This is a genomic window from Aurantiacibacter xanthus (assembly GCF_003584015.1).
Lineage (GTDB): Bacteria > Pseudomonadota > Alphaproteobacteria > Sphingomonadales > Sphingomonadaceae > Alteraurantiacibacter > Alteraurantiacibacter xanthus.
This window is the reverse complement of sequence record NZ_QXFM01000144.1, coordinates 1-57,671: the sequence shown is the minus strand read 5'-3', so window position 1 is coordinate 57,671 and position 57,671 is coordinate 1. Positions and strand designations below refer to the sequence as shown.

At 64.5% G+C, this 57,671-nt stretch carries 45 protein-coding genes and 1 pseudogene (1 of these 46 running past the window's edge); 32 read left to right on the top strand and 14 right to left on the bottom strand.

Annotated elements, in window-relative coordinates; genetic code table 11:
• The 3 genes from D2V17_RS19770 to D2V17_RS19760 form a co-directional block, all read left to right on the top strand.
• Positions 1-388: the 3' end of a TonB-dependent receptor gene (locus D2V17_RS19770; RefSeq protein ID WP_191229322.1), read on the top strand. The gene continues 2,168 nt to the left of window position 1, outside the view; only the last 388 of its 2,556 coding nucleotides appear in the window; its start codon lies beyond the left edge, outside the window; it ends in the stop codon at positions 386-388.
• A 75-nt stretch (positions 389-463) separates the two neighbouring features.
• Positions 464-1,804 carry an APC family permease gene (locus D2V17_RS19765; protein WP_191229321.1) on the top strand — a complete coding sequence of 447 codons (1,341 nt, stop codon included), beginning with the start codon at positions 464-466 and terminating at the stop codon, positions 1,802-1,804.
• Positions 1,805-1,835: 31 nt separating this feature from the next.
• Complete coding sequence (locus D2V17_RS19760) at positions 1,836-2,654, top strand: response regulator transcription factor (RefSeq protein ID WP_119594859.1); 819 nt, start codon at positions 1,836-1,838, stop codon at positions 2,652-2,654.
• A gap of 19 nt (positions 2,655-2,673) precedes the next feature.
• On the opposite strand, the gene D2V17_RS19755 is transcribed toward D2V17_RS19760, so the two are convergent.
• A complete protein-coding gene (locus D2V17_RS19755) occupies positions 2,674-4,065 on the bottom strand; it encodes an aminotransferase (protein WP_119594858.1) in 1,392 nt (463 codons plus the stop codon).
• Positions 4,066-4,265: 200 nt separating this feature from the next.
• Between D2V17_RS19755 and D2V17_RS19750 the strand changes: the two genes are divergently transcribed.
• A complete protein-coding gene (locus tag D2V17_RS19750) occupies positions 4,266-5,510 on the top strand; it encodes a Zn-dependent hydrolase (RefSeq protein ID WP_119594857.1) in 1,245 nt (414 codons plus the stop codon).
• A gap of 58 nt (positions 5,511-5,568) precedes the next feature.
• Here D2V17_RS19750 and D2V17_RS19745 read toward each other — a convergent pair whose 3' ends face one another.
• A complete protein-coding gene (locus D2V17_RS19745; protein WP_220474170.1) occupies positions 5,569-7,317 on the bottom strand; it encodes an amidohydrolase in 1,749 nt (582 codons plus the stop codon).
• Positions 7,318-7,571: 254 nt separating this feature from the next.
• On the opposite strand from D2V17_RS19745, the gene ald reads away from it, so the two are divergent.
• The 8 genes from ald (at position 7,572) to D2V17_RS19705 (ending at position 18,395) form a co-directional block, all read left to right on the top strand.
• On the top strand, positions 7,572-8,717 hold the full coding sequence (ald, locus tag D2V17_RS19740; RefSeq protein WP_119594856.1) for an alanine dehydrogenase: 1,146 nt from the start codon (positions 7,572-7,574) through the stop codon (positions 8,715-8,717).
• Positions 8,714-10,000 carry a 4-aminobutyrate--2-oxoglutarate transaminase gene (gene gabT / locus D2V17_RS19735; protein WP_119594855.1) on the top strand — a complete coding sequence of 429 codons (1,287 nt, stop codon included), beginning with the start codon at positions 8,714-8,716 and terminating at the stop codon, positions 9,998-10,000. Before ald ends, gabT begins: the two co-directional genes overlap by 4 nt.
• Before the next feature lie 23 nt (positions 10,001-10,023).
• Complete coding sequence (locus D2V17_RS19730; RefSeq protein WP_220474169.1) at positions 10,024-11,472, top strand: aldehyde dehydrogenase family protein; 1,449 nt, start codon at positions 10,024-10,026, stop codon at positions 11,470-11,472.
• Between the two features lie 99 nt (positions 11,473-11,571).
• Complete coding sequence (locus D2V17_RS19725; RefSeq protein ID WP_191229319.1) at positions 11,572-13,374, top strand: protein-arginine deiminase family protein; 1,803 nt, start codon at positions 11,572-11,574, stop codon at positions 13,372-13,374.
• Positions 13,375-13,478: 104 nt separating this feature from the next.
• Positions 13,479-15,002 carry an aldehyde dehydrogenase family protein gene (locus tag D2V17_RS19720; RefSeq protein WP_119594852.1) on the top strand — a complete coding sequence of 508 codons (1,524 nt, stop codon included), beginning with the start codon at positions 13,479-13,481 and terminating at the stop codon, positions 15,000-15,002.
• Positions 15,003-15,321: 319 nt separating this feature from the next.
• Positions 15,322-16,185, top strand: coding sequence for a ThuA domain-containing protein (locus D2V17_RS19715; protein WP_119594851.1), 864 nt, complete (start codon positions 15,322-15,324; stop codon positions 16,183-16,185).
• A gap of 42 nt (positions 16,186-16,227) precedes the next feature.
• A complete protein-coding gene (locus D2V17_RS19710; RefSeq protein ID WP_119594850.1) occupies positions 16,228-17,532 on the top strand; it encodes an MFS transporter in 1,305 nt (434 codons plus the stop codon).
• 5 nt (positions 17,533-17,537) lie between these two features.
• Positions 17,538-18,395 carry a sugar phosphate isomerase/epimerase family protein gene (locus D2V17_RS19705; protein WP_119594849.1) on the top strand — a complete coding sequence of 286 codons (858 nt, stop codon included), beginning with the start codon at positions 17,538-17,540 and terminating at the stop codon, positions 18,393-18,395.
• On the opposite strand, the gene D2V17_RS19700 is transcribed toward D2V17_RS19705, so the two are convergent.
• On the bottom strand, positions 18,392-19,366 hold the full coding sequence (locus D2V17_RS19700; protein WP_119594848.1) for a sugar phosphate isomerase/epimerase family protein: 975 nt from the start codon (positions 19,364-19,366) through the stop codon (positions 18,392-18,394). The genes D2V17_RS19705 and D2V17_RS19700 overlap by 4 nt on opposite strands.
• A gap of 185 nt (positions 19,367-19,551) precedes the next feature.
• On the opposite strand from D2V17_RS19700, the gene D2V17_RS19695 reads away from it, so the two are divergent.
• The 8 genes from D2V17_RS19695 to D2V17_RS19665 all read left to right on the top strand — a co-directional run bounded on the left by D2V17_RS19695 (position 19,552) and on the right by D2V17_RS19665 (position 29,173).
• A complete protein-coding gene (locus D2V17_RS19695; RefSeq protein ID WP_119594847.1) occupies positions 19,552-20,094 on the top strand; it encodes a gluconate 2-dehydrogenase subunit 3 family protein in 543 nt (180 codons plus the stop codon).
• Between the two features lie 20 nt (positions 20,095-20,114).
• Positions 20,115-21,812, top strand: a complete 1,698-nt coding sequence (locus D2V17_RS19690) for a GMC oxidoreductase (RefSeq protein ID WP_119594846.1) — start codon at positions 20,115-20,117, stop codon at positions 21,810-21,812.
• Between the two features lie 274 nt (positions 21,813-22,086).
• Entirely contained in the window at positions 22,087-23,202 is a 1,116-nt protein-coding gene (locus D2V17_RS19685; protein ID WP_119594845.1) for a Gfo/Idh/MocA family protein, read from the top strand.
• A gap of 145 nt (positions 23,203-23,347) precedes the next feature.
• Positions 23,348-24,403, top strand: a complete 1,056-nt coding sequence (locus tag D2V17_RS19680) for a sugar phosphate isomerase/epimerase family protein (protein WP_119594844.1) — start codon at positions 23,348-23,350, stop codon at positions 24,401-24,403.
• Between the two features lie 344 nt (positions 24,404-24,747).
• Positions 24,748-27,147, top strand: coding sequence for a TonB-dependent receptor (locus tag D2V17_RS19675; RefSeq protein WP_191229318.1), 2,400 nt, complete (start codon positions 24,748-24,750; stop codon positions 27,145-27,147).
• 109 nt (positions 27,148-27,256) lie between these two features.
• The gene (locus D2V17_RS19670) at positions 27,257-28,441 is read left to right on the top strand and encodes an MFS transporter (RefSeq protein WP_119594842.1); all 1,185 of its coding nucleotides are present in this window, start codon (positions 27,257-27,259) and stop codon (positions 28,439-28,441) included.
• A complete protein-coding gene (locus D2V17_RS21065; RefSeq protein WP_147367486.1) occupies positions 28,438-28,665 on the top strand; it encodes a hypothetical protein in 228 nt (75 codons plus the stop codon). Before D2V17_RS19670 ends, D2V17_RS21065 begins: the two co-directional genes overlap by 4 nt.
• 64 nt (positions 28,666-28,729) lie before the next feature.
• Positions 28,730-29,173: a MarR family winged helix-turn-helix transcriptional regulator gene (locus D2V17_RS19665; RefSeq protein ID WP_191229316.1), complete on the top strand. Its 444-nt coding sequence runs from the start codon at positions 28,730-28,732 to the stop codon at positions 29,171-29,173.
• Between the two features lie 26 nt (positions 29,174-29,199).
• Here the strand turns inward: D2V17_RS19665 and D2V17_RS19660 are convergent, their stop codons facing one another.
• From D2V17_RS19660 to D2V17_RS19640, 5 genes are all read right to left on the bottom strand, one after another.
• Complete coding sequence (locus tag D2V17_RS19660; protein WP_119594840.1) at positions 29,200-29,700, bottom strand: nuclear transport factor 2 family protein; 501 nt, start codon at positions 29,698-29,700, stop codon at positions 29,200-29,202.
• On the bottom strand, positions 29,697-30,635 hold the full coding sequence (locus D2V17_RS19655; RefSeq protein WP_119594839.1) for an SDR family oxidoreductase: 939 nt from the start codon (positions 30,633-30,635) through the stop codon (positions 29,697-29,699). The genes D2V17_RS19660 and D2V17_RS19655 overlap by 4 nt, the downstream gene beginning before the upstream one ends.
• A gap of 23 nt (positions 30,636-30,658) precedes the next feature.
• Entirely contained in the window at positions 30,659-32,149 is a 1,491-nt protein-coding gene (nov2, locus tag D2V17_RS19650; protein ID WP_119594838.1) for a lignostilbene-alpha,beta-dioxygenase NOV2, read from the bottom strand.
• A complete protein-coding gene (locus D2V17_RS19645; RefSeq protein WP_245978832.1) occupies positions 32,146-33,819 on the bottom strand; it encodes a GMC family oxidoreductase in 1,674 nt (557 codons plus the stop codon). The genes nov2 and D2V17_RS19645 overlap by 4 nt, the downstream gene beginning before the upstream one ends.
• A 141-nt stretch (positions 33,820-33,960) precedes the next feature.
• Positions 33,961-34,458 (bottom strand): MarR family winged helix-turn-helix transcriptional regulator, encoded by a 498-nt coding sequence (locus tag D2V17_RS19640; protein WP_119594836.1) that lies wholly within the window; start codon positions 34,456-34,458, stop codon positions 33,961-33,963.
• A gap of 255 nt (positions 34,459-34,713) precedes the next feature.
• Here D2V17_RS19640 and D2V17_RS19635 point away from each other — a divergent pair, with 255 nt between their 5' ends.
• The 6 genes from D2V17_RS19635 to D2V17_RS19610 all read left to right on the top strand — a co-directional run bounded on the left by D2V17_RS19635 (position 34,714) and on the right by D2V17_RS19610 (position 41,563).
• Positions 34,714-35,124 (top strand): nuclear transport factor 2 family protein, encoded by a 411-nt coding sequence (locus tag D2V17_RS19635; protein WP_191229315.1) that lies wholly within the window; start codon positions 34,714-34,716, stop codon positions 35,122-35,124.
• A gap of 45 nt (positions 35,125-35,169) precedes the next feature.
• On the top strand, positions 35,170-35,694 hold the full coding sequence (locus D2V17_RS19630) for a DUF3237 domain-containing protein (RefSeq protein WP_119594834.1): 525 nt from the start codon (positions 35,170-35,172) through the stop codon (positions 35,692-35,694).
• 36 nt (positions 35,695-35,730) lie between these two features.
• Positions 35,731-36,615, top strand: coding sequence for a DUF8021 domain-containing protein (locus tag D2V17_RS19625; RefSeq protein ID WP_119594833.1), 885 nt, complete (start codon positions 35,731-35,733; stop codon positions 36,613-36,615).
• On the top strand, positions 36,612-37,799 hold the full coding sequence (locus D2V17_RS19620) for an MFS transporter (protein ID WP_147367484.1): 1,188 nt from the start codon (positions 36,612-36,614) through the stop codon (positions 37,797-37,799). Before D2V17_RS19625 ends, D2V17_RS19620 begins: the two co-directional genes overlap by 4 nt.
• Positions 37,800-37,878: 79 nt before the next feature.
• Entirely contained in the window at positions 37,879-39,351 is a 1,473-nt protein-coding gene (locus tag D2V17_RS19615; RefSeq protein ID WP_119594831.1) for an aldehyde dehydrogenase, read from the top strand.
• 25 nt (positions 39,352-39,376) lie between these two features.
• The gene (locus D2V17_RS19610) at positions 39,377-41,563 is read left to right on the top strand and encodes a PQQ-dependent dehydrogenase, methanol/ethanol family (protein WP_119594830.1); all 2,187 of its coding nucleotides are present in this window, start codon (positions 39,377-39,379) and stop codon (positions 41,561-41,563) included.
• A 21-nt stretch (positions 41,564-41,584) separates the two neighbouring features.
• Here D2V17_RS19610 and D2V17_RS19605 read toward each other — a convergent pair whose 3' ends face one another.
• The 3 genes from D2V17_RS19605 to D2V17_RS19595 form a co-directional block, all read right to left on the bottom strand.
• Complete coding sequence (locus D2V17_RS19605) at positions 41,585-42,238, bottom strand: nuclear transport factor 2 family protein (protein WP_245978831.1); 654 nt, start codon at positions 42,236-42,238, stop codon at positions 41,585-41,587.
• A 197-nt stretch (positions 42,239-42,435) separates the two neighbouring features.
• Complete coding sequence (locus D2V17_RS19600) at positions 42,436-43,344, bottom strand: LysR family transcriptional regulator (RefSeq protein WP_119594828.1); 909 nt, start codon at positions 43,342-43,344, stop codon at positions 42,436-42,438.
• 73 nt (positions 43,345-43,417) lie between these two features.
• On the bottom strand, positions 43,418-43,918 hold the full coding sequence (locus tag D2V17_RS19595) for a MarR family winged helix-turn-helix transcriptional regulator (protein WP_119594827.1): 501 nt from the start codon (positions 43,916-43,918) through the stop codon (positions 43,418-43,420).
• A gap of 133 nt (positions 43,919-44,051) precedes the next feature.
• Between D2V17_RS19595 and D2V17_RS19590 the strand changes: the two genes are divergently transcribed.
• From D2V17_RS19590 to D2V17_RS19570, 5 genes are read left to right on the top strand one after another with little or no spacing between them, the layout of a single operon-like run.
• Complete coding sequence (locus D2V17_RS19590) at positions 44,052-45,254, top strand: cytochrome P450 (RefSeq protein ID WP_119594826.1); 1,203 nt, start codon at positions 44,052-44,054, stop codon at positions 45,252-45,254.
• Positions 45,251-46,603 (top strand): MFS transporter, encoded by a 1,353-nt coding sequence (locus D2V17_RS19585; protein WP_119594825.1) that lies wholly within the window; start codon positions 45,251-45,253, stop codon positions 46,601-46,603. The genes D2V17_RS19590 and D2V17_RS19585 overlap by 4 nt, the downstream gene beginning before the upstream one ends.
• Entirely contained in the window at positions 46,600-48,315 is a 1,716-nt protein-coding gene (gene dhaL, locus D2V17_RS19580) for a dihydroxyacetone kinase subunit DhaL (protein WP_119594824.1), read from the top strand. Before D2V17_RS19585 ends, dhaL begins: the two co-directional genes overlap by 4 nt.
• 31 nt (positions 48,316-48,346) lie before the next feature.
• Positions 48,347-50,707 (top strand): TonB-dependent receptor, encoded by a 2,361-nt coding sequence (locus D2V17_RS19575; RefSeq protein WP_119594823.1) that lies wholly within the window; start codon positions 48,347-48,349, stop codon positions 50,705-50,707.
• 59 nt (positions 50,708-50,766) lie between these two features.
• Positions 50,767-53,064: an arylsulfatase gene (locus D2V17_RS19570; protein ID WP_245978830.1), complete on the top strand. Its 2,298-nt coding sequence runs from the start codon at positions 50,767-50,769 to the stop codon at positions 53,062-53,064.
• A 226-nt stretch (positions 53,065-53,290) separates the two neighbouring features.
• Here D2V17_RS19570 and D2V17_RS19565 read toward each other — a convergent pair whose 3' ends face one another.
• The 3 genes from D2V17_RS19565 to D2V17_RS19555 are packed head-to-tail and all read right to left on the bottom strand — an operon-like array spanning position 53,291 to position 57,052.
• Complete coding sequence (locus tag D2V17_RS19565; RefSeq protein ID WP_119594821.1) at positions 53,291-54,502, bottom strand: serine hydrolase domain-containing protein; 1,212 nt, start codon at positions 54,500-54,502, stop codon at positions 53,291-53,293.
• 2 nt (positions 54,503-54,504) lie between these two features.
• On the bottom strand, positions 54,505-56,157 hold the full coding sequence (locus D2V17_RS19560; RefSeq protein ID WP_191229314.1) for a carboxylesterase/lipase family protein: 1,653 nt from the start codon (positions 56,155-56,157) through the stop codon (positions 54,505-54,507).
• Positions 56,158-56,191: 34 nt separating this feature from the next.
• Positions 56,192-57,052: an FAD-dependent monooxygenase gene (locus tag D2V17_RS19555; protein ID WP_281270620.1), complete on the bottom strand. Its 861-nt coding sequence runs from the start codon at positions 57,050-57,052 to the stop codon at positions 56,192-56,194.
• A 184-nt stretch (positions 57,053-57,236) separates the two neighbouring features.
• On the opposite strand from D2V17_RS19555, the pseudogene D2V17_RS19550 reads away from it, so the two are divergent.
• Positions 57,237-57,671 (top strand): annotated as a pseudogene (locus D2V17_RS19550) (transposase); the annotation flags it as partial.

Here is a 57,671-nt window from a genome sequence, read left to right as displayed (position 1 = left end):
CGTTACCCCCGATGGCACGGTTCTGGGCGCGGCAGGAAGCCCCATCGGGGCGACGCGGCCCTGGCGTTTCTCGCTCTATAGCCAGTACAACCTCGACCGGTTCTACGCCCGCGCGGACCTTTCGCACCTGACCAGGGCCCACGAATATGGCGAAACCGATCCGGCATCGCCGCAGTTCGATCCGCGTTCGCGCCCCGATGCTGCCTACACCACGATCAACCTTCGTGTCGGGGCAGAGTTCGGGAATGTCGATGCGTCGGTCTTTGTCGATAACCTTACCAACGCCTCGCCGCTGTTCGGCCTCGACGCCCAGTTCAACAACGTGGTCTATACAGCGTCGTCGCTGCGGCCGCGTACGCTGGGGCTGACGGTTTCGTATCGCTACTGATGCAAAATGTCAGGGAGCCGGCCATTGCCTTGCAGTGGCGGCTCCCGGCATTCCGGAAAGGACGGAGATACTGTCATGACAGTTACCTCGCGCGATACGGCCAGTTCGCATCCACAAGACACCGATCCCAGGCTTAGCCGCGTGATGGGCACGTTCTCGCTCACCATGTTCGGGCTGGCCTATCTGGTGCCTCTGACCGTCTTCACGACCTTTGGCACGGCAACGGAGATAACGCAGGGTCATCTCCCGCTCGCCTATGTCATCACGACAATCGCGATGCTTTTCACCGCGCTGAGTTATGCTGCACTTGTCCGCAAGATCCCCTCGGCCGGATCGGCCTTCGCCTATGTCTCGTCGGCCTTCGGCCGGCGAACCGGGTTCGTGACAGGGTGGACCTTGTTGCTCGACTATCTGCTGCTGCCGGCGATCAACTACCTGATCATCGGTATCTATCTCAACGCACAGTTCCCCGCGATTCCGAGCGCGATCTTCATAGTGGCGGCCATCGCCCTGGTCACAACGCTGAATATCGTCGGGGTCGACGTGGTGAAGCGTGCCAGCCTGATTCTGGTGGTCGGCCAGATCGTCTTCGCGGTAGCCTTCGTCGCGATCGTATTCCTGCGTGAGGAGACGGTGCCGGTGATCGCGCCTTTCTATTCCCCGGGCCTCGAATGGAACGGGTTGTTGGCCGGTGCCGCGATCCTGTGCCTTTCGTTCCTGGGCTTCGATGCAGTCTCGACACTGTCGGAAGAGGCCCGCGATCCGCAGCGCACCGTGCCTCGGGCGATTTTGCTGACCGCGCTGATCGGCGGTGCGCTGTTCATCGTGCTGTCCTATGCGGGCGCGCTGGTAATCGGGGATTGGCACCATTTGGCGTCGGCCGATACGGCAGGGCTGGAGGTGATGGCCCCGCTCGGACCCGTCATCTCGGCAGCCTTCATCGCGGCCTATCTCGCCGGGTGCATCGCTTCTGCCATTGCTTCGCAGGCCAGCGTCTCGCGGGTGCTGTTTGCAATGGGCCGGGAAGGGCAACTGCCAAAGGCCTGGTTCGGGCACCTCGATCGGCGCTTCAGTACCCCGACCTATGCCATTCTCACCGTGGCGCTCTTTTCGCTGGTCGCCGTTGTTGCCTCCCTGGAAAGCCTCGCTTCGCTGATCAGCTTCGGCGCCCTGTTCGCCTTTTCCATGGTCAACCTCTCGGTGCCTGTCATCTTCCGCGACCGTCTTGAGCAGAGGTCCGCTGTCTCGGTGCTGCGATACCTTGTATGCCCGATCATCGGCTTGCTGCTTACCATCTGGCTGTGGTTCAGCCTGTCGTGGCTGGCGCTGACGGTTGGCTTGCTGTGGCTGGGTGTCGGGCTTATCACGAGTTTCGCGCGCAAGTCCTCTTCATCGGCTTTGTCGCAGCCGGGGTGATCGTAATCGTGCAGGCAAGGTGTTGCATCGGATGAATCAGCCGGAAAGCCCTCCGAAACGTCGCAGGCCGCGCCGCGGCGATGACCCGGATCCGTTGCTGGAGAGTGTATCGGCCCCGCTTGCACTGGCGATTTCGTCTGTCGGCTCGAACGGGTTTGGGGAGCGTCTGGCCGATATGCTCGAAGGGCTAAGCGGCTATACCTCGACCGTCGTTGCTGCCCTTTCCGAGAGCACCAAGCCGGTGCGGCTGTTCAGCAATCTCAATGCGGAGGAAGAGGGGACAACGCTGCGCCCCTATTTCGATGGCACCTACCTGCTCGATCCCTGGTACAACATGGCCAGTTCCCAGATCGAGGACGGTGTCTACCGCTTCTCCGAATGCGTGCCCGACGGCTTTCGCAAGAGTGAGTACTACCTCACGTTCTATGCCACGACCGGCCTGACCGACGAATGCGGGATATTCGTGCGCCTGAGCAAGCAGATCTGCCTGGTGACGATGTTGGGAATTCGCGCCTCGGAAGAGGGGGACAGGAAGCGCGGCCAGCTCAGCGAATTGCGGGCGCTGTTCCCGGCAATTCGGGAACTGATGTATCGGCAATGGTCAAGCCTTTCGACCATCGCATCCAATTCTGCCGAGAACCTGCAGAGCATGTGTCGGGCACGCGGGCTTGTCGGCCGCGAGGTGGAAGTGACCGGGCACCTGTTGCGCGGCTTCTCGAACAAGATGATCGGCCGCGAACTGGGGATCAGCCACGAGACGGTGAAAGTCTACCGCAAGCGGATCAATCGCAAACTGGGAACGCGCAGCACGCGGGAGATCTATTCGATGTTCTTCCGCAAGAATTTCTAAGCGCGCGTCCCCTGCGCGCTCACGATGCTGCAGCCCTCGACATCAGTTGCCCCGAAACATCCTCGATGGCCTGATCGAGACTATCGACAAGCGTATCCACCTGTTCGCGCGAGATGATCAGGGGCGGTGACAGAATGATCGTATCACCGACCGGGCGCACGATGACGCCATAGTCGCGGGCCCGGCCGAACACCACTTCGGCGGCGGCAAGGTCCGGCGGGAAATTGCGTTTGGCATCGCGATCCGACACCAGTTCGACCCCCGCCATCAGATGATCTCCGCGTATATCGCCCACAACGTCATGGCGCGAAAGGCGCTTCAGCTGCTGCTGGAGATAGGGCCCGGTATCGCGAACCTTGCCGAAGATGTCTTCCCGCTCGTACAGCTCGATGGACTTCAGCGCCGCGGCGCATGAGACCGGGTGGCCCGAATAGGTGAAGCCGTGGCTCAACACCCCGCCGGGCCCCTGCGGCTTGCTGATCACCTCATACATCCGCTCGGAGAACACCGCCGCGCCGATCGGACAATAGCCCGAACTCAGCCCCTTCGCGGTGATGAGGATATCGGGCACATGGCCGAACCGGTCTTCCGAGGCGAACCAGTGGCCGAGCCTGCCAAAACCCGTGACGACTTCGTCGGCAATGTAGAGAATGTCGTTTTGCTGGCAGACCTCGGCCATCCGGCGGTGATAGCCTTCGGGTGCCACGAGCACGCCGCCAGCCCCCATCACCGGTTCGGCGATAAAGGCGGCGATGTTGTCCGCGCCCAGTTGCTCGATCCGATGGCGGGCTTCGTCGATCAGGAAATCGCAGAACTGCGCTTCGTCCATGCCTTCGGGTCGGCGATAGCAATTGGCCGCCGACAGATGATGGACGATGTCCTCGGCAATTCGGTCGAAGCCGTAGTGGATGCCGTGAATGCCAGTCAGCGCTGCGGCGAAATAGGTCGAACCGTGATAGCCGCCGTTGCGGGCGAGGATCTTCTTCTTCTTCGGCTTGCCCAGCCGGTTGAAATAGTAATGCGCCAGCCGGATCGCCGTGTCGTTGGCAGTGGAGCCGCCCGTGGTGAAGAAGACGTGGTTGAGGTCTCCCGGCGTGCGCTCGGCCAGTTGCCGGGCGAGCAGCGCGGCGGGCGTGTTCGTCGAATGGCCGAAGGTGTTGAAATAGCCCAGTTGCTGCGCCTGATCGCCCATGGCCTGGGCAATTTCGCTTCTGCCATGGCCAAGGTTCACACACCACAGGCCGGCAATACCATCAAGGTAGGAGCGCCCAGCCTCGTCGACGATGTACATCGCATCGCCATGGCTGACGACCTGGCTGCCGCTATCCTGAAACGTCGTGAAGTCGGTGTAAGGATGCAGGAAGTGATCCCGATCAGCACGCCAGGCATCCGATTTCGCGGTACTGTCCATTACTTCGCTCCCAAAAATACATCAGCAGGATTTCTTGGTGCCGAGACTAATGCGCATGGAGAATGCCGATAGTCCCCCCAAAGGGGTATGCGAGGGGCGTGGCATGCGGTGCAGATGTACCCTCTCGGGGTAGCTTGAAAGCCGGTCGCTCAAGCGGTCACACTGGAGCTTTGCACCAGAGCAGCACAAGGACGCGGTAGATGAGCGATGATCCCAAAATTGACGGCGCACGGCTGTGGGACAGCCTGATGCAAATGGCGGCAATCGGCGCGACCGACAAAGGCGGCTGCAATCGGCAGGCCCTGACCGATCACGACAAGGAAGGGCGCGATCTGTTTGTGGCATGGGCCGAGGCCGCCGGGTGTTCCATCACCGTGGACGCGATCGGCAACATCTTCGCCCGGCTGGAAGGCAGCGATCCTTCCGCAGAGCCGGTCCTGATGGGCAGCCACCTCGATACTCAGGCAACCGGAGGCAAGTTCGACGGGGTCTATGGCGTGCTCGCAGGGCTGGAAGTGGTGCGCACGCTGGTCGATGCGCAGGCGCGCTTTGCGAACCCTTTGGAAGTTGCCGTCTGGACCAACGAGGAGGGATGCCGGTTTGCTCCTGCCATGCTGGGATCGGGCGTGATGAGCGGCACCTATTCGCTCGAAGATGCCTACGCCGCGACCGACAAGGAAGGCTTGCGCCTGGGCGACGAGCTGGAGCGGATCGGCTATCGCGGCGAGGTTCCGGCCTCGCCAAGGCCCTATGCCGCGATGCTCGAAGCGCATATCGAGCAGGGGCCGATCCTCGAGGCAGAGGAAAAGACCATCGGAGTGGTGACCGGCATTCAGGGCGCCCACTGGTTCGATCTGAAGGTAATCGGGCAGTCCGCCCACGCAGGGCCGACCCCGATGACCATGCGCAAGGACCCATGGCGCGCAGTTGCGCCCATCGTATCGCAGGTGCTGGCGCTGGCCGATGCACAGGCGCCCTGGGGGCGGGCGACGATTGGCGATATCTCCGCGCGACCGGGCGCGCGCAACACGGTGCCGCACACGCTCTCGCTCAGCCTCGACATCCGCCATCCCGATGCCGATGTGCTTGCCGCGATGGAGGCGGACATGCGCCGGATCATCGAGACGGCCTGTGCCGAGGCCGAGGTGGACTTCGCGCTCGAAGAGGTGTGGCACATGCCGCCGACCGCCTTCGCGCCGCATCTGGTGGATGCGATAGAGCAGGCTGCCGGAGCGCTCGGCTATGCGCATATGCGGCTGGTCAGCGGGGCAGGGCACGACAGCCTCCACACCGCGCAGTTTGCGCCCACCGCGATGATCTTCGTGCCCTGCGCCGATGGCCTTAGCCATAACGAGCTGGAGTCGGCGGAACCGGCAGACCTCGAAGCGGGCGCGAACGTGTTGTTGAAAGCGGTGGCAACGCTTGCCGGGGTGACAATCGGCTAGCGGATCGATTGCTCCCCGGAAAAAGGCCGCCTTTTCCGGGGAGCAACAGGTTTGCCGATTATTCGGCCTCGAACACCGGACGGCCTGCGAAATAGGTCGCCTTGATCCCCATGTCGAAGATCTGCGGGTCGACCGGCTCGCCCACCGTTCCACCAAGGATGACAAAGTCGGCCCACTTGCCTTGGGTGATCGAGCCGATCTGATCGCCCCAGCTCGTCGTTTGCGCGGGCGAGAGCGTGTAGGCCTTAAGCGCCTGCGCGAAGGTCAGCGCCTGCTCGGAGTGCCACGGCTCTCCCTCGTTGAAGCCGACGTGGTTGGTGCGATACATCGCATCGCCCATCTGCTTGAGCGGATCGAGGTACATCGAGGTCGTGCCGTCGGCACCGAACATGACCGTGGCGCCGGTGTCGATCAGCGACTGCCAGGTATAGGCGCGGTCTTCGCGTGCCGGTTCGATCCGTTCCTCGATATAGGCCACGGCCTTGGTCATGTGGTTCGGCGTCATCGAGGCGACCACGTTCAGTTCGTTGAAGCGCGGCAGGTCTTCCTTGCTCAGCAGTTCGACATGCTCGATCCGCATCGGCAGCGTCGCGGTGCTGCCGGCGCGGGCCTTCTCATAGGCGTCGAGCGAGGCATGGACAGCGCCGTCGCCGATCGAGTGAATGGCGACCTGAAACCCGCCAGCTTCCAGTGCCGAGACCTCTGTCGCAAGATCTTCCGGCTCGACGAACCATGCGCCGGTCCACCCCGGCTGGTCGCGGTAGGCGTCAAGCAGAACGGCGGTATGAACCGACAGGACACCGTCGTTGATCAGCTTGACGAAGCCCATTTCGAACAGCGGCCCGACCTCGTCCTCGAAGCCGGTTGCTTCGACCAGAGCGCGCACGCGCTGCTGCTCGGCGTGCAGGTTGGCGACCTTTTCCTCCATGCTGCCGGGCTGGCGCATCGGGTCCTTGGCCGGATCGAAGCCGCCGAAGAAACCATGCCACATGCGCATCGTCAGGCCGCCATCCTGCAACACATGCAGCCAGTCGTCATAGGCGGCCATGTTGTGCATGCCGGTGATGCCGAGGCTGTTGGCATAGTGGATCGCGGCGGGCAGCGCGGCATAGCGTTGCTCGTCGGTCGGGCGCGGGATGAGCGCGCGCACGAGGTCTACCGCGCCTTCCTTCAGGATACCGGTGGGCTCGCCCGTTTCGGGGTCGACCACGATCTGTCCGCCCGGCGGAACCGGCGTATCGGCGGTGATACCGGCCAATTTGATCACGGCGGAGTTTACCCAGACAAAGTGGCCGTCGATATGGGTAAGGACGGCGGGACGGTCGCCCACGATTGCGTCGAGGAATTCCTTGGTCGGCAGGACATCGTCGATGATCGTGTGATCCCAGTTGCTGCCCAGCAGCCATTCGCCGGGGGCGAGGCGCTCGTTCTCTTCACGGATCAGCCGCGCCCACTCTTCGTGCGACTGCACATAGAGATTGAGCCGATTGCTATCGCCGCTGAAGTGCGCATGGGAATCGATGAAGCCGGGCGTGACCGTGTGGCCGCCCGCGTCGATAACCTCGGTTTCGCTATCGGCGAGCGCGCGGATTTCCTCGTTCGTGCCGATAGCGGTGAACTTGCCATCTTCGACCGCAAAGGCCTCTGCACGCGGATATTCTTCATCGACGGTATAGACGTCGCCGTTGACGACAATGAGATCGGGCCCGGCCAGCGCAGGCGTTGCGAACAGCAAGGCCCCCAGCGATGTCGACATTGCCCATCCGGCCTTGCCGAGAAGTCCTTGGGGCGAGCGATAGGCAGTCATGGGTGTTCTCCTCGATATCTTGCTCTGTTTGCATGGTGCGAGTGGCCTGGATGTGTCGCCTGTTCTCCGGGAGCTACTCTTACGGCCGAGGCTATGCTCCGAGGTCCGGGCAGGACATTCCCCCAGAGGGGTTACACCCGCCTCTCGCAAACGCCCTTGAAGGCCGGAAGCTAACACCACGGGGGGACAAGAAAGTGCGCGCCGCCCGTGGCAATCAATCCGCAGCCAAATCAGCAGCAGGGCGGAATGCGGGAATGATTATCGGAACTGTGCGGGAAATTAAGAGCCAGGAAGACCGGGTGGGTCTTGCGCCCGAAAGCGTGATGGAGCTTACAGCGCGAGGCCACAGGGTGCTGGTGGAGACGGGGGCGGGCTCGGGCATCGATGCCACCGACGAAGCCTATCTCGCCGCGGGAGCCGAGATCCGCGATCACGCCAGGGCCGTGTTCGACGAGGCCGAGATGATCGTCAAGGTCAAGGAGCCTCAGCCTGTCGAGCGCGCCATGCTGCGTCCGGGGCAGGTTCTCTTCACCTATCTGCATCTCGCGCCCGATCCGGCGCAGACGCATGATCTGGTCAAGTCTGGCGCAACCTGCATCGCCTATGAGACGGTGACCGATGCCGCTGGCGGTCTGCCCTTGCTGAAGCCGATGAGCCAGGTTGCCGGGCGAATGTCCGCTCAGGCAGGCGCGACCGCCTTGCAGAAGGTGCATGGCGGTCGCGGCGTGCTTCTGGGCGGCGTGCCCGGCGTGCTTCCGGCCAGAGTCACGATCCTTGGCGGCGGCGTGGTGGGCTTCCACGCGGCGCAGATGGCCGTGGGGCTTGGCGCCGAAGTCACCATTGTCGACCGCAATCCGGCGGTGCTTGAGCGCCTCGCCACCCATTTCGAAAACCGGGCGCGGACGTCCTTCGCCAGTCAGGCGGCGGTCGAGCGGCTGGTTGCCGAGGCCGACCTCGTGATCGGCGCGGTGCTGGTGCCCGGCGCATCGGCTCCGAAAATGGTGACGCGCGCAATGCTGTCCACCATGCAGAAGGGCGCGGTGCTGGTCGATGTCGCGATCGATCAGGGCGGATGTTTCGAGACTTCCCGGGCGACCTCGCATGCCGATCCGACCTATATCGTCGATGGCATCGTGCATTACTGCGTCGCCAATATGCCCGGCGCCGTGGCGCGCACCAGCACCTATGCGCTTAACGCAGTGACCTTGCCGCATGTCATCGCGATGGCGGATCTCGGCTGGCAAGAGGCACTCAGGCGCGACGGGCACCTGCGTCAGGGGCTGAACGTGTGGAATGGCGCGATCACTTGCGAACCGGTGGCGCGCGAGCTTGGCGAGGAATGGACGTCGCCGGAAACTGCGCTTGGCATCGCGGCGGCCGCTTCGGGAGAGGGCAAATGAGCGACAACAAGAGCCTTCAGGCCCGCCGTGAGCGGGTTGTGCCGCGCGGCGTGGCTTCGGCCACTGCGATCTTCATCGACAAGGCGCAGAACGCGCAAATGTGGGATGTCGAGGGCAGGCGGTATATCGATTTTGCCGGCGGGATCGCCGTGCTCAACACCGGGCATCGCAACCCTGCGGTGATGGAGGCGGTGCAGGGCCAGCTTGACCGCTTCACCCACACCGCCTTTCAGGTGTCCGCCTACGAGCCCTACATCCGCCTTTGCGAACGGCTCGTCGAGCGGGCGCCGTTTTCCGGCGATGCGAAGGCAATCCTGTTCACCACCGGCTCCGAAGCGACCGAAAACGCCGTCAAGATCGCCCGCGTGGCGACCGGACGCTCGGCGGTGATCGCCTTTGGCGGCGCGTTTCACGGGCGCACCTTGCTGGCATCGGCGATGACCGGCAAGGTCGCGCCCTACAAGCGCGGTTTCGGCCCCATGCCGGGCGAGGTCTACCATGTGCCTTTCCCCACCGGGCGGGATGGCGCGGGAGTGGAGGCTTCGCTGGCCGCCATCGCGCAGCTTTTCGCGACCGATATCGAGCCCGAGCGGGTGGCCTGCATCATCATCGAGCCGGTGCAGGGCGAGGGCGGTTTTCACGTCGCGCCGCCTGAGTTTTTCGCCGCGCTGCGCACGCTTTGCGATGCCCACGGCATCCTGCTGATCGCTGACGAGGTGCAGGCCGGGTTCGCGCGCACCGGCAAGCTGTTCGGGATCGAGCACAGCGGCGTCGAGCCGGACCTTGTCTGTATCGCCAAGTCATTGGCGGGCGGCTTTCCGCTGTCCGGCGTGATCGGCAAAGCTGAGGTGATGGATGCGGTCGAGCCGGGCGGGCTTGGCGGCACCTATGGCGGTTCGCCAGTTGGCTGCGCTGCGGCCCTGGCCGTGCTCGATGTGATCGAGAAAGACGGCCTGTGCGCCCGTGCCGAGGCCATCGGGCAGGCCATAAAGGAACGCCTGCGCGGCTGGTGTACCGCCGGTTTGCCCGTCGCCAACGTCCGCGGACTGGGTGCGATGATCGGGTTCGATGTCATCGACAAGAACGGCAAACCCGATGGTGCGCAGACCAAGGCAGTGATCCGTGCCGCGCTCGAGAACGGGCTGGTCGTGCTCTCATGCGGCGCGGGCGGTGAAACCATCCGCATCCTCGTTCCGCTGACGGCGGAAGACAGCCTGATCGAGGAGGGGCTGGCCGTGCTGGCAGATGCGCTCGCCAGCACGGCCACGGGATCGGTACTGTGATGCAGGCGCACGACCTGACGGCTATGTTGCGCCAGCCTCGGCTGCTGCGTCAGGAGGCCTACATCGGCGGTGCGTGGGTCGATGCAGACCGGCGGCTCGCCGTCGACAACCCCGCAACGGACGCCGTTCTTGGCTACGTGCCCGACCTCGGGGCAGGGGAAGCCGAGCGCGCCGTAACCGCAGCCAATGCGGCTCTGGCAGAGTGGAAAGCGCGCCCGGCAAAGGAGCGCGGCGTTATCCTGCGCCGCTGGGGCGAGCTTCTCAACGAGCATGCAGACGATCTCGCCACCATCCTGACCGCCGAGCAAGGCAAGCCGCTGGCCGAGGCCAAGGGCGAGGTCGGCTATGCCGCAGCATTTCTCGAGTGGTTTTCCGAGGAAGCGCGCAGGGTGATGGGCGAGATGATCGCGCCGCATCAGGCCGATCGCCGATTGCTGGTGTTCCGTCAGCCGGTGGGCGTGGTGGCGGCGATAACGCCGTGGAATTTTCCGCTCGCGATGATCACGCGCAAGGCTGGGCCGGCGCTGGCGGCGGGCTGCACTTTCGTGGTGAAGCCCTCGGAGCTGACCCCTCTTTCGGCGCTGGCTCTGGCCGCGCTTGCCGAGGAGGCGGGGGTTCCGCCGGGGGTGTTCAATGTGGTGACGGGCGATGCGGCTGCCATCGGCGAGGTGCTGACCACGAGCGAACTGGTGAACAAGTTTACCTTCACCGGCTCCACCGCGGTGGGCAAGATGCTGGCGGCCAAGTGCATGGGCACCGTCAAGCGGGTGAGCCTTGAACTGGGAGGCAATGCGCCGTTCATCGTGTTCGATGACGCCGATCTTGCCGAAGCGGTGAAGGGGGCGTTGGCGTCCAAGTTCCGCAATTCCGGGCAGACCTGCGTTTGCGCAAACCGCTTCCTCGTTCAGGAAGCGATGGTTGCGCCCTTCGCCGAGGCTTTGAGCGCTGCGGTGGAAGGCTTTGTGGTCGGCAATGGCCTTGCCGGCAACACAGACCAGGGCCCGCTCATTGCAAGGTCTGCGGCAGACAGGGTTGGCCGCCATGTGCGCGACGCGCTTGCGGGCGGGGCGATGTTGCACAGCGGCGGCGAGCAGCATCAGGCGGGCGACCGCTTTTACGCGCCTACGGTGCTTTCAGCGGTTTCGCCCGATGCCTTGCTGTGGCGCGAGGAGACCTTTGGGCCGGTCGCCGCGATCACCCCGTTCGCCAGTGAGGGGGAGGCGATTGCGCTGGCCAACCGCAGCAGGGCAGGCCTTGCCGCCTATGTCTATACTGCCGATGCCTCGCGCCAATGGCGGACGATGGAGCAGCTCGCATACGGAATGGTGGGCGTGAACACCGGCCTCATCTCGACCGAGGTGGCGCCTTTTGGGGGCATCAAGGAGTCCGGGCTTGGACGCGAGGGATCGCACCTCGGGATGGACGACTATCTGAATATCAAACTCGGGTGTCTGGCGGTTCAGCCGTCCTGACCGGCTGAGGCGGCGCGTAGCCGAACTACCCCCTTCAGGGGACTTGCTCGGGTGCGCGACCATATGCCCTTATCGCAGAAACCAAGGGAGGGTTGTGCCATGAGGTCTTGCAACGTCGCACGAAGGAAGATGCTGCTCTGCGGTGTGGCTGGAGCCATGCTCTGCGCTTCGGCGCGCGCCCATGCGGTCGAGCCTGAGATACTGGCCGACACCAACCGCGACGGACTTGTCGACGCGGCGGACCGGGACGGAAAGGCGCTGTGGAGCGACGATCGCGGCGCGATCTTGCTGGCGAATATCGGCGATGTGGCAAACCGCTGCCCCAAGCCCGCGCAGACCGACCTCAGCGATGACGAACTGGAGGCCTGCAACGATGCGCAGGGCGAGGAGGCCCGCGCTCCAGAGTACTTCGCGCCCGTTCGGGTGATGCCCATTGCTGACGTGGCACAGGGCGCCACTGGCCGCGTGATTGCGGTTGGCGCCGGGGCGCAGAACATTCGCGTATTCGTCAAGCGAGGCGAGGGGTGGAAATTCCTGGCCCCGACGGATCGACTTTCGGCCGAAGACCTTCGCGCAGGATTGCAGCTCGGGGTCGATGCGCGCGATGTCGCGCGCGATGCTGCGGTCTGGGATGGCCGCATCACGCTCGAACTTGCCGTCGACGCGGCGGGACAGACCCGTTCCGATCGCGTGGCCATGCGTGTTGCGCCGGTGGTGCTGCACAACCACACGCAGAATGCGACCCGCATCTTCGCCGTCAAGAGTGGGCGCGCGAAGGCTCACCAGCAATTTGTTGCCGACCTCTCCAGCACCTTGTCGCAGATCGGTTTCCAGCAACCGGTCGAAATCATCGACACCTTCGACAACTGGGCGCAGGACTTCGTCGAGTTCGGCTATATGGCCATGCCCGCTCCTGAAGGCGCGATGAAGGTCATCAGGGTGGCGATCCGCTCTCCCCAGCCCACGCGCTCAGCCGGGCGCGCCTTGTTCGACCTTCGCGGCCCCGGCGTGGGCGTGGTGCAGATCGGCGGCGACAACTATCATCAGGCCGATTCCTTCGGCAATCTGGAAACGGTGCCGCCTTACGAGACGAACGGACGACGCTATCCTGGCGGCCGCGTGATCTATGGCGATGCCGGAGACGGGCTGTCGCCGCATCATGACATGGTGTCCTTTTTCGAGGCGCAGGAGGTGCAGGATCCGATCCTGCTTGATACCTCATGGCTGGCAATCGCCCATGTCGACGAGTTCGTGCAGTTCCTGCCCACCGACAACGCGCGCGGCTGGGTGATTGCGATCAAGGATGTGCCGAGCGGTCTGGAAGTGCTGCGCGATGCCCAGCGGCGCGGCTTCGGCGATCGCCCCGCTTTCTCCGTCGCGGGTGGCCACGAGCTGACCATCGACGACGTGCTGGCCGACGACGATCTGATGCGCAAGAACGAGCTTGCAAGGCGGCGGGTGGAGCTGAACCTCGCCATCCTTATGGCAGAGACGGGTGTCACCGAAGACGAGGTGCTGCGCGTGCCCGGCCTGTTCCACACCGCCGAATTTGCCGTTGATCCGGAGGATGCCCTGACGGAGGGCGCACCGCCGCCAATGCTGCCGCCGGATCTCGACTGGCCGCGCGAGGAAATCGTCTACGGCCCCGGTACGCTCATCGCCTACTATCCGGCGGCTGTGAACGGCGTGGTGGTGGATCGGCACAATTACATCATGCCAAGCCAGTGGGGCCCGGTGATCGACGGTGTTGATCTGCTGGGCGAAGCGGTCAGCGCGGCCTATGCGAAGCTTGGCATCACGACATGGTCGGTCGACGACTGGCGCAGTCATCACGTTCTCGGCGGCGAAGTGCATTGCGGCACCAATGCCATGCGCGAAATCGGTGACGCGTGGTGGCGTTGAGCGCGCGCGCTCCTACCACCCCGGGGTGACTTTCCACGTCTTCGCGACTTTGCGAAGTCCTCTGCATGTACAGGGCTGCCCCACCCGTTGTGGGGCAGCCTCCCATGACAGGAAGACCGCAGATCGTGACCGAAACCACCCCCAATCTTGTGCGTCTGGGAGACGCGGCCCAAGCCTTTATCGCCCGCAATCGCGGCCTGTTCATCGATGGCGAATGGCATCAGCGCGAGGCGCGGATCGACGTGCTCGATCCGGCGACCGCCAAGCGGATCACCACCGTCGCGCGGGGCAATGCGGCGGATGTCGATCTTGCCGTGGCCGCCGCGCGAAAGGCGTTCGACGAAGGGCCCTGGGCAAGGATGACGCCTGCTGAGCGAGGCAAGCTGGTGTGGCGGCTGGGCGATCTGGTCGAGCGCCATGCAGACGAACTGGCCGAACTGGAGGCGATCGACAACGGCAAGCCGGTGACAGATGCGAGGTGGGGCGATGTGGCCTTTTCGCACGAACTGCTGCGCTACATGGCCGGCTGGAGCACGAAGCTGACGGGCGAGACGATCCCCCTTTCGCAGCCCAGTGCCTTTCATGCCTATACCCTGCGCGAGCCGGTCGGGGTCTGCGCGCAGATCGTGCCGTGGAATTTCTCCTTCATGATGGCGATCTGGAAAGTCGCCCCGGCGCTGGCGACCGGGTGCACCATCGTTCTCAAACCGGCGGAGCAGACGCCTCTGACCGCCTTGCGGCTGGCCGAACTCGTGCAGGAAGCAGGCTTCCCGGACGGTGTCTTCAACGTGGTGACGGGCCTTGGCGAGGAGGTCGGGGCGGCGCTTGCCGCGCACGATGCTGTCGACAAGGTCGCCTTCACCGGCTCGACCGAGGTCGGGAAGAAAATCCTCGATGCGGCAAAAGGCAATCTGAAGAAGGTCTCGCTGGAGCTGGGTGGAAAGTCGCCCATGATCCTGTTTGCCGATGCCGATCTCGATGTGGCCATTCCGGCGATCGCCTCCGGCATTTTTTACAACATGGGGCAGACCTGCACCGCCGGCAGCCGCCTCTATGTCGAGGAGAGCATTGCCGAGCATGCGCACGAGGCGCTGGCCGATCATGCGAAGGGCCTGCGGATCGGGCCGGGTCTCGACCCGGCGACGCAGATCGGGCCGCTGGTCTCGGCCGAGCAGCAGGACAAGGTGCTGGGCTATATCCGTTCGGGCTTAGCCGAGGGTGCCAGATTGCTCTGCGGTGGTGAGCGCCACGGAGAGGTCGGCTATTTCGTCCAGCCGACGATCCTGGCCGAGACAAGGCCCGATATGGCCGTGGTCAGGGAAGAGATCTTCGGCCCGGTCCTCGTCTCCTCCACCTTTGCTGATGGCGATGTCGCCAGCGCGGTGCGGGAGGCGAACAACAGCATCTACGGCCTTGCCGCGAGCCTGTTCACGCAAAATATCGACCGTGCGCATTCGGTAGCGAAAAAGATCAAGGCTGGCACGGTCGGGATCAACACGCACCATGTGATCGATCCGGCTCTTCCGTTCGGGGGTTTCCGTCAGTCCGGTTGGGGGCGCGAAATGGGGTGGAGTGCGATTGAACTGTACACCGAGCTGAAGTCGGTCGGAGTGGCCCTGAATTGCTGAGCGTCAGACCAAATGCGCCGCCGCTATGCGCTTGCCGCCCCTGACTGACAGGGACGAAGCGCGGCTCGCCACAATGCCGCTCAGCCGGAGGCGATGGCCGGGCCATTGATGTCGAGTGCCAGCCGACGAAAGACGATACGGCCGCAGCGCTCCGGTATATCGCGGGCCTCTGCAAGAAGTAGCGCTCTCCCACTTCCCCGGCTTCTTCCCTGTTTCTTGCGATTAGTGGTCGATTTTGTGAATGGTAGCGCTACAACGGTGTTCGAATCTGATTCAGATGCTGTCGCAATAAGACGACGCGGTGAGAGGGAGTGGATTTATGGCAGGGATTTCGCGCGCGCGATTGGCGCGTGCTCTCGATCTGGTGACGGTGTTCGCGCTGGCGGCGATCGTGGCGCTGGTGGCCTTCGGCTGGAGCGGGTTTCAGCGGTACTACGTTGACGGGGTGAAGCTGCTGGCCGCCACCGCACCGGACGAGGCCGAGCGGCCTGCGATCCTCGTCTTCTCCAAGACCCGCGGATATCGCCATGATGATGCGATCCCGGCTGCCAACGACCTGTTCGCCCGCTTCGCCCGCGAGCAGGGATGGGACTACTTCCAGACCGAGAACGCCGCCAACTTCACCCCCGAGATGCTCGCCCGGTTCGATGCGGTGGTGTTCAACAATGTCAGCGGAGACGTGTTCACGCCGCAGCAGCGCGAGGCGTTTCGCGCCTATGTCGAAGGCGGCGGCGGCTTCGTCGGGTTTCATGGTTCGGGCGGTGACAACGAATATGCCTGGCGCTGGTACGTCGATGAACTGATCGGCGCGCAGTTCATCGGGCACCCGATGGCCCCGCAGTTTCAGAGCGGGCGGCTGGTGCCTGAAGGCGGAGACCATCCCGCTACTGCCGGGCTGCCGCCGCACTGGTTCTGGATCGACGAGTTCTACAGCTTCGAAGCTTCCCCGCGCGCCAAGGGCTACGATATCCTGCTGACGATCGATGAGGAGAGCTACGCGCCCGAGCGTCTGGCGATGGGCAGCGATCACCCGATGGCCTGGTGGCACTGTCAGGGCGGCGGCCGCGCGTTCTATTCCGCCCTCGGTCACCGGCCTGAGAGCTATACAGAGCCCGAATATCAGGCCATGCTGCTTGGCGCGACACGATGGGCGCTCCGGCTGGAGGGCAACGGTTGCGAATAGTAAGCCGGAAAATAAGCCGGCGCGGGAGATGGACGGATTTACATGACTGAAGCGCAAGCCAGCGCGGGCAATGCCCGTGCGCTGTTCAGAGTATGCCTGCTCGCGGTTCTGACCGCGGCGATGGGCTTTTCGATCCGCACCGGCGTGTCCGGGGCGATCAAGGCCGAGTTGCTCGATCCATGGATGCCGATGAGTTCGGGCGAGATGATCGCTGCCACGCTCGGCTATTCGTTCCTCGGCTTCGCGCTCAGCCTGCTCGTGATCTCGCCGTTTCTCGATGTGATCGGCGCCAAGAAGGTGGTGCTGTTCTCGTCGTCCTCGTTCATCGTCGGGCCGCTGCTGATCCTGCTCTCGCCCATGGCGGGCGCGGGGGAGGCCATGTACCTCATGCTCAATATCGGCATGATCGTATGCGGGCTGGGCTGGGGGGCGATGGAGGCCTCGACCAATCCGGTGACGGCGGCAATCTATCCCGAGGACAAGACCGGCAAGCTCAACGCGCTGCATGCGTGGTGGCCGTTTGGCGTAATCCTCGGCGGGCTGGCTTCGGTGTTCCTGAAGGACGGGATGGGCCTTAGCTGGCAACTGATGATCGGCCTTATCATGGTCCCGGCAGTGCTGTGTTTCGTGCTGACGCTGCCGCAGACCTTCCCGGTGACCGAGAGCACCGCCAAGGGCGTGTCTTTCTCCGCCATGATCCGGGAGCCGTTCCGGCACGCGAGCTTCTGGGTGTTCCCCGCGATCATGTTCCTGACCGCCTCGGCCGAACTGGCTCCGGGCAGTTGGGTCGACGTGGCATTGACCCAGACCGTGGGCATGCCGGGCATTCTCGTGCTGGTTTACGTCTCGGCCATCATGTTCGTCATGCGGCACTTTGCCGGGCCGCTCGAACGGCGCTTTTCGGACATTGGTCTGCTGTGCATGTGCTGTGTGCCCGCCGCCATCGGGCTCTACCTGCTGAGCCTTGCGAACTCGCCGGTCACCGCGCTGGTGGCGGCGACTGCCTGGGCAGTCGGCGTGTGCTTCATGTGGCCGACCATGCTCGCGGCGACCTCCCGCCGCTATCCTGACAGCGGCCCCTGGGGCATCGGCATTGTCGGCTTCGCCGGAGCCATGGCCATCTACGCCGTGCTCCCGAAGATCGGCGAGATCTACGACCGTGCCAAGCTGGAGAAGGCGGGCGGGGCCGAGGCCTTTGCCGCGCTGCTGCCGGGGCCGGAATTGCAGGAAGTGCTGGCCTTTGCCGCCGAGAAGAGCTTCCAGGCCATCGCCGTGGTGCCAGTGATCCTGTTCGTGATCTTCGGCGCGCTGTGGCTGGTCGAACGCCGCAGGCGCCAGCGGAGCTGAGGCGCTTGCGGATCGGGATCAACCTGCTGCTGTGGACCGGCCACGTCACGCCGGAGCTTCTTCCGGTGCTGGAGCATATCGCCGCCACGGGGTTTGACGGGGTCGAGGTGCCGCTGTTCGATACGGGCGACCCCGCTCACTATCGGCGGCTGGGCGCCATGCTCGACGGGCTGGGGCTGGCCCGCACGGCTTCGACCGCTTTCACAGATCCGGGCCAGAACCCGGTTTCCCCCGCGGCGAGCGAGCGGGCGGCGGCGCTCGACTATGCGCGCGCAGTGCTGGATTGCGCGGCGGAACTGGGCGCCGGGCTGGTGGTTGGCCCGCTGTTTCAGCCGCTGGGTCATTTCACCGGCACGGGCCCGAGCGAGGCCGAGCGTGAACGCTGCGCAGAGTTCCTTGGCGACCTTGCGCCTTATGCCGCGGAGCGCGGGATCGTCCTAGCGGTGGAGCCGCTGAACCGGTTCGAGGCCCATGTTCTCAATACCGGCGCTCAGGCGCGCGAGATGATTGCGCGGGTTGGCGACCCGGCCGTGGGCATCCTCTACGACAGCTTCCACGCGCATATCGAGGAGCGCGACCCCATTGCCGCGCTCGATGCGATGCTGGCGGCAGGCGCGCTCGCCCATGTCCATATCTCGGAAAACGATCGCGGCACGCCGGGCACCGGACAGGCGCGCATCGCCGAGGCCATCGCCTTGCTCGCCACACGCGGCTACGATGGTTGGCTGACCATCGAAGCCTTCGGCCAGGCGGTGCCTGAACTGGCCGCCGCCACGCGTGTGTGGCGGCCGTTCTTTGCTGATCCGGTCGACGTTGTGGAGGGCGGATATGCCTATATCCGCCACTGCCTCACCGCATGCTAGGCTTCCAGTCCCAGCAGGAATTGCGCCGACTTCTCCATCGCTTCGGGGCGCGGGATGGTGAACGGCGGTTCCTGTTCGACGAAGTAGTGCGCCACGCCGATATCGGCGGCAATCGGCAGCACACTGGCCCAGTCGATCCGGCCCGAGCCGACCTCGGTCGGAGTGGCGCCGAAATAGAAGCTCTGCGCCCCGCCCTTGGCGACATCCTTGACGTGCAGCGAAGTGACGCGAGGGCCGAGTTCGGTCAGCATGGTGGCGGGGTCGAGCCCGGCCTGCGCCACCCACCCGAGGTCAAGCTCGACCTTGAGCAGCGCCGGGTCGGTTTCGGCCATCAGCACGGCCCACGGCGTGGTATCCCCCAGCGGGGCAAATTCGATATTGTGGTTGTGGTAGGCCACCGGGATGCCGCGTTCCTGCATCTGCGCGCCGATTTCGTTGAAGCGCGCAGCCGTGCGTTGCCAGAAGGCCAGATCCGTGCCCGAAAAGGCGCGCGATATGGCTGCCGGAAAGGCCTCGCCTTCTCCCATGGCAAAGCCATCGGGCAGGATCGGAAAGGGGATCACCAGTTGCTTGACGCCGAGCGTCTGGGCGGCTTCGGCAATGGTGTCGGGGGCAGCCTCGAAGGTGAGGTCGTTGCCCGGCACAAAGGCTGCCGCCGGCACGTGCAGGCTGGCAATCGGCAGACCGGCGGCGTCGGCCAGCTTGCGAATGTCCGCCGGGGTCTGGCCGTAAAGGCCGGGCAGTTCGATCTCGCCGTAGCCCATCGCCTTCACGGCGGCGAGCGTGGCCCCCAGATCGGCACCGACCTCGTCGCCCAGCGCATAGAGTTGCAGCCCGATCGGCTTGCCGATCCGCTCGAAGAATCTGGTCGGGGCCGGAGCCTGCTCCCCGCCGCCGCATCCCGCCAGCAGGACAACAAGTCCGGCAGCGCCGGTGGTGCGCAGCAAGGTACGCCGATCGAAACTGGTCATGATTTCCTCTCCTTGTGTCGGCTATTTGAACGGCCGAACAATTTCTTCGTCCGAGCCGGGCATACCGGATCGATTGATTTGCTGAAAGCCATAGCCTTGTTTAGATTTTGGGAAAATCGGGAGATGAATGTTGATGCCTGATTGGGACGGGATGAACCGGCAGCACGCTGCTGCGTCGCCTATTGTTGCTGGCCGGTGCCGGCGCTGCACTCAGCGCTTGCGACGCAATCGGTCTTGCGGACGAAGACAGCCCCTTTCGCTACAGCGCCGAGGACATGGCGCTGATCACCGCGCTGGCCGACCGGATCGTGCCGAAGGGTGACAGCGTGGGCGCGCTCGATGCCGGTGTGCCCGCTGCGTTCGAGGGGCTGATGGCGAACTGGGCGAGCGAGGAAACGCGCGCGCAGATGGCGGGCGTGCTGGCGGCTCTGGGCGCGCTGGGCGGCGGCTTTGCTGCGCTGCCGGCGGGCGAACAGTCGCGGCTGCTGGCTGACTATGACGCCGCCGCCCTGGCACCGGCCCCGCAAGGCGAGGAGGAACTGTTCAGCCCGCCGTCCGCGAAAGATGCGGATTATCAGAGGTTCAAGCAGATCATCGTCCTCCTGTTCTACGTATCGGAGCCGGCGCTGACGCACGAACTCGCCTACACCCACATGCCCGGACGGTGGGATCCGTCCATTCCCGTCACTCCCGAGACCCGCCCCGAAGGCGGGGCCGGCAGTTTCTGAGTCAATAAGGATCGTTTGCCATGGATTTCGACGCAATCGTCATCGGCTCGGGAATGAGCGGTGGTATGGCCGCCAAGGAACTGACCGAGCGCGGGCTGAAGGTGCTCGTGCTCGAGCGCGGCAGGAATATCGAACGCGGTAAGAAGGAAGACCAGACCGACTGGATGCAGCCATGGGACCTGCCCAATGGCGGCAATGTCCCCGAGGACGAACTGGCGGCGGACTACCCCGTGCAAGGCCAGTGCTATGCGCTGTCCAGCGCGACCAAGCATCTGTTCGTGAAAGACAGCGAGCACCCCTACAAGACACCCGAGGGCAAGCCCTTCAGCTGGATCCGCGGCTATCATCTGGGTGGCCGGTCGATCATGTGGGGACGCCAGACCTACCGCCTGTCGCAAATGGACTTCGAGGCCAATGCGCGCGACGGGATCGGGTCGGACTGGCCGATCCGCTACGATGACATCGCCCCGTGGTACAGCCATGTCGAGAATTTCATCGGCGTCTCAGGCTCGCGCGAGGGACTGCCGCAGTTGCCCGATGGCGACTTTTTGCCCCCATTCGCACTGAACGATGGCGAACTTGCCTTCAAGGCGGCGGTGGAAAGCCGGTTCCCCGGCCGCAAGGTCATTCCGGGGCGCGCCGCGAATCTGAGCGAGGCGCGTCCGCACCATCAGGAACTGGGCCGCGCGCCGTGCAAGGTGCGATCGCTGTGCGAGCGTGGCTGCATGTTCGGCGCTTACCATTCCAGCCTCAATTCCTCGCTGCCTGCCGCCGAGCGGACGGGCAACCTGACCGTCATCACCGATGCCATCGTGCATTCGATTGTCTACGATCCCGCCAGCGGCAAGGCGACCGGGGTGCAGGTGGTGGACGCCAAGACGAAGGCGGGCTCGACCTACAAGGCGAAGGTGATCTTCTGCTGCGCCTCGACGATCGGCACCGCGCAGATCCTGCTTAATTCGGCCAGCGAGGCGATGCCGCGTGGCCTCGCCAACGGCAGCGATATGGTGGGCCGCAACCTGATGGATCATCTCTATCAAATGCTGACGGTGGCGACCTTCGACAATCTGCCCGACACATATTATTTCGGGCGCAGACCGACCGGCTTCTACATCCCGCGCTATCGCAATCTCAATGGCAACGATGAGCCGTTCCTGCGTGGCTACGGCTTTCAGGGCGGCTTCTCGCGCAAGGGCGGAGCGAGCGCTGCGCTCGCTCAGGCGGGGATCGGCGAAGAGCTGAAGGCACGGGCTCGGGAACTGGGGCCGTGGACGCTGTTTCTGGCCGGGTTCGGCGAGGTGTTGCCCAATCCCGAGAACCGCGTGACGCTCGACAAGAGCGAAACCGATCAATGGGGGATCCCGCTGGTCAACATCTCCTGCGCCTTCGGCGAGAACGAGCGCAAGATGACCGAGACAGTGCAGGCGGATGGCCGGGCCATGGCAGAGGCGGCGGGCGGCACCGTCACGGCCTCGATAAGCGGTGGCTCGCCTCCGGGGCTCGGCATTCACGAGATGGGCACCGCCTGCATGGGCAAGGATCCGGGCAAGTCGGTGCTCAACAAGTGGAACCAGACGCACGAGGTGCCCAATCTGTTCATCACCGACGGCGCGGCGATGGCTTCGAGCGGGTGTCAGAACCCCTCGCTGACCTACATGGCCCTGTCGGCACGGGCGGCGGATACGGCGGCCTCGATGCTGTCCGAGGGCGTGTTGTAACAGCGCGGTTCAGGCCTGCTCGCCGCCGCCAATCCGTCCGCCCGCGCGGCTCATGGTGCGGGCGGCGGGCGACGGGCGGCGGGCGGCGCCTCTCTTGCCGCGCGATGGTGGCGAAGATGGCCGGGAAGGCCGACACGGCCTCATCGGCCGAGGCACGCTGCAACCTATACCGTGAAACATCGTGCTCCGTTCCCAAAGTCCGGGCTATGAACCTTGACGCGGGCTTCGGCAGCAAACTAGGATTACTCTAACAAAATGAACGTCGGGAGATAGTATGCGACGCCTCAGAATGGGCATGATCGGCGGCGGGCCGGGTGCCTTTATTGGTCCCGTGCACCGGATCGCAGCGGAACTTGATCGCGAGATCGAACTGGTGGCGGGCGTGTTCTCCTCGGATGCGGGCCGGTCGCGCGCCGCGGCAGACCAGTATCTGATCGATCCCGAACGGGCTTACGGCGACCTCGCCACCATGCTGGCGGCGGAAAAGGCGCGCGAGGACGGGATCGATTTCGTCACGGTCGTCACTCCCAATCACAACCATCTGCCTTCGGTAAAGGCCGCGCTGGCTGCCGGTTTTCCCGCCATGAGCGACAAGCCGATGACCGCCACGCTGGACGAGGCGCGCGAACTGGCGGGCGTGGTGCGGGAGGCGGGGCTGCCCTATGGGCTCACCTTCACCTATACCGGCTATCCGCTGGTGCGTGAGATGCGCGAGCGCATTGCTGCCGGTGCACTGGGAACCTTGCGCAAGGTGGTGGTGGAATATCCGCAAGGATGGCTGTCGCAGCCGGCCGAGGGCAAGCAGGCCGAATGGCGCGTCGATCCCGAGCGGGCGGGCGCAGGTGGCTGCATCGGCGACATCGGCGTGCATGCTTTCAACCTTGCCGAATTCGTCACCGGCCAGAAGGTGACACGGCTGCTGGCCGATCTTGCCGCGGTGGTTCCGGGGCGCCAACTCGATGACGACTGCACGGTGCTGATGCGCTTTGCCAATGGCGCGCGCGGCGTGCTGCTGGCGAGCCAGATCGAGGTCGGCGAACTTAACGGCCACCGCATCCGTGTCTATGGCGAGAACGGCGGCATGAGCTGGAAGCAGGAAGAGCCCAATAGGCTCACTATCCACCACGCCGACGGGCGCACCGAACTGGTGCGCGCGGGTGACGCTTCGCTCGGTGGCCTTGCCAGAGCCCGCACCCGCACGCCGGGCGGCCATCCTGAAGGATATCTTGAAGCCTTTGCAAATATTTACCGCGACTTTGCTGCACTGTTGCGGGGTGAGCAGGCCGAATGTCTGCAAGGCGTGGAAGAGGGCCTGCGCGGCATGGCCTTCATCGATACCGCGGTGCGCGCCAGCGCGACCGAGGCGGGCTGGGTCGATCTGACGCTCTAGCCTCGATGCCGTGTGATCCGTTGGCCCGGAGCTTGTCCAGGGGCCACATTTGTTTTCGTGCCTTGCGCACAGGTGTCAGCTGAAAGAACTATCCCGCGACAAGCTCGGAATGAGCGGAAGGCGGAAAGCAGTTCGGAGAGAAATTATGAAGACCATCAAGGGACCAGCCATCTTCCTCGCCCAGTTCGCGGGTGACAAGGCGCCGTTCAATTCGCTCGATGCGATCTGCCAGTGGGTTGGTTCGCTCGGTTACAAAGGCATCCAGATCCCCAGCTGGGACGCGCGGCTGTTCGATCTCGACAAGGCCGCCAGCAGCAAGGACTATTGCGACGAGGTGGCGGGCGTGGCCGCATCGCATGGCCTCACGATCACCGAGCTGTCGACACACCTGCAAGGCCAGCTTGTCGCCGTCCACCCCGCCTATGACGCCCAGTTCGACGGCTTTGCCGCCGAGCACGTGCGCGGCAACCCCAGGGCACGGCAGGAATGGGCGGTCGATCAGGTGAAGAAGGCGGGTACGGCCAGCCAGCACCTGGGCCTCAATGCCCATGCCAGCTTCTCGGGCGCGCTCGCATGGCCCTATATCTACCCCTGGCCGCAGCGGCCCGCCGGCCTCGTCGAAGATGCCTTCGACGAACTGGCGCGTCGGTGGAGGCCGATCCTCGATCACTTCGACGAGTGCGGGGTGGACATCGCCTATGAGATCCACCCCGGCGAAGACCTGCACGACGGTGTGACCTACGAGATGTTCCTCGAACGCGTGGGCAACCACCCGCGCGCCAATATTCTGTACGATCCGAGCCACTTCGTGCTGCAGTGCCTCGACTATCTCGACTTCATCGACATCTATCACGAGCGCATCAAGTGCTTCCACGTGAAGGACGCCGAGTTCAATCCGACCGGCAGGCAGGGCGTTTATGGCGGATACCAGGGCTGGGTGGATCGCGCGGGCCGTTTCCGTTCGCTGGGCGATGGACAGGTCGATTTCTCGGCTATCTTCTCGAAGATGGCGCAGTACGATTTCGCCGGCTGGGCCGTGCTCGAATGGGAATGCGCGTTGAAGCATCCCGAGCAGGGCGCCGCCGAAGGCGCGCCGTTTATCGCCGATCACATCATCCGCGTGACCGAAACTGCCTTCGATGATTTCGCCGCCGGCGGGGCTGACCGCGATCTCAACAGGCGGATCATGGGAATCGACTGAGGGCTGGCGCCGGGCTGCACTGGCTCCAGCCCGGCGGCTTGCCATAGTTGCAGCGTTCGCGCCTGCGCGTTGTGCTCTCGGGTTCGGGGAGCGCGAAGGGCTGTGCTTTGCAATCGCGCCGGGTGCCTGGCGGATCGTGCTGATGGCCTTTGCCGAGGGCATGCCGCCCCGATCGCCCGCGCCAATGCTGCGCCCACGATAATGCCGTGCCCACGATGGGCCACCGACAGCCGGGCCTGAGCCCAAGCGATGAGCGAGCATCATCGATTTCCGCTTGCGAGGTTGCCCAATCTCTCTATGTAACGTGACATAACATAATGACGTGTAACTGTGGGAGATGTGCCATGAAAATCTCGATGAGAGGTCTGTCCAGTCTTGCGCTCGCCGTTGCCATTTCCGGCGGCTGGGCGACGGCTGGCTGGGCTCAGCAAGCAGCAGGCGAAGGCGGCGAGGGCGCGCGCGCCTCGACCGATGAGATCATCGTTACCGCGCAGGGGCGCGAGCAGCGGTTGCAGGATGTGCCGGTGGCCGTCTCGGTCGTCTCCGGCGAAACGCTGGCCGAGCAGGGTATCCGCTCGTTGCAGGATGTTTCGCAGCGCCTCGGTAACGTGAAGATTACGCAGGGCACGCAGGTCAATTCGATCAATATCCGCGGCGTCGGATCGGGCGAGAACCCCGGTTTCGAGCAGGCCGTGGCCACCTTCTCCGACGGTGTTTACCGCAGCCGCTCGCGCGCATCGGTGGCGGCGCTGTTCGATATCGAGCGGCTGGAAGTCCTCAAGGGGCCGCAGGGAACCTTCTTCGGCGCCAATGCCAGCGCGGGCGCGCTCTCCATCACCACCCGCAAGCCGGATGGCACCTTCGACTGGAACGCCAGCGGGCTCTACGCCACCGATGGCGAGTACAGCTTCGAAGCCGGGGTCAGCGTTCCGCTGGGCGAGACGCTCAGTGGCCGTATCGCGGGCCGCGCCTCGGGTACCAATGGCTGGGTGGAGCTGGCCAACGGCGGGGATGCTCCGCACGATGACAGCTTGCAGGGCCGCGTGTCGCTCAGGTGGGAGCCGAGCGCGAACTGGCGCACCGACTTCCGCTTCGACATCGCCCAGAGCCGGACCGACGACAATGCGGCCTTTCAGCTCCTGAACTGTCCGCCGCCGCCGGGTTTCCCGATGTCGGCGGTCTGCGGCCAGATCCTTGCCGCGAACGACAAGACCTTCGGCAGCGAACTCGATTTCGTCAGCGAGGGCGTGCCCAGTTTTCAGGACTTCGACTTCCACGAAGCGGCCCTGACCAACAGCCTCGATACAGGCGCGGGCACGGTCCGCTCGATCACCGCCTATAACTGGATGAAGGTGGATTCCGAGCTCAGTCTGGTCCCGGCCTTCTATCCCACGGCCGTGGGCGGCAATGTCGGCTTCCCGATCTCGCAGAACGAGCGCTACCGCTTCTTCAGTCAGGAGCTGCGGTATGAATCGGAAACCGGCGGCACCTTCGAATATCTGTTTGGCGGATATTACCAGCACGCCAGGCTGCAATTCGGCGGGCTTTCCAATTTCTACTTCCTGCCGTTCGGGGCCGTGATCGAGAACGCGCTGGCGGTCGATTTCCCCAACATCACGCCATCCACCCCGTTGGCGAGCGGTTATACCTCGACCCAGAGCGAGGACACCTTCTCGGCCTTTGCCGCTGTAACCATCCGCCCGACCGACAACCTGCGGATCAACCTCGGCGCGCGCTATTCGCGGGTGTCGAAGGATGGCACGCGCGACCTCACGGCGGGAACGTCGCTCAACGGCGATCCGGCATCCTATGTGCCCTTCGACAATGGCACGGCCTTTTCGGGCACCATCGGCGCGCCGATCACGGGCAGCGTCGCCTTCTGCGCCATCATCGGCTGCGCGCTGGGCGACTTCCCGGTGAGCGAGATCACCGACGATGCGTTCATGCCCTCTGTCAGCCTGCAATACGATGTCTCGCCGGATGCGATGGTCTACGCCAAGTATTCGCGCGGCTTCAAGGCGGGCGGCTTCAGCGCCAACAGCGCGGCTGACGTGTTCGGCCCGGAAACGGTCGATGCCTATGAGGCGGGCATCAAGGGATCGCTGGCGGGCAACGTGGTGACATACAGTCTGGCGGCCTTCCGCATGGACTATCAGGGTCTGCAGGAGACCGTCTTCGATTCCAACGCTGCGGCCAGCGTCAGCAACGTGGCCGAGGCGCGCTCGCAGGGCGTCGAGCTTGGGCTTGGCCTGCGGGCTTCGGACTGGCTGCGGCTGAATGCCGACGTCGCCTATCTGGACTCGGTCTATCGCAACTATCCCAATGCCGAATGCACGAAGCTGGAGATCGCGAATACGCCGCGGGGGCAAACCTGTGTGCAGGACCTGTCCGGCTCGCCGCGCAGCTATGCCCCTGAGTGGAGCGGGGCGGTCGGGGCCGAGCTGATGCTCCCGGTCAGCAGCGACCTCGACTTCACCGCCAACCCGGTGGTGGCGTTCAGCTCGTCCTACTTCATGACCGCGACGGGCGATCCCCTGCTGCAACAGGAGGGCTATGCCAAGATCGACCTTCGCCTCGGACTCAGCTCGCATGAAGGGGGCTGGGAGCTGGCGCTGATCGGCCGCAACCTGACCGATAAGGCGACCGCGTCCTATCGTCTGGGCGTACCGGGTGCGGACGGCAGCGTGCTGGCCATGCTTGAGCGCGGGCGGTCGGTGGCTTTGCAATTCTCGATCCGGAAGTGAGCGGGGCCTGAGCCGGTGACCCATCCAGCCTCCGTAGCGGTTGTTCTGTGGCGAGATTGCAGGCTGACCAGCTCGCAAACCTCTGCATAACCGGACTTCGTTCTTGGCTATGACCCGCAACAGTTGGCGGCTGATGCTCGGCATCTACCTGTTCGGGGTCTGCGGTACCTCGTCGGTCTCGAAGATCGTGCCGCTTGCCGGCGACTTTGCAGGCGCCTTTGCCTTCGGGGCGGGGACCTTCGGGCTGTTCGTCTCGATCTTTGCGTTTCCGGCGGTGGTGCTGGCGTTGACGAGCGCGCTGGTCGTCGAACGCTTCGGATCGCGGACAGTCCTGATCGCGGCCGCCGGCACCGGAGTGCTGACAAACGCCGTGTTTTACCTTGCCGACGATGTCGCGCTGTTCTGGGCGGCACGGCTGCTGGAGGGCGTCGCCGTTGTCCACGTCTACACGGCGGCTCCGGCGTTGATGATGCGGATGATGGACGGAGCGCGCCGGACGACCGCAATGACGGTGTGGTCAAGCTATATGCCGGTCGGGACGGCGCTGGGTATGGCGATGGGAGGATGGTTTTCCGAAACCGAGAACTGGCGGATGATCTTTGCGGTGCACGGCGCGATGATGGCCATGGCCTTGCTGGTCGGATTGCGGTTGCCGCAAGCAGGGGGGCAGGGACCTGTCGGCGCGGGTCTCGCCCAACGGGTCGCGGTGTTGGGCAAGGCTGTTGTGCAGGCCGATCTGCTAGCCTATGCGCTGAGTTACCTGATCGTGATCGGGCTGGGCATCGGGATCACCTTCGCCATGCCTGCCTACCTCGCCCGGGTGGGCGGCTATTCGATGGCCGAGGCATCGGGGATCGTGGCGGCGACCACGCTCGCAATGCTGGCGGGTTCTGCCCTCGCCGGGGGCGTCTTCACCCGAGGGATCCCTGTGCAACGGGTGTTCGCCCTTGCGGCTTGCGCGGGGGTAATTGCAGGGACGTTCGCCTTCGTGCCAGGGCTCTCGCGGGGGCAGACCTATGTTGTTCTTGCCTGCTGGTTTGCGAGCAGCGGTGCCGCCATCGCGGCCTTGCTGGCGGCCCTGCCGCGGATCGCGGGCGAGGCGCGCCTGTCTGCCGGTGCCGCGCTGGTCAATCAGGCGGGTGCGCTGGCTACGCTGATCAGCCCGCCAATCTGGCTCTCGCTCGCCGCCCACAGTGGATGGGCGATCTTTGGCGCGATCCTGGCGCTGTGCTGGCTCATAGCGGTGGTGCTGGGCGCCTTCCTTGGCCGCACAACGGCGATGACATCGGCGTGACGGTCGCCTTGCGATATGATCTCTGGAAGCTCACGCATTGGCCTGCTTCGATCCTGGCCCCGCCGCTGCGGGGCGCGCTGGCGAGCAACCGCCATGAGCAACGCCTGGCCAAACAGGTCGGCTCGGCGCAAAAAAGCCGGAAAACTCTGCGAATGAGCGCTCGCTTGTTAGACAACTCCGGCATCGTTGCGCATAACCTTTTGCCGGAGGAACGCTCGTCATGATGTTCCCCCGCGCGGTTCATCGCCTAAACTCCGGATGTCAGAAACCAATACAATGACAGGGTCCATGAAAGATGTGTCCAGTCCCAACGAGGGCATGAACGACTGGCTCGGACGCCATCTGCGCAGGGCGTCCAATGCTGTCCTGAAGAACCTCAACCGCGAGTTCGAACCCTACGATTTCCGGGTCACGCTGTTCTCGGTGATGTGGCTGATCCACGAACATCCGGGCTCGTCCGGTGCCCAGCTGAGCGAATATCTGGCGGTGCCGCGTTCGAACATGGTGGTCCTGCTGCGCGAACTGGAAGCGCGCGGCCTGATCGAGCGCGGCGATGGCCCGACCAAAAGCCGGGCCCAGGCTTTTCGCCTCAGCAAGAAGGGCAAGAAGCTGATGGTGGAGCTGGAGGCGGCGCATGATCGCCACCTCGAATACGTCAATTCCAAGCTCGACCCGGAAGAGCGCCGCCTTCTCAGAAAGCTGCTGCAGCGACTGTGGCAGGAGGAGGACTGAGTTCCTCCCGCCACGCGTGGCCGCTTCTAGTCGCGCTTCACGATCAGATCGTCGGGGCGCTTGCGGGTGGCTACGCCGCCCTTGCCGGGGAAGTTCTGCAGCACCTCGCCATCCCACATGCGGATGAGGCGATTGAGGAAAAGCCATTCGCCGTCGCGCCTGACGATCTCGTCCTCGTAGTGGCCCGAAAAGCGCAGGACCATCGGCGGCTCGCCGTGCGTTTCGGTGACGAAGACGAAGGACTTCGCCTTGCACAGGTCCGGCCCCACCATCTCGTAAAGCGGCATGGTCAGGTGGTGCTGGCGGCCGGGGAAGTTCGGTGAGGACATGTAGTGACGGCCCATCGCCGCCACTCCCTCGCGGCCTTCCCAGATGTCCGGCTCCTCGAACACCTGCTCGATGCACTTGCCGTCAGGCGCGAAGGTTGCAGCCAGAGCCTCGGGATCGCCGGTGTCGAGCGCCCAGCTGTAGCGGGCGAACAGGTCCTCGATGGCGTGGCGGTCTTCGGTCGATATCCGGGTGCTCATGCGCTTTCCTTGGGCAGGGTGTTTACGAAGGCGCGCAGTTCGTCGCCGCGCCGTTCGACGAAGTGTTCGAAACTCTCGGGCGTGCGGCCCAGCAATTTGGCGGCATCGTCCGACAACACACCAAAATGCCCCGAGGCAATCGCCATTTCGAACGTCACCATATCCTCGCTGCACCAGGGGAAGCCGGCGGCGACGTTGTCATCCTGCGATTCCCTCGGCACTCCAATGGCGTCGAACATCGCGTACATTTCGTCGGGCGAGACCGATGTGAACGCGATCGGTTTGCCCGCGACCCTGCCGATGATCCGGGCGACATCCTCGAAACCGAGCAGCTCGGGCCCGGTGATGTCGTAAACGCGGTTCTCGTGCCCCGGCGTGGCCAGCACTTCGACCGCGCAATCGACGCAGTCGCTGCGGGTGATGAAGGCGATCTTGCCCCCGGCGGTTGCGGCCTGCCAGTGCCCGGCGCGCAGGGCGTTCGGCCCGGCGGCTTCGACCATGGCATCGGAATACTGGCTGTCGCGCAGGGCAGTCCAGGCGAGGCCGGATGTGCGCAGCATCTCTTCGGTGCCGCCGTGATCGCGAATGACCAGCGCGGGATTGTCGTCGGCCACCCCGATGAAGGAGGTGTAGACCACATGCTTGATTCCAGCCTCGACCGCCGCATCGATGGCATTGCGGTGCTGCGGCAGGCGCTTGCCCACGCGCGCGGTGCTGATCAGCAGCAGCTTCTCGCCCCCGGCAAAGGCCTTTCGCAGCGAGGCGGGGTCGTCGAAATCGCCCTGCCGCACCGTGCATCCGCGCGCCGCGAGGTCGGCGAGCTTGGCGGGGTTGCGCGTCATCAGGATCAGCTGGTCCGCGCCGACGCGTTCGATCAGGCGCTCGGCGGCGGCCCGCCCGTAATTTCCTGATGCTCCGGTAATTACTATTGTCATTGTTCTCTCCCTGAAAATGGCTTTCAGCTGGCCTCAGTCCGATGTGCGCGTGCCTTCGCGGCAGCTTCCAGCTCGTCTTCCGGCACCCACCAGCCGTGGATCTGCGGCCTGAGCCGGAGCGGCAGCAACACGCTGGCAATCGGCCCCCTGGCCGGATGCTCGGCTTCGAGAAAACACAGGCGCGAAGACATGTCCGCGTGATCGTCGATCACCGCTGCCAGCCAGCCTTCGTGGTCGGGGTCTTGCGCGGGGATATGGATCGGCTCGCTGATCGACTGGGTGGGGGAAAGCTGGAGCGCCTCCAGCCCGCCATTGCCCACCTCGACCCTGATAAGGGCATTGAAGCCCGCGCCGACCACGCCATGGATGTTCGGCGGCCCAAGCGAGGGGTCGAGCGTGGCATAGTAGCCGACCTGATAGGGGCGGCACTGATCCTTCGCCGCCGTGCGCGGCATATCGCCGGGCGGGCCGATCACGCGTTCGGAATAGCCGTCGTCATCCGCTGCCATGTCGAAGGTCCAGCGCACCAGCGATGCGCGCATTTGCGACATGTCGGCGTCGATCCCGGAGGCAGCGCGGATGAACGGGAAGACATTGGTGTCCATCACGTTGAGATCGAGATGGATGAGGTCGCCCTCTTCAAAGGCGTTCATGATATGGAAGCCCGAGGCACCAACCGGCCCCTTGAACCAGCGCAGGTCTGCCGGGTCGCCATAGCGCGGCATGATGCCGATCCACGTCTGCCCCTCGGGCTCGTGAATCCAGTGTGCGCCGCCCTGTTCGATCCGTTCGCGGTCTGCCGTGGTGGGGAAGATCGGAAACACCGCAAAGCGCTCGGTGACGGCGAAGTCGTGGAGCATCGAGCAGTAGGGCGCGTCGAACCACTTCTCGAACAGCAGATTGCCGTCCTTGTCAGCGACGCTGTAGGACACCGCGCGCGACGCCAGCCCGTCGGCTTCGTAGCCGAACAGGAACATCTCCTGCGTCCCGGGATCGATCCGGACATGCGCGGTCATCGTTTCGGAGCGCAGCTTGCCGCCGAAATCGTAGCGGCCGATGGTCTCGAGCGTTTCGGGGTCGATTTCGTAGGGGAGGCCGTCTTCCTTCGTCATCAGCAGGCGGCCCGCGTGCCACACCGGCGTGGTGTTGGCGACCGTGCGGTCCACGCCCTTGACCGAAGGATCGTCGGTGTAGGGATTGCGATAGGCCCCGAACAGCGCGCGCCGGGCGGTCTTCTCGGCCAGATAGCGGTCGGTTTCGACATAGCGCAGCGCGAAGTCGACTTGGTTGCCGTCGATGCGGAAGCGCCCGATCATGCCATCGCCCGACAGCATGGTGTCTTCCTTCACGAAGGGCGGGTGCGCCGGGTCGGGCACGGCGCGGAAGAAGCTGCCCTTGATCTCGTCGGGGATCGTGCCTTCGACCGGCAGGTTGGCCACCGACCATTCGATGCCGATCGGCTCGTTGAAGCCCTGAAAGTCGAAGGAATCGGGATATGTCTTCGCTGTGCTCATGGGTGTCCCTGCTCTTGGTTGAGGCTGGCTGAGGGCCGGTTGCCGATGGCGCGCAGCACGTGGTCGCTGCCTTTCTCGCCGATCATGATCGCCGTCGCGTTGGTGTTGCCAGAAGGCATGGCCGGCATGACCGAGGCATCGGCCACCCACAGGCCCTCAAGGCCCCGCACCTTCAGCTCCGGGTCGACCACCGCCATGGCGTCGCTGCCCATCTTGCAGGTGCCGATCTGGTGGTAGAAGCTGGAGACGGCTCCGCGCACATAGTCGCGCATGGCGGTGCGATCGGCGGTCTGGTGCTCTGGCGCGAGGGCGGGGCGCACTTCGCCTGTGATCGCCCCGGCAATGGCGGGTTGCTCCATGATCCGGCGCGCGAACTCGATGCCGTCGACCATCTCGTCGACGTCCTGCGGATCGCCCAGCAATTCGTGGCGGATCAGCGGGGGCAGCGCGGGGTCCGGCCCGGCCAGAGTAATGCGCCCACGGCTGCGCGGCCGCATCAGGGCAACGGCGGTGCTGACGCTGGGGCTCTTGCGCAGCCTGATCTTGCCGTCCTCGCCATAGTCGAAGGCGAGCGGGGCAAAGATCAGCTGGATATTGGGCACCGCCATCGCGCCGTTCGTGCGGACGAAGGCCTGGGCGTGGCCGATGCTGGTGGTCAGAGCGCCTTTGCGCGCGGTGAGGAAGCTCGCCAGATGGCCGAGACCGCGCAGGCCCTGAACCTCGGCATTCAGCGTGCGGCCTTCGGCTTCGTTGACCAGGTGGGTGCCCGGATGATCCTGCAGGTTCTGCCCCACGCCGGGCAGGTCATGGACGACCTCGATACCGCTTGCCTTCAGTTGCGCGGCCTCACCAATGCCCGACAGCATCAGCAGACGTGGGCTGTTCATCGTGCCAGCGCAGACCACGACGCCGCGCCGGGCGCTGATCCGCCGGATCGTGCCATCCTCGCCGGTGATTTCGACGCCGGTTGCACGGCGGTTTTCGACGATGATCCGGTTGACCCGGCTGTGCAGCTGAAGCGTGAGCGAGGCGCGGTTCAGATTGGGCCAGATATAGGCGACTGCCGTCGAATGGCGCATGCCCTTGCGCTGCGAGACCTGCACGAAGTCGACTCCCTCGGCGAGCCCGCCGTTGAGGTCGGGACTGCGGGGGACACCGGCCTGTACCGCCGCCTCGATCCACGCATCGGTGAGCGGGTAGCGGGCACGGCCTTCCGATACGCTGAGCGGACCCTCGCCGCCGCGATAGGCGTCGGCACCGCGCTCGTTCGTTTCCATCCGGCGGAAATAGGGCAGCACGGATTGGTAGTTCCATCCGGTCGCGCCCAGATCGTGCCAGCTGTCGTAATCGTGCCGGTGGCCGCGGATGAACATCATCCCGTTGATCGCACTGCCGCCGCCCAGCACCTTGGCTGCGGGCCATGTGTCGGCGCGTCCGCCGATGGAGGCATCGGGCTCGACCGGGAAACACCAGTCGAACTCGGGATTGAGCACGGCGTTGACGTTGGCGGCGGGCACCCGCGTGAACGGATGCTTGTCCGACCGGCCTGCCTCAAGCAGCAGGACCGACAAGTCCTCACGCTCCGACAGCCGCGCGGCCATGGCGCAACCGGCAGAGCCGCCGCCCACCACGATCAGGTCGTAAGCATCACCGTCGGTAATCCTGCTCACCAGCATTCACCAGCGATGTTACGGGTCGTAACATTGCCCATCGCAGCAGCCTCTCCATTTTGTTATATGTAACAAATGGTATAATAGCCGCTCATCGGGACTGTCAAGCTGCGACCTCGCGATGGGCCGCTGGAATGCGCGTCAGGGGCTGTGCCAGGGCCATTCGACCGCGCGTTTGCTCATCTTGTCGAGCACCGACTGCAACACGATCCGCTCGGCCACGGTCAGGTCGGCAAACACCTGTGCTGCGATCGACTCGAACTCAGGTGCCATGCTCAGCAGCGCCTGCTTGCCCTTGTCGCTGAGCGAATAGGGTCTGCGCCGCCGGTTGCTGGTGTCGGGCACCTCCACCAGCCAGCCCAGATCGTCGAGTATCCTCAGCGCGCGGCTGACGTTCATACGGGGGATACTGAGCAGCCGCGCCAGATGGGCGCCCGTCGCGCATTGCTCGCCGGCGATGCTCAGCAGGATGCGCAGTTCGTTGAGGCCGATGCGCTCGGGCGTGGCCACGCCCTCCAGCATCGGACGGTCCAGCAGGGTGCCGAATTTCAGCACGCCGATCAGCAGCCGGACCTGGTCCGAAAAGTAGTCGAACGCTTCGGTGCCGGGTTCGCAGGTCGCGGAAAATTTCTCGGACAATGGGTGCCTCCAAGCTTCGGGCGACTGATGGTTGCGGCGACGAAAGTCAATTGCGTGGGGAGGCGGAGGGCCTGCTTTCAGGCGCGGCGGCTCTTGCGCATAAGTATCATATGGTACATACACTGGCAAAAATAAGCAGAATTGCTGTTTCAAGGAGAGGCCATAATGACCCTGTTACGGGTGCCGTTAGCCGTTGCAATTGGTGCAATCGGCCTGTCGGCTACTGTTTCGTCGGCCTCGGAAAGGGAGGAACCGATGCAACAGCCAGGTAAGACCAGCCAGACCGAGCAGGAACGCAATGTCGCAATCGTTCTGGCGATGTGGGAAGGCGTCATTCGCAATGGCGATAGGGAGGCGGCGCTGCGCTATGTCCATCCCGACTACATCCAGCACAATGTGAACATGCCCTCGGGCCGCGACGCGCTGTTGCGGCTGGCCGACATCGTGAAGGACCCGCCCGAGGGCTTTCCCGTCCCCGGCTACAAGACCGTGCTCTACACGATGGCGCAGGACGACCGGGTGATCGTGATCTGGGACCAGCCGCAGCGCGATCCGGAAAACCCCGAGGAGACCTATGTCGGGCAGGCGTTCGACATGTTCCGCCTCGAAGACGGGCTGATCGTCGAACACTGGGACGATACCCGCAAGACGAAGCCGTGGATGTGACCGCGCGCCGCATCTGCCCGTTCGCTCTGACTGCGAGGTTTCGCCATGGATGACGGTTTCTCCGGCCCCTTTGCCAGCACGTCGCTGCGTGACCGGCCCCACCTCGAACCGGTCTTTGCGATCCGCCTCCGGTTCGAGCGGATTCAGGACTTCGGCGCCTTGCCCAGCGGCGGTGCGCGCGGGGCGGTCTATATCGATGACGGTACGATCGAGGGGCCGATGCTCAAGGGCAGGGCGGTGCCCAACAGCGGCGGCGACTATGCCCTGTTCCGGCCCGATGGCGTGATTTCGTTCGATTCGGTCTATGCCCTTGAGGCGGATGACGGCACAGCGATCCTCATGCGCAACCGCGGCTATCTGTGGGGGCGCAAGCCGGGCGTGATGGCACGCATCCGCCAGTGGGTGACGGCCGATGGCCCGCCGGTGGACTATGCCGACTATTACCTGCGCGCCTTCCCGACCTTCGAATGCCCCTCCGGACCGCACGAGTGGCTGACCCGGCACGTGATCGTCGGCATCGGCGAGCGGCAGGGGGACGGCAACCTGATACGTTATTTCGCGCTCACCTGATCCATCGCCAGCGAGGCCCTCTTCGTGAACCAGCCGATGACAAATGCCCTGCCCTCCGGCCTCGACCGCACCGCGCTCTATGCCGTGCTCGACAGCTATCTTGCCGCGCTCAAGGCGCGCGATCCCTCGCGGGTTTCGTGGGGCGAGACTGTGCGGAACAGCGAGAACAACGTCGCGCTGATGCTGGGCGACGGCTTGTGGAACACGATCACCGATCTCGGCCCCTACGATCTTCGCTTTGCCGATCCGCTGACCGGGCAGGTGGGCCTGTTCACCACGGTGACCGAAACGGACGACCTGTCCGCTTGCTCGCTGCGCCTCGGAGTGGATCGCAAGGGCCGGATCGTCGAGGTCGAGACGATTGTCGTGCGGCAGCTCGACTCGGGCATCCGGTTCGAACCGCAGGCCTTCGAGCGCAAGCCGGTGATGGAGGAGATCGTTCCGCCATCTGCGCGGGTTTCGCGCGAACGGATGATCGCTCTGGCCGATGGCTATTTCAGCACGCTGGAGCGTAACGACGGGACGATCCTCACCCGCATCCATCCCGAGTGCAACCGCATCGAAAACGGCTTGCAGACCACCAACAACCCGGAGTTCTTCACTTCGGTTGCCCATCTCGGGTGCGAGGATCAGCTGAGGCTCGGCAACTACATTTACGATGATCGTCTGCGCGCGCGGCACTATCCGCTGGTCGACGAGGAACGGGGTCTGGTGCTGGCCACGGCCTTCATCGACCACAGCGGCAGGATCGGCGACTACACGCTGACCGACGGCACCAAGGTGACCTCGCCGCTGCGCCGCCCGCACAGCTTCTACATGCTCGAACTGTTCAAGATCCGCCACGGCATGATCGAGCAGATCGAGGCCAATTTCATCACCGTGCCCTATCACATGCCCACCCCGTGGGACGCCTGGCGGTGACAGCGCGCACGCCGCTGCTCCCCTTGGCAATCTGCGCCGCGATCATGCTGCTCGACGGGATCGACCTTGCGGCCATGCCGCTGGCGCTGCCGCATGTCGCTGCCGAGTGGAGCGTCGCCCCGGAGCGGCTCGGCTTCGTGCTGTCGGCGGTGCTGATCGGGCTGGGGGCGGGGGCCTTCCTGCTCGCGCCTTATGGCGACAAATACGGCCGCCGGGTGATGATCGTCTCGGGGCTTGGCCTGCTCGCCGTCAGCACGCTGGGCACGGCCTTGTCGGGTTCGATCACCGCTTTGTTCGTCTGGCGGTTTGCCACGGGTCTGGGTCTGGGGATTTGCCTGCCGAATGTGACCGCGATGACGGCGGAAATCGCGCCGCGCCACTTTCGCGCCGGGGCCATGACGGCGATTTCCTGCGCGGTTCCCGTCGGCGGGCTGCTGGCGGGGCTCATCGCTCCGGTGCTGGTGGAGCGGTGGGGCTGGCATAGCCTGTTCGTCGGCCCCGCGATCCTGACCGGGCTGCTGGTTCTCGCAGCCCTGCTGTGGCTGCCATCGTCGCAGCATGCGCAGGACGCGCCGCCCGTCACCCGCGCGCCGATGCTGGCGCCGCTGACCCGCCCTTACTGGCGGGCGAGTGCGGTCTTTATCGGGCTCTACACCACCAATGCGCTGGTGCTCTATCTGCTCTCCAGCTGGTTGCCGGCGATCCTGCCCGATGTCGGGTTCACGCTGGCCGATGCCGCGCGGCTCACGGCATTCACGCAGGCGGGCGGACTGATCGGAGGGCTGGGGCTGGCCTTCTTCCTCGACCGGGGGAAGACCGTGGCCACGCTGCTTGCCGCCTATGCCGCCGCGATTGCCGCGCTGGTGGCGATTGGCTTTGTCGCGCCGCAATTCTGGGTCTGGGCGGCGGCGATGGTGGTCGTCGGTCTTGGCTCTTCGGGCACGCATCTGGCGCTGATGGCGGTGGGGGCATCGTTCTATCCTCCGGCGATGCTCAGCACCGCGATCGGTCTGGCGGTGGCCGTGGCGAGGGTGGGCGCTGTTGCCGGGCCGCTGGTGGGCGCGGCATTGCTGGGCTGGGGGTTCGACGTGCAGCAATTCCTGCTCGCGGCGACCGTGCCGCTGGCGCTTTGTGCTCTGGGCGTGTTGCTGGTTCCCACGGTGCGAAAGCCTGCCGAGCCATGATCCGCGCTTTTGCTCCATGCGTTATATTACGTCACGTCATTAATCTTGATGGCCAAGGTTAGGCCGGGAAGGAATTGCTGTGCTGCCCGCGAACATTGCTCTCAAACATCCCGATCGCGTCTTTATCGACGACCTCTGGGTCGAACCGACATCGGACAAGGTGCTCAAGCTGGTCGATCCGGCGAGCGAAGAGGTCGTGGGCGAGATTGCCGAGGCCAGTGCCGCCGATATGGACCGCGCCGTTGCCGCCGCACGCAAGGCCTTCGACCACGGCCCGTGGCCGCAGATGCCGGTGGCCGAGCGCGTGGCGCTGATCGAGGCGATGGCCGACATTCTTGAGCAGCGCCACGGCGAACTGGCCGAAGCCTGGACGTCGCAGGTCGGCGGGCTCGCCTCGTTCGCGCCGGTCATGGTCGGTGGCGGGACGATGACGCTGCGGCACATCGCGGGCATGGCGCGGGAGTTCGCCTTTGTCGAACAGCGTCCGGCAATGATGACCAAGGCCGCCATCGTCGCGCACGAGCCGGTGGGCGTGGTGGCGGCAATCGCGCCGTGGAATGCGCCCTATCAGATCATGATCGGCAAGGTCGGCTGCGCTCTGGCGGCGGGCTGCACGGTGATCATGAAGCCATCGCCCGAAACGCCCATAGAGGCCTATATCATCGCCGAAGCTGCGGAAGAGGCAGGGCTGCCTCCGGGCGTGCTCAACCTCGTGTGCGGCGACCGGGAGGCCTCGGACAGCCTCATCTGCGATGCGCGCGTCGACAAGGTGGCCTTCACCGGCTCGACCGGCGTCGGCAAGCGCATCGCCACCGTCTGCGGCGAGCGGATCGGGCGCTACACGCTCGAACTGGGCGGCAAGTCCGCCGCGCTGCTGCTTGACGATTTCCCGACCGGGCAGGCGGCGGAAATTCTCGGCAATACGATCACCATGATGAGCGGGCAGGTCTGCGCCATGCTCAGCCGGGTCATCGTCCCGCAGCACCGTCATGACGAACTGGCCGAGGCGATCAAGGCGGTGATGGAGCGGGTGACGATTGGTGCTCCGCGCGATCCCGCCACGCAGCTCGGCCCGCTGGCGATGAAGCGCCAGCTCGACCGCGTGCTGGGCTATGTCGAAGAGGGCAAGGCGCAGGCCGATCTCGTGACCGGCGGCCAGCGCCCGGCGCATATGGGCAAGGGCTTTTATGTCGAGCCGACCCTGTTCGCCAATGTCGATAACCAGAGCCGCATCGCGCAGGAGGAAATCTTCGGCCCGGTCCTCTGCCTGATCCCGGCGAAGGACGAGGAGGATGCCATCCGGCTCGCGAACGAAAGCCACTATGGTCTGAACGGCGCGGTGCTCACCAATGATCCGAACGCGGCCTATCGCGTCGGTCGGCGGCTGCGCACGGGCGGGGTGGGGCAGAACGGCATGAAGCTGGAATTCACCGTTCCGTTCGGCGGGTTCAAGCAATCGGGCATTGGCCGCGAGGGCGGGCTCGAGGGGCTGCTCGGCTACACCGAGAGCAAGACCCTGCTGCTCGACGGCCTGCCCGACCAGTTCGCCTAGGAAAAACCGGATGAGAGGGACGCCCATGCGTGAGATCCGACACCTCCTGCTGCTGGCCTGCACGCTTGCGAGTGCCGCCTGTCAGCAACCGGCCAGCCACCAGAGCGGGGCCGGCGACGACTGGCCGTCACCCGGCGGCGATGCGGGCAAGAGCCACTTCTCCCGCCTGCAGGAGATCGCACCGGACAATGTCGCGCGCATCGGGCTGGCCTGGAGCGCGGACCTGCCCGGCCAGCGCGGGATGGAGGCGACGCCGGTGGTGGTGGACGGTGTGCTCTATGTCTCGGGGCAGGCCGGATATGTCGGGGCGTTCGATGCCGCGAGCGGGAAGCCGCTCTGGGAGTTCACGCCCGAAATCCGCCCCGAGGCCTATCGCACCGCCTGCTGCGACACGGTCAACCGCGGCGTCGCGCTGGCCGATGGCGTGGTCTATGTGGCGGCGCTTGACGGCATTCTCTATGCGCTCGATGCGGGCAGCGGTGAGGTGCTGTGGCAGGCCGACACTATCGAGCAGGGTGCAGGCGGCCTCGTCAGCACCGGCGCGCCGGAGGTGGCGGGCGATGTCGTGGTGATCGGCAACAGCGGCGCGGAATATGGTACGCGTGGCTATGTCAGCGCCTACGACCGCAAGAGCGGCGATCTGCGCTGGCGCTTTCACGTGGTGCCGCGCGATCCGGCGCTTGGGCCCCAGGACCATCCCGACCTCGAAGCGGCGCTCGCCACCTGGCCCAAGGACACCTTGTGGGACATGGGCGGCGGCGGCGCGCCGTGGGATGCCATCGCCTATGACAGCGAAACCGGGTTGGTGCTGGTCGGCACCGGCAACGGCGGGCCATACTACCGCGCGGCCCGTTCGCCGGGCGGCGGCGACAATCTGTATCTGTCCTCCATCGTCGCGCTCGATCCCGAGACGGGCCGGGTCGCGTGGCACTATCAGGAGGTGCCGGGCGACAGCTGGGACTACACCGCGACCCAGCCGATGGTGCTGGCCGATCTCGACATCGACGGCGAAACCACGCCGGTCATCATCCACGCACCGAAGAACGGCTTTCTTTACCTGATCGACCGCCGGAGCGGCAGGTTGCTCGATGCGCACAGGCTGGTGCGCACGAACTGGGCCGATTCCATCGACATCGAGACCGGGCGGCCCAACCTTACGCCTGCATCGAGCGACTATTCGCAAGGGCCGAAGATCGTGTTCCCGGCGACGGTCGGCGCGCGCAACTGGCAGGCCGGGGCCTTCGATCCCGACAGCGGGATCTACTTCGCGCCGGTGGTGGACATGGGCAACCTGATGATCGCGCAGCCGGGGCCCTACGAGCATAGGGATCGCGCACTTAACCTGTTCGCCTCGGTGCTGTTTACCGCCGAGCTGGAGAACATCCTGCCCGGTCTGCCCCCGGCAGCGCGCGAGGAGGTCGAGAAGCTCCCGGAGATGGACGAGGTCCGCAAGGCCCCGTGGATCAGCGAGCTGCGGGCGATCGACGTCGTGACCGGGCAGACGGTCTGGTCGCAGCCGATGGAGGGGTGGCAGGATCGCGGTGGGGTGCTCGCCACGGCCAGCGGTCTGGTGGTGCAGGGCAACCTTGCCGGTGCCTTGCGCTTCTTCGATGCGGGCTCGGGCAAACTGCTGCGCGCGGTGCAGACGGGCCGCTCGATCATGGCCGCGCCGATGACCTACAGCGTCGATGGCGTGCAATATATCGCGTTGACGACGGGCTGGGGCGGGGGCGGCTGGCCCTATGTGCCCGCCTATTCGGCTGCCTACCGTTATGGCAACGCCAACAAGCTGCTGGTGTTCAGGCTCGATGGCAAACCGGTGCCCATGCCCGAGCCGCTGCCGCCGCTGGAGGTGACGCCGGACGTCGGCCCGAGGGAAAGCTGGGAGACACCGGCGGCGATCGCGCAGGGCGAGGGGTTGTTCATGGCCAATTGCGGCATCTGCCATGCCAACCACCCGCGCTCGACGGCTCCCGACCTGACGCGGCTAATGCCCGGTGTGCAGAACGCTTTCTCCGCCATCGTGTCGGGTGGCCTGCTGGAAACACGCGGAATGCCCGCCTGGGGCGACTTGCTCAGCGAGGATGAGGTGCGCGCAATTCAGGCCTATCTGCGCGATCTGCAACGCCGCAACCGCCAGCGCGACCTGCAACTGCAAGCCGAAGGGCTGCCGCTCGACCGCCAGAGCACAGGTATGACTCTGGCGAAATAGCGGCAGCAGCGGACCGGCCGCTTACTTCCCGGTCAGCGTGGACAGCTGGCGGCTGCGTTCCTCGGTCCATTCGCGGCCGCTGACCGGATTGGCATAGTGGAACGGCGGCACGTAAACATGCGGGAATGCCCCATAGGCGACGGTCACGGTCTCGTCCGGCTCGACCCCGTCGAGCGGCTTGGCCAGCTCGACGCCGCCCTCGTTCCAGCCCTTGTCGTATTCGACATAGTAGGTGGTGAAGAAGTGCAGCCGATCGATCTTCCAGCGGTCGTCCTCGAACACATAGCGGTTCTCGTAAGTGCCCTCGGCCCAGCGCGCCTCGCGGCCCAGCCAGCCGATCTGGATGAAGGCGCGCCAGCGGGCCTTCGCGGTCAGGCCATCCTCGCTCACCGTGATCACGGGCTGCAACTGCATATGGTTGAACACGCCGCCATATTCCATCGGCGGCAGGGCATTGAGGTAGGTGCGGATCCGGTCCTGCCCGCGGAACAGGCCCCGCCCGGCGATTTCGAGCGTCGCATCGCGCGCGAACAGGTCGGCGGCTTCGTCGTAAAGCGCCTTGTCCACGTAGTAGCCATAGGCGGCTTGCAGGTTGGCGATGTCGGTCCAGGCGCTCAGGCGCCGGACCTCGGTGCGCAGTGCGGCTATCTCGCGTTCAAGCGTCTCGTTTGCCAAGTCGGGGATCCTCTGTTCGGTCGTTCAGATCGGCATCGCGCCCGAAGCGCTATCGGGACGTGCGGTTATATTGCACGTTACGTAACATAGCATATGTGACGAAGGGAATGATATTTCGAACCCGACTGTCCGCCCGAGGCTTGGGGGCAACCGACATGCAGACCTTCCTCGCAGGCCCGCAAGTTCCCCGCGCAGCCTCAGAGCAAACGGTTCGATTCGGAGCGCAATTGGTCGAGCAACCAGCGCAGGCTCGCATCGCTGGCGCGGGTGCTGTGGTATTGCGCCATTTCGACCAGTGGCGGGATTTCGATGGGGAGCGGCTGAGAGGCCAGCGCGAAGTCTCTCATCAACACCTTGGCGAGCTTTTCCTGCACCACGGCAATGCGGTTCGTCCCCAGCAGCAGATGGCTGATCAAGGTGAAGTTCGAGCAGGAAATCTCGATCCGCCGCTCCGCCCCCAGGCTCCGCAGATGGCGTTCTGCAAAGGTGGATGACTGCTCGACCCCGATCGTCAGGCGCACCTGCGGGGCTGCCAGAAACGCGTCGACCGAGAGTGGCCCCTTGAGCAGGGGATTGGCCCTGTCTCCGACGATGACGTGGCCATCTTCGAACAGGCACTCTGCCGGCTGGCCGTGACTCGTGAAGTCTTCCGGGCACAGCAGGCAGTCGATCTCGCCACTTTCCAGCAGGCGCATGGTCTCCACGCCGGTGGGCAGGATATGGAAAGTCAGGCTGGGCGCCTCATGTTGCAGGCGGCGCAGCAGCGGGGCGATCACGACGAGCGTTACATAGTCCGATGCGCCGATGCGGAAATTTCGTTTGGTTGTGGCAGGATCGAAAGAGCTTGAACCGCTGACGAGGTCTTCGGCGCTTTGCAGGAACTGCCGGATGGGCCCTTGCAGATTGTCGGCAAAGGCGGTGGGGATCATCTTGCGGCCAGATTGCACCAGCAACTCGTCGTCGAAGTACTGCCGCAGGCGCGCCAGGGTCGAGCTGACGGCCGGCTGGCTCAGATTGAGCCGCTCGGCCGTGCGAGAGACGCTGCGCTCCTTCAGCAGGACGTCGAGAGCGAAGATGAGATTGAGATCGAGACCCTTAAACCGCATCGAGGCAGGATATAGTATTCAAGGCGCTTATCCAACACGCCTTCATGCCTTCATATTCTCTATGTTTGTGCCTTCAGCCGAAGTGCTTTTCGGCATAGGCGATGGCCTTGGGCAGGTTGCGATGGAATCGCTCGAGAAAGTCGATGAACATCCGGCGTTCCTCAGCCGAAAAGCCGTCCAGAAGTATTTCCTCGCGTGACCGCGCCATCCGCACGATTTGCCGGTGGACGCTTTTGCTGGCGCTGGTTGGGCGAATGAAGCGGCCTTCCCGCTGGTGGTGGATTTCGACGAGGCCTTTTCCCTGTAACGATCTGATGCTCTGGCTGACAGTTGCCTTGTTCATTTGAAGAATGTCACAGATCTTCCAGGCTTGAAGCTCACCATATTCGTATAAAATGGAGAGGATGCGCGTCTCGTTTACGCCGATCCCCAGAATTTCGAGGTACATCTTGGAGGTGTGCCAGGCGTAGTTGTTGTTCGCAACAGTCAGAATGTGGGGCAGAAACTTGGCATTTTCCAGGACTTCTTCGGTATCATATTCCGACGGCAGCCGATTAACCGGATCATCCTGCATTTTATCATCTCGTCATGGCATTTTGAGGCAGGTCAATGACCTGCAACAATCGGCCTTGACTGTCCACAGTTTAGGTATAAACGTCAAGTTTAGATATAAACGCTCGCTGTGATGGCGAGGTGGGAGATTTGGCATGAGTGCCCCGACGGGTCTGCGTCCGACGCAGATCGACATCGATCCTTTTGCGGAAGAGACGCTGCGCGATTTTGGCGCGTTCGATCAGGCTGCGCTGGCGGCCGAATCGGTCATTTATCTGCCTCGCTATGATCTGTGGGCGCTGGCCCGGCACGATCTCGTAAAGGCTGCCTTTGCCGACTGGCGGCGGCTCTCGTCGGCGAACGGAACCGGCCTTACGCATATCGGAAAGTCGGAGAACTGGCGTCGTCCTAGTCTCATTCTCGAGAACGATCCTCCGAGCCATGGCCAGTATCGCAAGATCCTCGCCAGGGTGCTGACCGGGGCGACCCTGAAAGAGATTCGCGAGCGCTTCACCGCGACCGCCGAGGCTCTTGCACGCGATGCCGTCGCGCGCGGGCGCTTCGATGCGGTCACAGACTATGCGGAAGCCTTCCCGCTGGCGGTTGTCCCGACGATGCTGGGGCTGCCCGAAGAGGCGAGCGAGATCATGCTCGTCTATTCCGACCTCAACTTCAATTCGATGGGCCCGGAAAACGATCTGCTGCGCCGCTCGCGCGAGCGTGCGCAGCCGCTGACCGAACGTGTGATGGAGCTTTGCCAGCGCCGGTATCTCACCAAGGGCGGGCTGGGCGACCGCATCTACGAGCTGTGCGCAGCCGAGGGGCTGCCCGAGGAAGACGCGGCGATCCTGCTGCGCACCTTCTTTTCCGCCAGCATGGATACCACGATCAACGGCACCGCCTTTGCAATTGAGGCGCTGGCGAACCGCCCGGACCAGTGGGCGATGCTGCACGCCGATCCGTCGCTCGCCACTGCCGCGTTCGAAGAGAGCCTGCGGTGGCATTCCCCGAGCCCCTATATCGGGCGGACGACCAACTGCGATGTCGAGATCGAAGGCGTCACCATTCCTGCCGACAGCAAGGTGCTGATGCTGGTGGCGGCCGCCAATCGCGATCCGCGCCGCTTCGACAGGCCCGATGAGTACGACATCGCCCGAAGCGACAGCGGTCACGTGGCCTTTGGTGTCGGCATCCATGCCTGCATCGGGCAGATGGTTGCGCGTCTGGAGGCCGAACTGGCGCTGAGCGCGCTTGCGCGGGCCGCGCGCACGATCACGCTCGATGGCGAACCGGAATTGCTCATGAACAACTGGTTGCGTGGCTATACCTCGCTGCCGGTGAAGGTGGAGGCGGCATGAACGCTGCGGACGCCACCGGCGTCGATGACGCCCGCCAGCCGGCTGCCGCGTCCGGGTGGAGCGATTTCTCGCACGGGCCGGTGCGCGCGTGGATCGTGGTTCTGCTGCTGCTGTGCGCCTACACGGTCTCGCTGATCGACCGGCAGGTGCTCAGCCTTCTGGTCGAGCCGATCAAGGCCAGTCTGGATATCTCGGATACCCAGATCAGCCTGTTGCACGGGCTGGCCTTCGCCATTTTCTACACGCTGTTCGGGGTGCTGATCGGCCGCGCGGTCGATCGCCGCAACCGGCGCAACATTATCGTTGCGGGGATGACCTTGTGGTGCCTGGCCACCGTTACCTGCGGTCTTGCCAGCAGCTTCACCGGGCTGTTCGTCGCGCGCATGTTCGTAGGGGTAGGGGAGGCAACGCTTTCGCCCGCCGCCTATTCGATGATCGCCGATTATTTTCCGCTGGAGAAGCGGGGCCGGGCGATCAGCGTGTTCTCGATGGGTGTTTTTGCCGGTTCCGGCCTCGCCCTGATCGTCGGCGGCGCGGCGATTGACGCGACCGGAGGGCTTGCGGGCACGCCTATTCCCTATCTCGGCACCTTCGAATCCTGGCAGCTTGCGTTTTTCGCCGTGGGCGCGCCGGGGCTTATCCTCGCGGCCATCATCATGACCGTGCGCGAACCGGCGCGGCGTGAAGTGAGCGATGAAGGCGTCGGTGTGCCCGAGACGCTGGCCTTCTTCCGGCGCAAGGGACCGGCTCTTGCCACGATGCTTATCGCCTTTGGCGCCAATGGCCTGATCAATTTCGGCCTCGCGGGCTGGGCGCCGACCTTCTTCATCCGCGTGTTCGGCTATACCGCAGGCGAGATCGGCGCTGTCTATGGCGCACTGCTGATGATCTGCGGCTCTGCCGGTGTCTGGGTCGGCGGCTGGCTGGCTGACCGGCTGGTGCGCCGCTTCGGCAAGGGCTCGGCGCTGGTCGTGATGCGCACGGCGGCCTTGTTGATGATCCCCTCGCTGGTGCTGTTCGGCTTGTCGACCACGCCGACCATGGCGCTGGTTGCCCTCGGCTTCACCTGCTTCGTGCTTGGCTTGCCGACCGGCCTTGCTCCGGTTGCGCTCTATGCGATCACGCCCAACCAGTTCCGCGGACAGGTCACGGCGCTGTATCTGTTTGCGGTGACGCTCATCGGCATGATGCTCGGCTCCACGCTGATCGCGCTCGGCACCGACTATCTGTTCGGCAGCGAAGACGCTGTCGGCAAGTCGCTCGCGCTGGTGGCCTCGTGTGCGGCCGCGCTCAGCTTTGTCAGTCTCTCGATTTCCCAGCGCATTCAGAAGCGGACGGACTACGCATGAAAAAGCTCATCAACTCACCTCGCGATGTGGTTCCCGACATGCTGCGCGGCCTCTGCGCCACGGACGAGCGCCTGCGCCTGATCCCGTCGCTCAACGTGATCGTGCGGTCGGACTACGAGGCCGTGCGCGAGCGCGGCGAGGTCGCGCTGATTTCCGGCGGCGGTGCCGGGCACGAGCCTGCACACGCGGGCTATGTCGGGGCGGGTATGCTGACCGCTGCGGTTACTGGCGCAGTTTTCACCTCGCCGAGCGTCGATGCGGTGCTGGGGGCGATCCGTCTGGTCACAGGCGAGGCGGGCTGCCTGCTCATCGTGAAGAACTACACCGGCGACCGGCTCAACTTCGGCCTCGCCGCCTCGATTGCGCGCAGCGAAGGGCTGCAGGTCGAGATGGTGCTGGTCGACGATGATGTCGCGCTTGACGTCGGCCGGAGCCGTGCGGGTGCGCGCGGGCTTGCGGGGACGGTGTTCGTGCACAAGCTCGCGGGCGCAGCGGCGGCTGCGGGCAAGCCTCTGGCCGAAGTTGCCGCCATGGCGGCGCAGTTCGTTGGCGGCATCGGCACCATGGGTGTGGCCCTGTCGTCATGCACCAACCCCAGCGCCGGAAAGCCCGGCTTCGAACTGGGAGCGGACGAGATCGAATATGGCCTCGGCATCCACGGCGAGCGCGGGGCTTCGCGCGAGACGATCGCTGAAGCCAGTGCCATCGCCGACCGCCTGATCGATCGCATTGTCGCGGAGTTGAAGCTTGCCGGAGGCGAGCGGGTGGCGCTGATGGTCAACGGCCTTGGCGGAACCCCGCCTTCGGAACTGGCGATCATGGCAGGCGGCGCCCTTGCGGCGGCCCGCCGCCATGGCCTCGCGGTGGAGCGGGTCAGCTGCGGCACGCTGCTCAGCGCGCTGGAGATGGCGGGCTGCTCGCTGACGCTGGCCCGGATCGACGACGAGCGCCTCGCACTGCTCGACCAGCCGGTCGAGGCTCCGGCCTGGGTTGGGCTGACCTGTCCCGCCGCTTCGGCCTACGAGCTGGGCGAACCGCAGGCGCGTCTGGCCAAGGGGCAGGGCGATCTGGTCGCCTTGTCGCAGGCGCAGCAGGATCTGCTCCGCAGCACGATTGCCGGTGTAGCCAAGGCGCTGATTGCCGCAGAGCCCGGGCTGACCGATCTCGACAGCATCGTGGGCGATGGCGATCTCGGCATCAGCCTTGCACGCGGGTCCGAGGCAGTGCTGGAGGGGATCGACGCGGTCGACTGCACCCATCCCGCCCGCGCGGCAAATGACCTCTCGACCATTGTCCGGCGCGCCGTGGGCGGCACGTCGGGGCCGCTTTATGCCGCGTTCCTGCTGGCTGCGGCGCAATCCATGCGCGAGGCGAGTTCGCCGGCCAGCCTGGCCGACTGGGCACAGGCCATGGCCAGCGGCGCTGCCGCGATCACCGAACTGGGCGGGGCGAAGCGCGGCGACAGCACGATGCTCGACGCGATCATTCCTGCGGCAGAGGCGATGCAGGAGGCCGCTGCTGCGGGATCTTCGACCTCCGAGATGCTGGCCCGGGCGCTCGCCGCGGCGCGGGCAGGCACGCAATCGACCGCCGACATCAACCCTCGGGTTGGGCGCGCGAGCTACGTGGGCGACCGGGCGGTCGGTCACATCGATCCCGGCGCTCAGGCCGTGACTGTCTGGCTCGAAGCCATCGGAAATTTAGTGCCCTGACAAACACCACAATCTGATTTGGGAGAATAAGATGAGGATTTCGACACCCAAGAGCCGTGTGCTCGCAACCAGCGCACTGGCTTCACTTCTTGTGGCGGCACTTCCTGCCGCCGCGCAGGAGCAGACCGCCAGCGACGCCGGCAGCCAGCGCAGCGGCAATGACACCATCGTGGTGACGGCCCAGTTCCGCGAGCAGAACCTGCAGGATACCCCGCTGGCAATCACTGCGGTTACCGGCGAGATGCTTGAGTCCAAGGGCGCAACCACGGTTCTCGATGTCGCGACAACCGCCCCCAACGTTACGATGCGAAAGGCCGGCGGCGCGAATGGCGGCGCGGCTCAGGTGTTCGTGCGCGGTGTCGGCCAGTCCGATGCATCCTTCGCCTTCGAACCTGGCGTCGGCATGTACATCGACGATGTCTACTATGGCACGGTGTTCGGCTCGATCTTCGACCTGCTCGATCTTGACCGGGTCGAGGTTCTGCGCGGCCCGCAGGGCACGCTGGCGGGCAAGAACTCGATCGGCGGTGCGGTAAAGCTGTTCAGCACCAAGCCGACCGATGGGAACAGCGGTTATGTCGAAGCCGCCTATGGCAGCTTCGATCTGCTTGATCTCAAGGGCATGGCGAACTTCACGCTGGTGCCCGACAAGCTGATGGTGCGCGTCTCGGGCATGTCGAAGCAGGTCGACGGCTGGTTCCAGCGCTACGACTATGGCTGCCTCAATCCCGGAAGCGGCGTCCCCTCGGCCTCCGACGGCGATTGCAGCAACGGCACCGAAGGGGGCCGCAACTATCAGGCTGGCCGTCTGGCGCTGCGCTTCACGCCGAATGAGGACATGGAGTTCAATCTCGTCGGCATGGTCTCCTCGGAAAATTCCGAGGTGTCGCCGCAGGTGCTGCTCGATATCACGCAGACCGCCAACATTCCCGCGGGCATCGATCCGAAGATCTTTATCACGCCCCGCAACGGTCGCTACAGCTACGCGAACTACACCAATCCGGCCTTCACCGATCCGGCGCGGTATAATGGCGTGCCGGGTGCCGGAAGCCATCCCACGACCGTGCTGGAGCCCGAATTCCGGCTGCGGGCGCAGATCCTCTCGAACACTTTCGACTGGAAGTTCAGCGACAGCATGTCGTTGAAATCGATCACGTCCTATCAGCATTATCGCGGCTCGAACGCGACCGATATCGATCTCACGCCATTCGGCCTGAATACGGTGTCGCAGCGCTACGAATACGATCAGTTCACGCAGGAACTGCGGTTCAACGGGACGGCTCTCAACGAGTTGCTGGAATATACCGTGGGCGGGTTCTATTTCCGCTCCACCGGCAAGTTCCAGGGCACCAACTATCTGCTGCCCGGCACCGCGCGCCAGAACCTCTATGCGCAGGATGATCGCATCCCGAGCGAGAGCAAATCGGTCTTTGCGCACGTCACTGCCTATCTGACGGACTCGCTGACACTCATTGGCGGAATCCGGTATACGGCTGACGAGAAGAAGTACGAATTCCGGCGTCGCAATCCCTACGATCCGAGTATGCCATCGTACACGCAGGCCGGTCAGATCGACGGGCTTACCGGCGAATACTCGGGAGACAGCGTCGATTACCGCGCGAACCTGCAATATCGCTGGTCGCCTGACGTGATGACCTACATCCAGTTCTCGACCGGTTATCGTGGCGGCGGCGTCAACCCGCGCCCCTATGTGCTGGAACAGCTGGTTCCGTTCGAACCGGAACGGCTGAATGCCTACGAAGCGGGCTTCAAGGCCGATCTTCTTGGCCGGGCAGTGCGTTTGAACGGCTCGGTGTTCCTCAACAAGTACACCGGCATTCTGTTCAACAACCAGACCTCGACCCCCAACAGCATTATCAACGCAACGCCGGTGAACGCCGGGGACGCGCGGTTCGTCGGGGCGGAGCTGGAGGTTAACCTGCGCCCGATCGATGGCCTGTCGATCGACGCCTCGGGCAGCTACCTTGCCTTCGAGTTCGAACGCATCGGTGCCGAAGGAGCCACGATCTCCGATGTCACGCTCGACAATCGTGCGCCCTTCGCGCCGGAATGGAAGGGCAACATCGGCATCCAGTACGAGATCGATGCCGGCGATTTCGGCTTCATCACGCCGCGCTTCGATCTTGCCTATACCTCCAGCTTCTTCCCGCAGATCGACAACGATCCGCGGGCGGAGATCGACGGCTATGCGCTTGCGAATGCCCGGATCGGCTGGGAAAACGTCGACGGAGATCTTCAGGTCGCCCTGCTGGTCACCAACCTGTTCGACGAGGACTATCTGGTGAGCGCGCTGCGCTATCCGCTCGGCGTGGTTTCGGGCACGCCGTCCACACCGCGCGAATGGAAGGTTAGCGTCCGCAAGCGCTTCTGACAAACCGTTCGGAGAATATTCCGAACCCATCGACGATGAAAATGACCGGGAGAGATAACATGGCCAGCAAAAGACTGCGGAAACTTTACAGCGCAACTGCCTGCATGGGGGCAATTGCGCTGGCCCTTGGGGCGCTGGCCACTCCGGTCGTCGGGCAGGAGCGGGAAGGGGGCTATCCCTCGCGCCCGCTTCCGCCTGAAAACGCGCCCAATGTGATGGTCATCCTGACCGACGACGTCGGCTTTGCGGCCGGAACCTCGTTCGGCGGGGCGGTCCCCACTCCGGTGCTGGACGCCCTTGCCGAGCAGGGCGTGCGATACAACAACTACAACAACACCGCGATGTGTTCGCCCACGCGGGCGGCGCTGTTGACGGGCCGCAATTCCCATTCGGTCGGCTTCGGCGTCATCAGCGAGGAAGCGTCGCCCAATCCGGGCTACACCTCGGTCATCCCGGAGAGTGCAGCCACCTTCGCGCAGGTGCTTTCCGCAGCCGGCTATGACACGGCGATGCTCGGCAAGCATCACAATGCGCCGCTGTGGGAAGATACCCCGGTGGGGCCGTTCGATCACTGGCCCAACGCCCTCGGGTTCGACTACTTCTACGGCTTCATGGGCGGGGCGACCAACCAGTTCGCTCCTGCCCTGTACGAGAACCGCAATGCTGTCGAAATTCCGCAGGATCGGCCTGACTACATCCTCGACACGGATCTGGCGGATCATGCCATCGAGTGGATCAACATGCAGCGCGCGATCCACGCCGATGCGCCGTTTCTGATGTACTACGCCCCCGGCTCGGCCCACTCTCCGCATCAGGCTCCGCCGGAGTGGATCGCCAAGTTCAAGGGCCAGTTCGACGGCGGCTGGGACGAACTGCGCGAGCAGTCCTTCGCGCGTCAGAAGGAGCTGGGCGTCATTCCCGCCGATGCGGAACTCACTCCGCGGCCTGCCGAGATTCCCGCCTGGTCATCGCTCAGCGCCGACGAGAAGCTCGTCGCCGCGCGGATGATGGAAGTTTTCGCGGCCCAGCTCGCCTACAGCGACAACCAGATCGGTCGGATCTTCGATCAGCTCAAGGCCAATGGGCAGTTCGATAACACCCTGATCATCTATATTCAGGGCGACAACGGCGGCAGCCTCGAAGGCTCTCCGCTGGGCACGATCGACGAGGTTGCGCGCGGCAAGAACGCCATGCCCGATAACCTGCAGGATCAGCTCGACCATCTCGAGGATTTTGGCACGCGCTACTCGTGGAACAACTATCCCGCAGGCTGGGCATGGGCGACCAACACGCCGTTCCAGTGGGGCAAGGCCATTGCCTCTCATCTGGGCGGCGTGCGCAACGGGATGGTCGTATCGTGGCCGGGCCGTCTGGCAGAGCAGGGCGGGGTGCGCCAGCAGTTCGCCCATGTCACCGACATCGCGCCGACCATCTTCGAAGCGGCAGGAGTTACTGCCCCGGCAACGTTCCGCGGCGTCGAGCAGATGCCCATCGCCGGCACCAGCCTCGTATACACCTTCGAAGATCCGCAGGCGGCGGAACGGCATGAAAGCCAGTATTTCGAACTGCGTGACAACCGCGCATTCTACGAAGATGGCTGGCTGGCTTCGACCACGCCGCGGGTGCTGCCATGGGACAAGGAATCGCCTCCGCCCACCGGCACGCCGCTGAACTGGGAACTGTACAACCTGCGCGAGGACTACAGCCAGTCGCACGACATCGCGGCGAGCAACCCGGAAAAGCTGGCAGAGCTTCAGGCCGCCTACGAAGTCGCCGCCGGGCTCTATAACGTCGGTCTGCCGGACGATGCCGCCACCGGAGAGCGACCGTTCCTCAACAAGGACCAGACCCGCTTCGTCTTCCGCAACAGCGACCGTCGCTATTCCCGCTACAGCTTCCCCAGCGTGATGAACCGCGCGTGGACGCTGGAGGCGACGATCGAAGTGATCGACGGGGACAGCGATGGCGCGATCGTCGCGCAGGGCAGCCGCCTGTGCGGATGGGGCCTGTTGATCGAAAACGGCATCCCGGTGTTCCGTTACAACGCCTCCATCGAGGACCGTGACCGGACCGTCATTGCAGGCCCGCAGGCGCTGTCTCCGGGTGAGCACAAGATTACCGTGCACTTCGACTACGACGAAGGCGCCGGGCGCGGCGCGGGTGCCGATGTCCGTCTGGAAGTGGATGGCCGCGAGGTTGCCAGCGGCCGTATCGCGCGCACCCCCGGATATCTGTTTGTGAGCGAAGGCGGCGCGTCCATCGGGCGGGATTACGGCACGACGCTGAGCGACAGCTACGAGTCGCCGTTCATTTATCCCGGCACCATCGAATCCGTGGTGCTGGACTTCGCACGATGAGCCGGTGTGTGATCGCGTAAGCCCGGCAGGAGGCGGGGGGCGGCGATGATCCGCACCCCCGTTTTCGATTTGCAGCGAGGCCGGGATCGACGGCTGGCGAGCGCCGGGCGGCGGCTCCATCCGTGTGGATCGGTTCGGCACGAGTCAGACCTGCCTCGCCATTACCGGGTCAGGCCGCCCTCCTTTGCACGATCCAGGCATTGGCTCGGCGGCAGCTCGTTCCGCCCTATCTGCCATCCCATCTGGAAGCGGCCTTGAGGAAGGCCAGTTCCTCGGCTCCGACAGGATCTGCCGCCGGGCCGACCGGACCATGGCTCATCTTGACAATCACCGTCTCGGTTTCCGGATCGACATAGATGTACTGCCCTTCGCCTCCGAGGGCGGTGAAAGCTTCGGTTCCGTTGACGGTCCACCAGAACCAGCCATAGCCGAGGCCGTCGCCTGCTGAACCTTCGGTGATGTCCCTGCGCAGATTGGCGACGAAACCGTCGGGAAAGAAGGGCGTGCCTTTGGCGTGCCCGTCGTTGAGCATCAGCAGGCCGAGCCGCCCGTAGTCGCGCAGCACCGCGTTGAAACCGCCGGCGGTGAACTCGCGGCCCACGCCGGGCTCGCCGTCGATCACGTAAAATGCGTCGGCCTGCATGCCCGCAGGCTTCCACAGGCGGGTGGAGAGGTACTCGCTCACCGGCATACCGGCCGCCCGTTCCACGACCCAGCCGGCCACGGCTGCATCGAGGCTGTTGTAGCGGTTGAAGGTGCCCGGCTCGTGCTCCCGCTCGGTTATCAGGGCGGCATCGGTATAGCGCGTGCGTTCTTGCACCCACGAGGCAACGTGGGCGTCATAGGAGGGCGTACCGGGCGAGAAGAAATTCTCGTCCCAGGCGATGCCCGAGCGCATTTCCATCAGGTCGCGGATGGTGGCGCCGTCGTAGCCGGTGCCGTTCAATTCGGGCAGATATTGCGTCACCTGGTCGGTGACCGATCCGATCAAGCCCTCCTTCACGGCCAGCCCAACCATGATGGCGTTGAGGGACTTGGCCATCGAGTACGAGTTGTAGCGGCTCTCTGCCGTGGATCGGTTGAAGTTGCCCTCGTAGACGATGGTGCCGTGCTTGATGATCAGCAGGCCATCGACAAAGGTGTTCTCGATAACGTCCGACGCCTGATGAATTTCGCCATTCGCTTCGTAGGTGAAGTCGAGCGGTGCGCTGCGGACCGGAAGCTCAAGCGGGCTGTCGCCCGCTTCGACCGGGGCGGTGTTGAACATCAGCGCCATCGTGCGATTGGCCAGTGGCCGGATGGCTTCGTCGAACATACTTTCGCGATACTGCATGACGGCTGGGGAGGGGCCGGTCTGGCCGTCCTGCGCGACGGCAGGAAGGGGCAGGGCGGCGATGGCGAGCGCGGCAGTGGCCACACCGGCGTGAAGAATCTTCATAACTATCTCCCTTGGTTAGCGGGCGTTGTAACGCCGCCGGCGACAACGCGATAATTGGCCAGATTGCGTTTCAGCCGATCAAGATCCGACCCGTCGGGGTCATTTGCCATCCGGCTTTGCAGATTGAACAGCAGGGTGGGGCGGCTGGTGCGGTTATAGGCTGTCCATTCCGGGAACGTCGGGCTGCGCGGGGCACCGTCGCGGGCGAACGAGACCCATGCTGCGCTCATCTGCTGCATCATCCGCACCTGTTCGTCGAGCTGTCCCGCTTCGACCGGCTCGCTTCCCACCGTGTCGAGCACGAAGGGGATGTCGATTGCGTGCGGCGACATCAGCAGGCCGTTGCGGGCGCTCGTCTCCCAGTCCATCCGGTAGAGATAGACCGGCGCTCCTGCCTTGCTCTGCTCGTCGGCAATGCGCTGGGTGAACAGGCGGGTGGGCCAGTCAGCGCGGATGAGCGCATCCACTTCCCACAAACCCGCTTGCGGATGCGCGGCCCGGTAATGGGCGACGATGGCTTCGGCGTCGGCTCCGAAAATCGGTTCGAGTTGCGCCACGACGGCGGCAAGATCGCGTTGCGGAGCCTCAGGGTTCTCCGCCAGAAAGTACTCGGTCATTTCGGTGCGTACCGTGCCGAGCAGCAAGGGGATGTCTTTGGAAAGCGGTGACGCGCCGTTCCAGAACGGATGCTGCGGCAGCGCGACATCGTCGACGACCGGGGCGAAATCCTGAATGACTCCCATGGTGCCGAAGCCGCCGATCTCCTGAAAGATGCGGTAATAGGCACGCATGATAGCGTCGAGCGGAACGGTCTGGATCTCGCGCACCCGGTGCTGCGGGATGTCGAGCAAGGCCAGCAGCCGTGCCGCCAGATCCTTCGCATAGGGGCGTTCGAGGGCGAGCGGTGCGGGGCCGCTTTGGATGATCGCCTTGTGAAACAGGCCATACGCGGCGGGCATCGCCATCAACAGTGACACCTTCTGGCCGCCGCCCGACTGGCCGAAGATGGTGACGTTTTCAGGGTCGCCGCCGAATTCCTCGATATTGTCGCGGACCCATTCCAGCGCCAGCACGAGATCGAGCATCCCGGCGCTCGACGATCCTGCGAAGGCGGGATCGAACTCGTCGAAGTAGGCGTGGCCGAGCACGTTCAGGCGATGGTTGGGGCTCACCATCACGACATCGTTGTTCGCGGCGAGGCGCGCGCCGTTCTGATAGTCACCGCCAGCCGACAACCGCCACAGGCCGCCGCCGTGCAGCCAGACCATGACCGGGCGCTTGCGCCCGTCTGCCAGCGCCGGGGTCCAGACGTTCAGCGTAAGGCAGTCCTCGCTCTCTTCAGCCTTTTGCCCGGCCTGCGCAGGATCGAGCTGTGGCGCAATCGGGCCATCGGTGAAGGCTGTCTGCGGTTCGCTCCAGGGTGTCGGCGGGGAAGGCGCCATGAAGCGGGAATTGCCGCTGGTCGTGGCGCCGTAGCGCAGGCCCTTGAATTGCAGAGCGCCGCGTTCTTCGCGCCCGATCACCGGGCCATAGCGCGTGTTCGCGATGATCGGCCCCGCCCGGTTCCGGGCCGTTCGCGCTTGCGACACAGTGCAAGCTTGCAGGACCAGCGGAGCAGACAGCCCCATCACGAATTCACGGCGACCCAGCTTCATTGTCTTCTCCTCTCGTGGCGCGATTTCGGCCCGCTCAGGCGAGCGTTCTTGCATGGGCGGGCTGGCCTTGAGGCAGGTGCCCGGTCACCAGTGCGATGAGCTTGTCGGGATCGGCTGGCACTTCGTCGCCCCGCCACGCCACATGGCGATCCGGGCGGCTGAGCAGGAGGCGATGACGATAGGCTTCGCCCGGTTCGGGCAGGGTCACGTCGAGCACCGCCAGCGGCATCCCGGCCTTCTCGGCGGCGTTCACCAGCGGGGCGACATCCGCCTCGCGCGAGAAGCGGAGGAGCGTGAACTCAGGGCCAAGCGCGTCATACAGCGATTGCCCGTCCGCCAGCCAGAAATGCGGGGTCCGGCAGCCGGGCACGGTGGAGGCGGTGTAGTCATACATCGTGTAGCTCGGCGCGGTCTCGTCATCATAGGCGATCAGCGGGGAATCCGGGTAGAAATAGCCGAAATTCAGCCCGGCACAGGCGAACTGCTGGACATGGAGATCGTAGGCATCGGCCCCGATCTGCGCGCGCAGGGCATCGGCCTCGGGGCCATCGTCGTTGATCGCGAGCGGGATGCTGAGGCGCTCGGAAATGGCCTTTTGCGCGTGGTTCATGGCGAAGCGCGAGACCTGATCGGTGATCGGTCCGCGCTCGGTTTCATATCCATCCAGAATGCCTGCTCCGGCCCATCCGTTTAGACGGGCCGCAAGTTGCCACGAGAGGCTCATGGCATCGGCGATCCCGGCATTCATGCCATAGCCGGCATAGGGCACCCAGAGGTGCGCCGCATCGCCGCAGATAAAAACGCGATCCTGGCGGAACCGGTTGGCGACCAGTCGCCGCCCGATCCAGTCTTCCTGACGGATCACGTCATACTCGAAAGTCTCGTCGACCCCCAGCAGCGCGCGGATCCAGGCATCCCGGTCGACGCTCTCGAAGTCGGTTTCATCCGGCAGGAGGTAGTTGTGGATCAGCCAGGTTTCGCGGCCGTCGATCGCTGTTCCCCGTCAGCGCCAATGGCACAGATTTGAGGTTGTGAATTAAGGAGTGTTGGGGCTTCGTCGTAGTGACGAAGGAACGAAGATGAAGCCCCAACACTCCTTGAAAAAATCGCCTGCCAAGGCCCCTGCTGAGCGGGTGGTGAAGGACATCCGGCGGCAGACCCGGCGGCATTTTTCGGCCGAAGACAAGATCCGCATTGTGCTCGATGGGCTGCGTGGCGAAGACAGCATTGCCGAACTATGCCGCAAGGAAGGCATTGCCCAGAGCCTGTATTACACCTGGTCGAAGGAGTTCATGGAAGCGGGCAAGCGGCGCCTGGCGGGTGACACGGCTCGTGCCGCGACCAGCGGCGAGGTGCAGGACCTGCGCCGCGAAGCCCGTGCCCTGAAGGAATGCGTGGCCGACCTGACGCTCGAAAACCGTCTGCTCAAAAAAAGCATGATCGCGGATGGGGGCGACGACGAATGAGATATCCCGCATCCGAGAAGCTCGAGATCATCCGGATCGTCGAGCAGT

Bases quoted from the DNA above. Each gene is read 5' to 3' on its own strand.
- D2V17_RS19600 (WP_119594828.1), bottom strand. From the start codon at position 43,344: ATGCGGTTTAAGGGTCTCGATCTCAATCTCATCTTCGCTCTCGACGTC.
- D2V17_RS19765 (WP_191229321.1), top strand. From the start codon at position 464: ATGACAGTTACCTCGCGCGATACGGCCAGTTCGCATCCACAAGACACC.
- D2V17_RS19710 (WP_119594850.1), top strand. From the start codon at position 16,228: ATGACTGAAGCGCAAGCCAGCGCGGGCAATGCCCGTGCGCTGTTCAGA.
- D2V17_RS19595 (WP_119594827.1), bottom strand. From the start codon at position 43,918: ATGCAGGATGATCCGGTTAATCGGCTGCCGTCGGAATATGATACCGAA.
- gabT (WP_119594855.1), top strand. From the start codon at position 8,714: ATGAGCGACAACAAGAGCCTTCAGGCCCGCCGTGAGCGGGTTGTGCCG.
- D2V17_RS19565 (WP_119594821.1), bottom strand. From the start codon at position 54,502: ATGAAGATTCTTCACGCCGGTGTGGCCACTGCCGCGCTCGCCATCGCC.
- D2V17_RS19690 (WP_119594846.1), top strand. From the start codon at position 20,115: ATGGATTTCGACGCAATCGTCATCGGCTCGGGAATGAGCGGTGGTATG.
- D2V17_RS19685 (WP_119594845.1), top strand. From the start codon at position 22,087: ATGCGACGCCTCAGAATGGGCATGATCGGCGGCGGGCCGGGTGCCTTT.
- D2V17_RS19570 (WP_245978830.1), top strand. From the start codon at position 50,767: ATGGCCAGCAAAAGACTGCGGAAACTTTACAGCGCAACTGCCTGCATG.
- D2V17_RS19610 (WP_119594830.1), top strand. From the start codon at position 39,377: ATGCGTGAGATCCGACACCTCCTGCTGCTGGCCTGCACGCTTGCGAGT.
- nov2 (WP_119594838.1), bottom strand. From the start codon at position 32,149: ATGAGCACAGCGAAGACATATCCCGATTCCTTCGACTTTCAGGGCTTC.
- D2V17_RS19750 (WP_119594857.1), top strand. From the start codon at position 4,266: ATGAGCGATGATCCCAAAATTGACGGCGCACGGCTGTGGGACAGCCTG.
- D2V17_RS19670 (WP_119594842.1), top strand. From the start codon at position 27,257: ATGACCCGCAACAGTTGGCGGCTGATGCTCGGCATCTACCTGTTCGGG.
- D2V17_RS19700 (WP_119594848.1), bottom strand. From the start codon at position 19,366: ATGACCAGTTTCGATCGGCGTACCTTGCTGCGCACCACCGGCGCTGCC.
- D2V17_RS19675 (WP_191229318.1), top strand. From the start codon at position 24,748: ATGAAAATCTCGATGAGAGGTCTGTCCAGTCTTGCGCTCGCCGTTGCC.
- D2V17_RS19660 (WP_119594840.1), bottom strand. From the start codon at position 29,700: ATGAGCACCCGGATATCGACCGAAGACCGCCACGCCATCGAGGACCTG.
- D2V17_RS19715 (WP_119594851.1), top strand. From the start codon at position 15,322: ATGGCAGGGATTTCGCGCGCGCGATTGGCGCGTGCTCTCGATCTGGTG.
- ald (WP_119594856.1), top strand. From the start codon at position 7,572: ATGATTATCGGAACTGTGCGGGAAATTAAGAGCCAGGAAGACCGGGTG.
- dhaL (WP_119594824.1), top strand. From the start codon at position 46,600: ATGAAAAAGCTCATCAACTCACCTCGCGATGTGGTTCCCGACATGCTG.
- D2V17_RS19730 (WP_220474169.1), top strand. From the start codon at position 10,024: ATGTTGCGCCAGCCTCGGCTGCTGCGTCAGGAGGCCTACATCGGCGGT.
- D2V17_RS19755 (WP_119594858.1), bottom strand. From the start codon at position 4,065: ATGGACAGTACCGCGAAATCGGATGCCTGGCGTGCTGATCGGGATCAC.
- D2V17_RS19725 (WP_191229319.1), top strand. From the start codon at position 11,572: ATGAGGTCTTGCAACGTCGCACGAAGGAAGATGCTGCTCTGCGGTGTG.
- D2V17_RS19560 (WP_191229314.1), bottom strand. From the start codon at position 56,157: ATGAAGCTGGGTCGCCGTGAATTCGTGATGGGGCTGTCTGCTCCGCTG.
- D2V17_RS19575 (WP_119594823.1), top strand. From the start codon at position 48,347: ATGAGGATTTCGACACCCAAGAGCCGTGTGCTCGCAACCAGCGCACTG.
- D2V17_RS19635 (WP_191229315.1), top strand. From the start codon at position 34,714: ATGCAACAGCCAGGTAAGACCAGCCAGACCGAGCAGGAACGCAATGTC.
- D2V17_RS19590 (WP_119594826.1), top strand. From the start codon at position 44,052: ATGAGTGCCCCGACGGGTCTGCGTCCGACGCAGATCGACATCGATCCT.
- D2V17_RS19745 (WP_220474170.1), bottom strand. From the start codon at position 7,317: ATGACTGCCTATCGCTCGCCCCAAGGACTTCTCGGCAAGGCCGGATGG.
- D2V17_RS19585 (WP_119594825.1), top strand. From the start codon at position 45,251: ATGAACGCTGCGGACGCCACCGGCGTCGATGACGCCCGCCAGCCGGCT.
- D2V17_RS19720 (WP_119594852.1), top strand. From the start codon at position 13,479: ATGACAGGAAGACCGCAGATCGTGACCGAAACCACCCCCAATCTTGTG.
- D2V17_RS19760 (WP_119594859.1), top strand. From the start codon at position 1,836: ATGAATCAGCCGGAAAGCCCTCCGAAACGTCGCAGGCCGCGCCGCGGC.
- D2V17_RS19655 (WP_119594839.1), bottom strand. From the start codon at position 30,635: ATGACAATAGTAATTACCGGAGCATCAGGAAATTACGGGCGGGCCGCC.
- D2V17_RS19680 (WP_119594844.1), top strand. From the start codon at position 23,348: ATGAAGACCATCAAGGGACCAGCCATCTTCCTCGCCCAGTTCGCGGGT.
- D2V17_RS19630 (WP_119594834.1), top strand. From the start codon at position 35,170: ATGGATGACGGTTTCTCCGGCCCCTTTGCCAGCACGTCGCTGCGTGAC.
- D2V17_RS19625 (WP_119594833.1), top strand. From the start codon at position 35,731: ATGACAAATGCCCTGCCCTCCGGCCTCGACCGCACCGCGCTCTATGCC.
- D2V17_RS19665 (WP_191229316.1), top strand. From the start codon at position 28,730: ATGAAAGATGTGTCCAGTCCCAACGAGGGCATGAACGACTGGCTCGGA.